Source organism: Microbacterium sp. NPDC055903, from assembly GCF_053615555.1.
The window spans coordinates 170,803-226,347 of record NZ_JBSHCA010000003.1; the positions used below are offsets into that span (position 1 = coordinate 170,803).

58 protein-coding genes and 2 pseudogenes (2 of these 60 cut by a window edge) are annotated in these 55,545 nt (G+C 68.2%); 31 read left to right on the plus strand and 29 right to left on the minus strand.

Annotation, left to right across the window (positions count from 1 at the left end; all coding sequences use genetic code 11):
* The 4 genes in view from ACWGJP_RS14605 to ACWGJP_RS14620 are tightly spaced (at most 13 nt apart) and all read right to left on the minus strand, a layout consistent with a single transcriptional unit that may run on beyond the window.
* On the minus strand, window positions 1–118 hold the 5' portion of the coding sequence (locus tag ACWGJP_RS14605; protein ID WP_452330529.1) for an alpha-L-fucosidase. Its footprint begins 1,193 nt before the window's first position; only the first 118 of its 1,311 coding nucleotides appear in the window; its start codon is at window positions 116–118; the stop codon falls past the left edge of the window.
* 13 nt (window positions 119–131) lie between these two features.
* Complete coding sequence (locus tag ACWGJP_RS14610; RefSeq protein ID WP_452330530.1) at window positions 132–1,049, minus strand: carbohydrate ABC transporter permease; 918 nt, start codon at window positions 1,047–1,049, stop codon at window positions 132–134.
* Entirely contained in the window at window positions 1,042–1,962 is a 921-nt protein-coding gene (locus ACWGJP_RS14615; RefSeq protein ID WP_452330531.1) for a carbohydrate ABC transporter permease, read from the minus strand. Before ACWGJP_RS14615 ends, ACWGJP_RS14610 begins: the two co-directional genes overlap by 8 nt.
* On the minus strand, window positions 1,959–3,215 hold the full coding sequence (locus tag ACWGJP_RS14620) for an ABC transporter substrate-binding protein (RefSeq protein ID WP_452330532.1): 1,257 nt from the start codon (window positions 3,213–3,215) through the stop codon (window positions 1,959–1,961). Before ACWGJP_RS14620 ends, ACWGJP_RS14615 begins: the two co-directional genes overlap by 4 nt.
* Window positions 3,216–3,445: 230 nt before the next feature.
* Between ACWGJP_RS14620 and ACWGJP_RS14625 the strand changes: the two genes are divergently transcribed.
* Window positions 3,446–4,459 (plus strand): LacI family DNA-binding transcriptional regulator, encoded by a 1,014-nt coding sequence (locus ACWGJP_RS14625; RefSeq protein ID WP_452330533.1) that lies wholly within the window; start codon window positions 3,446–3,448, stop codon window positions 4,457–4,459.
* Between the two features lies 1 nt (window position 4,460).
* Here ACWGJP_RS14625 and ACWGJP_RS14630 read toward each other — a convergent pair whose 3' ends face one another.
* A complete protein-coding gene (locus tag ACWGJP_RS14630) occupies window positions 4,461–6,518 on the minus strand; it encodes an ABC transporter ATP-binding protein (protein ID WP_452330845.1) in 2,058 nt (685 codons plus the stop codon).
* A 154-nt stretch (window positions 6,519–6,672) separates the two neighbouring features.
* Here ACWGJP_RS14630 and ACWGJP_RS14635 point away from each other — a divergent pair, with 154 nt between their 5' ends.
* Window positions 6,673–8,163 (plus strand): MDR family MFS transporter, encoded by a 1,491-nt coding sequence (locus tag ACWGJP_RS14635; RefSeq protein WP_452330534.1) that lies wholly within the window; start codon window positions 6,673–6,675, stop codon window positions 8,161–8,163.
* A 35-nt stretch (window positions 8,164–8,198) separates the two neighbouring features.
* On the opposite strand, the gene ACWGJP_RS14640 is transcribed toward ACWGJP_RS14635, so the two are convergent.
* Window positions 8,199–8,330, minus strand: a complete 132-nt coding sequence (locus ACWGJP_RS14640; RefSeq protein WP_452330535.1) for a hypothetical protein — start codon at window positions 8,328–8,330, stop codon at window positions 8,199–8,201.
* A gap of 47 nt (window positions 8,331–8,377) precedes the next feature.
* Window positions 8,378–9,019: a DUF1345 domain-containing protein gene (locus tag ACWGJP_RS14645; RefSeq protein ID WP_452330536.1), complete on the minus strand. Its 642-nt coding sequence runs from the start codon at window positions 9,017–9,019 to the stop codon at window positions 8,378–8,380.
* 53 nt (window positions 9,020–9,072) lie between these two features.
* On the opposite strand from ACWGJP_RS14645, the gene ACWGJP_RS14650 reads away from it, so the two are divergent.
* Complete coding sequence (locus ACWGJP_RS14650) at window positions 9,073–9,582, plus strand: DUF6328 family protein (protein ID WP_452330537.1); 510 nt, start codon at window positions 9,073–9,075, stop codon at window positions 9,580–9,582.
* On the opposite strand, the gene ACWGJP_RS14655 is transcribed toward ACWGJP_RS14650, so the two are convergent.
* On the minus strand, window positions 9,566–10,054 hold the full coding sequence (locus ACWGJP_RS14655; protein ID WP_452330538.1) for a GNAT family N-acetyltransferase: 489 nt from the start codon (window positions 10,052–10,054) through the stop codon (window positions 9,566–9,568). The two genes, ACWGJP_RS14650 and ACWGJP_RS14655, sit on opposite strands and share 17 nt — an antisense overlap.
* A 3-nt stretch (window positions 10,055–10,057) precedes the next feature.
* Window positions 10,058–10,513, minus strand: coding sequence for an SRPBCC family protein (locus tag ACWGJP_RS14660; protein WP_452330539.1), 456 nt, complete (start codon window positions 10,511–10,513; stop codon window positions 10,058–10,060).
* Window positions 10,514–10,652: 139 nt separating this feature from the next.
* Between ACWGJP_RS14660 and ACWGJP_RS14665 the strand changes: the two genes are divergently transcribed.
* The 10 genes from ACWGJP_RS14665 (at window position 10,653) to ACWGJP_RS14710 (ending at window position 22,026) form a co-directional block, all read left to right on the plus strand.
* The gene (locus tag ACWGJP_RS14665; RefSeq protein WP_452330540.1) at window positions 10,653–11,228 is read left to right on the plus strand and encodes a 1-acyl-sn-glycerol-3-phosphate acyltransferase; all 576 of its coding nucleotides are present in this window, start codon (window positions 10,653–10,655) and stop codon (window positions 11,226–11,228) included.
* Window positions 11,229–11,337: 109 nt separating this feature from the next.
* Window positions 11,338–12,666 (plus strand): O-acetylhomoserine aminocarboxypropyltransferase/cysteine synthase family protein, encoded by a 1,329-nt coding sequence (locus ACWGJP_RS14670; protein WP_452330541.1) that lies wholly within the window; start codon window positions 11,338–11,340, stop codon window positions 12,664–12,666.
* Window positions 12,663–13,988, plus strand: a complete 1,326-nt coding sequence (locus tag ACWGJP_RS14675; protein ID WP_452330542.1) for an NtaA/DmoA family FMN-dependent monooxygenase — start codon at window positions 12,663–12,665, stop codon at window positions 13,986–13,988. Before ACWGJP_RS14670 ends, ACWGJP_RS14675 begins: the two co-directional genes overlap by 4 nt.
* A gap of 127 nt (window positions 13,989–14,115) precedes the next feature.
* On the plus strand, window positions 14,116–14,415 hold the full coding sequence (locus tag ACWGJP_RS14680) for a Fe-S cluster assembly protein HesB (RefSeq protein WP_452330543.1): 300 nt from the start codon (window positions 14,116–14,118) through the stop codon (window positions 14,413–14,415).
* Between the two features lie 238 nt (window positions 14,416–14,653).
* A complete protein-coding gene (locus tag ACWGJP_RS14685; RefSeq protein WP_452330544.1) occupies window positions 14,654–15,808 on the plus strand; it encodes an ABC transporter ATP-binding protein in 1,155 nt (384 codons plus the stop codon).
* Between the two features lie 40 nt (window positions 15,809–15,848).
* Window positions 15,849–17,036 carry a polyamine ABC transporter substrate-binding protein gene (locus ACWGJP_RS14690; protein WP_452330545.1) on the plus strand — a complete coding sequence of 396 codons (1,188 nt, stop codon included), beginning with the start codon at window positions 15,849–15,851 and terminating at the stop codon, window positions 17,034–17,036.
* On the plus strand, window positions 17,029–17,946 hold the full coding sequence (locus ACWGJP_RS14695; RefSeq protein ID WP_452330546.1) for an ABC transporter permease: 918 nt from the start codon (window positions 17,029–17,031) through the stop codon (window positions 17,944–17,946). The genes ACWGJP_RS14690 and ACWGJP_RS14695 overlap by 8 nt, the downstream gene beginning before the upstream one ends.
* Entirely contained in the window at window positions 17,943–18,851 is a 909-nt protein-coding gene (locus tag ACWGJP_RS14700; RefSeq protein WP_452330547.1) for an ABC transporter permease, read from the plus strand. Before ACWGJP_RS14695 ends, ACWGJP_RS14700 begins: the two co-directional genes overlap by 4 nt.
* 2 nt (window positions 18,852–18,853) lie before the next feature.
* Window positions 18,854–20,575: an amidohydrolase gene (locus ACWGJP_RS14705; protein WP_452330846.1), complete on the plus strand. Its 1,722-nt coding sequence runs from the start codon at window positions 18,854–18,856 to the stop codon at window positions 20,573–20,575.
* 14 nt (window positions 20,576–20,589) lie between these two features.
* Window positions 20,590–22,026: an NAD(P)/FAD-dependent oxidoreductase gene (locus ACWGJP_RS14710; protein WP_452330548.1), complete on the plus strand. Its 1,437-nt coding sequence runs from the start codon at window positions 20,590–20,592 to the stop codon at window positions 22,024–22,026.
* Window positions 22,027–22,081: 55 nt separating this feature from the next.
* Here ACWGJP_RS14710 and ACWGJP_RS14715 read toward each other — a convergent pair whose 3' ends face one another.
* Window positions 22,082–23,701 carry a PucR family transcriptional regulator gene (locus tag ACWGJP_RS14715; RefSeq protein ID WP_452330549.1) on the minus strand — a complete coding sequence of 540 codons (1,620 nt, stop codon included), beginning with the start codon at window positions 23,699–23,701 and terminating at the stop codon, window positions 22,082–22,084.
* An 86-nt stretch (window positions 23,702–23,787) separates the two neighbouring features.
* Between ACWGJP_RS14715 and ACWGJP_RS14720 the strand changes: the two genes are divergently transcribed.
* Genes ACWGJP_RS14720 through ACWGJP_RS14745 form a run of 6 tightly spaced genes read left to right on the plus strand, consistent with a single transcriptional unit; the run spans window position 23,788 to window position 31,602 of the window.
* Window positions 23,788–25,305: a CoA-acylating methylmalonate-semialdehyde dehydrogenase gene (locus ACWGJP_RS14720; RefSeq protein WP_452330550.1), complete on the plus strand. Its 1,518-nt coding sequence runs from the start codon at window positions 23,788–23,790 to the stop codon at window positions 25,303–25,305.
* A 13-nt stretch (window positions 25,306–25,318) separates the two neighbouring features.
* Window positions 25,319–26,674 carry an aminotransferase class III-fold pyridoxal phosphate-dependent enzyme gene (locus tag ACWGJP_RS14725; protein WP_452330551.1) on the plus strand — a complete coding sequence of 452 codons (1,356 nt, stop codon included), beginning with the start codon at window positions 25,319–25,321 and terminating at the stop codon, window positions 26,672–26,674.
* Complete coding sequence (locus ACWGJP_RS14730) at window positions 26,671–28,095, plus strand: gamma-aminobutyraldehyde dehydrogenase (RefSeq protein WP_452330552.1); 1,425 nt, start codon at window positions 26,671–26,673, stop codon at window positions 28,093–28,095. The genes ACWGJP_RS14725 and ACWGJP_RS14730 overlap by 4 nt, the downstream gene beginning before the upstream one ends.
* Window positions 28,095–29,459, plus strand: a complete 1,365-nt coding sequence (locus tag ACWGJP_RS14735; RefSeq protein ID WP_452330553.1) for an NAD(P)/FAD-dependent oxidoreductase — start codon at window positions 28,095–28,097, stop codon at window positions 29,457–29,459. The genes ACWGJP_RS14730 and ACWGJP_RS14735 overlap by 1 nt, the downstream gene beginning before the upstream one ends.
* A 42-nt stretch (window positions 29,460–29,501) precedes the next feature.
* Entirely contained in the window at window positions 29,502–30,884 is a 1,383-nt protein-coding gene (locus ACWGJP_RS14740; RefSeq protein WP_452330554.1) for an aspartate aminotransferase family protein, read from the plus strand.
* Window positions 30,885–30,933: 49 nt separating this feature from the next.
* On the plus strand, window positions 30,934–31,602 hold the full coding sequence (locus tag ACWGJP_RS14745) for a hypothetical protein (RefSeq protein WP_452330555.1): 669 nt from the start codon (window positions 30,934–30,936) through the stop codon (window positions 31,600–31,602).
* Window positions 31,603–31,604: 2 nt separating this feature from the next.
* Here ACWGJP_RS14745 and ACWGJP_RS14750 read toward each other — a convergent pair whose 3' ends face one another.
* The 6 genes from ACWGJP_RS14750 to ACWGJP_RS14775 form a co-directional block, all read right to left on the minus strand.
* Entirely contained in the window at window positions 31,605–32,474 is an 870-nt protein-coding gene (locus tag ACWGJP_RS14750; protein ID WP_452330556.1) for an AraC family transcriptional regulator, read from the minus strand.
* 81 nt (window positions 32,475–32,555) lie between these two features.
* Window positions 32,556–33,167 carry a short chain dehydrogenase gene (locus ACWGJP_RS14755; protein ID WP_452330557.1) on the minus strand — a complete coding sequence of 204 codons (612 nt, stop codon included), beginning with the start codon at window positions 33,165–33,167 and terminating at the stop codon, window positions 32,556–32,558.
* Window positions 33,160–33,369 (minus strand): DUF4287 domain-containing protein, encoded by a 210-nt coding sequence (locus tag ACWGJP_RS14760; protein ID WP_452330558.1) that lies wholly within the window; start codon window positions 33,367–33,369, stop codon window positions 33,160–33,162. The genes ACWGJP_RS14755 and ACWGJP_RS14760 overlap by 8 nt, the downstream gene beginning before the upstream one ends.
* A 34-nt stretch (window positions 33,370–33,403) precedes the next feature.
* Entirely contained in the window at window positions 33,404–33,970 is a 567-nt protein-coding gene (locus ACWGJP_RS14765; protein WP_452330559.1) for an alpha/beta fold hydrolase, read from the minus strand.
* 73 nt (window positions 33,971–34,043) lie between these two features.
* A complete protein-coding gene (locus ACWGJP_RS14770) occupies window positions 34,044–34,409 on the minus strand; it encodes a hypothetical protein (protein ID WP_452330560.1) in 366 nt (121 codons plus the stop codon).
* Window positions 34,410–34,454: 45 nt separating this feature from the next.
* The gene (locus ACWGJP_RS14775) at window positions 34,455–35,177 is read right to left on the minus strand and encodes a helix-turn-helix domain-containing protein (protein WP_452330561.1); all 723 of its coding nucleotides are present in this window, start codon (window positions 35,175–35,177) and stop codon (window positions 34,455–34,457) included.
* Window positions 35,178–35,360: 183 nt separating this feature from the next.
* Between ACWGJP_RS14775 and cynS the strand changes: the two genes are divergently transcribed.
* Entirely contained in the window at window positions 35,361–35,813 is a 453-nt protein-coding gene (cynS, locus tag ACWGJP_RS14780; protein ID WP_452330562.1) for a cyanase, read from the plus strand.
* A gap of 10 nt (window positions 35,814–35,823) precedes the next feature.
* Here cynS and ACWGJP_RS14785 read toward each other — a convergent pair whose 3' ends face one another.
* The 4 genes from ACWGJP_RS14785 to ACWGJP_RS14800 all read right to left on the minus strand — a co-directional run bounded on the left by ACWGJP_RS14785 (window position 35,824) and on the right by ACWGJP_RS14800 (window position 38,050).
* Window positions 35,824–36,351, minus strand: coding sequence for an isochorismatase family protein (locus tag ACWGJP_RS14785; RefSeq protein ID WP_452330563.1), 528 nt, complete (start codon window positions 36,349–36,351; stop codon window positions 35,824–35,826).
* An 80-nt stretch (window positions 36,352–36,431) separates the two neighbouring features.
* The gene (locus ACWGJP_RS14790; RefSeq protein WP_452330564.1) at window positions 36,432–36,866 is read right to left on the minus strand and encodes a DUF6389 family protein; all 435 of its coding nucleotides are present in this window, start codon (window positions 36,864–36,866) and stop codon (window positions 36,432–36,434) included.
* Window positions 36,867–36,889: 23 nt separating this feature from the next.
* Window positions 36,890–37,435, minus strand: a complete 546-nt coding sequence (locus ACWGJP_RS14795) for a GNAT family N-acetyltransferase (RefSeq protein ID WP_452330565.1) — start codon at window positions 37,433–37,435, stop codon at window positions 36,890–36,892.
* Between the two features lie 30 nt (window positions 37,436–37,465).
* Complete coding sequence (locus ACWGJP_RS14800; RefSeq protein WP_452330566.1) at window positions 37,466–38,050, minus strand: hypothetical protein; 585 nt, start codon at window positions 38,048–38,050, stop codon at window positions 37,466–37,468.
* A gap of 106 nt (window positions 38,051–38,156) precedes the next feature.
* On the opposite strand from ACWGJP_RS14800, the gene ACWGJP_RS14805 reads away from it, so the two are divergent.
* Window positions 38,157–38,699 (plus strand): hypothetical protein, encoded by a 543-nt coding sequence (locus ACWGJP_RS14805; RefSeq protein ID WP_452330567.1) that lies wholly within the window; start codon window positions 38,157–38,159, stop codon window positions 38,697–38,699.
* Window positions 38,700–38,758: 59 nt separating this feature from the next.
* Window positions 38,759–39,895 (plus strand): hypothetical protein, encoded by a 1,137-nt coding sequence (locus ACWGJP_RS14810; RefSeq protein WP_452330568.1) that lies wholly within the window; start codon window positions 38,759–38,761, stop codon window positions 39,893–39,895.
* A gap of 83 nt (window positions 39,896–39,978) precedes the next feature.
* Here ACWGJP_RS14810 and ACWGJP_RS14815 read toward each other — a convergent pair whose 3' ends face one another.
* Window positions 39,979–40,371, minus strand: coding sequence for a VOC family protein (locus tag ACWGJP_RS14815; RefSeq protein WP_452330569.1), 393 nt, complete (start codon window positions 40,369–40,371; stop codon window positions 39,979–39,981).
* A gap of 325 nt (window positions 40,372–40,696) precedes the next feature.
* Between ACWGJP_RS14815 and ACWGJP_RS14820 the strand changes: the two genes are divergently transcribed.
* Window positions 40,697–41,086, plus strand: a complete 390-nt coding sequence (locus ACWGJP_RS14820; protein ID WP_452330570.1) for a CPCC family cysteine-rich protein — start codon at window positions 40,697–40,699, stop codon at window positions 41,084–41,086.
* 291 nt (window positions 41,087–41,377) lie between these two features.
* On the opposite strand, the pseudogene ACWGJP_RS14825 reads toward ACWGJP_RS14820, so the two are convergent.
* Window positions 41,378–41,531, minus strand: a pseudogene (locus ACWGJP_RS14825) (helix-turn-helix transcriptional regulator); the annotation flags it as partial.
* Between the two features lie 58 nt (window positions 41,532–41,589).
* Window positions 41,590–42,558, minus strand: a complete 969-nt coding sequence (locus ACWGJP_RS14830) for an NAD-dependent epimerase/dehydratase family protein (RefSeq protein WP_452330571.1) — start codon at window positions 42,556–42,558, stop codon at window positions 41,590–41,592.
* Between the two features lie 498 nt (window positions 42,559–43,056).
* Here ACWGJP_RS14830 and ACWGJP_RS14835 point away from each other — a divergent pair, with 498 nt between their 5' ends.
* The 5 genes and pseudogenes from ACWGJP_RS14835 (at window position 43,057) to ACWGJP_RS14855 (ending at window position 46,861) form a co-directional block, all read left to right on the plus strand.
* Window positions 43,057–43,668: a TetR/AcrR family transcriptional regulator gene (locus ACWGJP_RS14835; protein ID WP_452330572.1), complete on the plus strand. Its 612-nt coding sequence runs from the start codon at window positions 43,057–43,059 to the stop codon at window positions 43,666–43,668.
* Between the two features lie 175 nt (window positions 43,669–43,843).
* Window positions 43,844–44,032 (plus strand): annotated as a pseudogene (locus ACWGJP_RS14840) (transposase); the annotation flags it as partial.
* Between the two features lie 115 nt (window positions 44,033–44,147).
* A complete protein-coding gene (locus ACWGJP_RS14845; RefSeq protein WP_452330573.1) occupies window positions 44,148–44,693 on the plus strand; it encodes a hypothetical protein in 546 nt (181 codons plus the stop codon).
* A 33-nt stretch (window positions 44,694–44,726) separates the two neighbouring features.
* Window positions 44,727–45,827, plus strand: a complete 1,101-nt coding sequence (locus ACWGJP_RS14850) for a fatty acid desaturase family protein (protein WP_452330847.1) — start codon at window positions 44,727–44,729, stop codon at window positions 45,825–45,827.
* Window positions 45,824–46,861: a diacylglycerol/lipid kinase family protein gene (locus tag ACWGJP_RS14855; RefSeq protein WP_452330574.1), complete on the plus strand. Its 1,038-nt coding sequence runs from the start codon at window positions 45,824–45,826 to the stop codon at window positions 46,859–46,861. Before ACWGJP_RS14850 ends, ACWGJP_RS14855 begins: the two co-directional genes overlap by 4 nt.
* Before the next feature lie 263 nt (window positions 46,862–47,124).
* Here the strand turns inward: ACWGJP_RS14855 and ACWGJP_RS14860 are convergent, their stop codons facing one another.
* From ACWGJP_RS14860 to ACWGJP_RS14875, 4 genes are all read right to left on the minus strand, one after another.
* Entirely contained in the window at window positions 47,125–48,486 is a 1,362-nt protein-coding gene (locus ACWGJP_RS14860; RefSeq protein ID WP_452330575.1) for a hypothetical protein, read from the minus strand.
* A 363-nt stretch (window positions 48,487–48,849) separates the two neighbouring features.
* The gene (ychF, locus tag ACWGJP_RS14865; protein WP_452330576.1) at window positions 48,850–49,923 is read right to left on the minus strand and encodes a redox-regulated ATPase YchF; all 1,074 of its coding nucleotides are present in this window, start codon (window positions 49,921–49,923) and stop codon (window positions 48,850–48,852) included.
* 11 nt (window positions 49,924–49,934) lie between these two features.
* Complete coding sequence (locus ACWGJP_RS14870) at window positions 49,935–50,669, minus strand: HAD family hydrolase (protein ID WP_452330577.1); 735 nt, start codon at window positions 50,667–50,669, stop codon at window positions 49,935–49,937.
* Entirely contained in the window at window positions 50,666–51,406 is a 741-nt protein-coding gene (locus tag ACWGJP_RS14875; protein WP_452330578.1) for a class I SAM-dependent methyltransferase, read from the minus strand. The genes ACWGJP_RS14870 and ACWGJP_RS14875 overlap by 4 nt, the downstream gene beginning before the upstream one ends.
* A gap of 59 nt (window positions 51,407–51,465) precedes the next feature.
* Here ACWGJP_RS14875 and ACWGJP_RS14880 point away from each other — a divergent pair, with 59 nt between their 5' ends.
* Window positions 51,466–52,059, plus strand: coding sequence for a 3'-5' exonuclease (locus tag ACWGJP_RS14880; RefSeq protein WP_452330579.1), 594 nt, complete (start codon window positions 51,466–51,468; stop codon window positions 52,057–52,059).
* A 50-nt stretch (window positions 52,060–52,109) separates the two neighbouring features.
* Complete coding sequence (locus ACWGJP_RS14885; RefSeq protein ID WP_452330580.1) at window positions 52,110–53,408, plus strand: DNA recombination protein RmuC; 1,299 nt, start codon at window positions 52,110–52,112, stop codon at window positions 53,406–53,408.
* 18 nt (window positions 53,409–53,426) lie between these two features.
* On the opposite strand, the gene ACWGJP_RS14890 is transcribed toward ACWGJP_RS14885, so the two are convergent.
* Complete coding sequence (locus ACWGJP_RS14890) at window positions 53,427–53,744, minus strand: hypothetical protein (protein ID WP_452330581.1); 318 nt, start codon at window positions 53,742–53,744, stop codon at window positions 53,427–53,429.
* A gap of 131 nt (window positions 53,745–53,875) precedes the next feature.
* The gene (glpX, locus tag ACWGJP_RS14895; RefSeq protein WP_452330582.1) at window positions 53,876–54,862 is read right to left on the minus strand and encodes a class II fructose-bisphosphatase; all 987 of its coding nucleotides are present in this window, start codon (window positions 54,860–54,862) and stop codon (window positions 53,876–53,878) included.
* A gap of 184 nt (window positions 54,863–55,046) precedes the next feature.
* Here glpX and fbaA point away from each other — a divergent pair, with 184 nt between their 5' ends.
* Window positions 55,047–55,545, plus strand: the start of a protein-coding gene (fbaA, locus tag ACWGJP_RS14900; RefSeq protein WP_452330583.1) for a class II fructose-bisphosphate aldolase. Its footprint extends 530 nt past the window's final position; the window shows 499 of its 1,029 coding nt (coding positions 1–499); its start codon is at window positions 55,047–55,049; its stop codon lies off the right edge, out of view.

Consider the following 55,545-nt stretch of genomic DNA (forward strand, 5'->3'; position numbering starts at 1 on the left):
TCGGCTCTGCCCACGCCGGCACGGAGTACGCGCCCCAGTGGATGAAGATGCCGAATTTCGCGCGGTCGTACCATTCGGGCAGCGGCCGATCCAGATCGGTCCAGGTCTTGTCTGACATGAGTGCCTTTCGCTTAGCGGCCGCCGAGGCCGGACAGGGCGATCCCTCGGACGAGGTGTCGCTGGAGGAGGATGACGATGAGCGCCGTGGGCAGCATCGAGATCGTGGATGCTGCCATGAGCAGCTGCCACTGGTTCCCCTGCTGACCGAGGAAGCTGTTGAGACCGATCGGCACCGTGGCCATGTCCTGTGTGGACACGATGATGAGGGGCCAGAGGAAGCTGTTCCAGTAGTTGATGAAGGTGAACACGGCGAGCACGGCGATGGCCGGACGGGCGATGGGGACGATGATCGAGAGGAGCGTGCGCCAGCGGCTTGCGCCGTCGACGATCGCCGCCTCCTCCAGCTCACGCGGCACGGTGAGGAAGAACTGCCGCAGCAGGAAGGTCCCGAACGCGGTGAACGCCCACGGGAGGATGAGCGCCTGGTAGCTGTTCTGCCAGCCGAGCTCCTGCATGAGGATGAACATCGGGATGACGACGACCTCCTGCGGGACGAGCAGGGTGACCAGATAGAGCGCGAACAGACCTGAGCGTCCTCTGAACCGCATCCGCGCGAACGCATAGGCCGCGAGGACGCTCGTGACGCACACGAGCACGGTGCCGAGCACCGACACGATGATGCCGTTGATCATGAAACGGCCGAAGGGCACGTACGTCCATGCGTCCGCGAAGTTCTGCCAGCGGATCTCGGTGCCGAAGAACGTCGGCGGGGACGAGAACACCTCGTTCCCCGGCTTCAGGGCCGTCGTCAGCATCCAGACGAACGGCAGGAGGAAGACGATCAGCACCAGGGTGAGCAGCACCTGCGACACGATTCCTCTGGCCGCATCGGCCCGCCGGCGCGAGGACGCAGGACGCGAGACGTAGCCCTTCCTTCGCGGCTGCACCACTGCACGTGTGGACAGGGCTTCCACGGTCGAGTCACTCATAGTGCACCCACTTCCTCTGGCCGATGAACTGCACCGCGGTGATGAGCGCGATGATCGCGAACAGGATCGTCGCCACCGCCGATGCGGTGCCGAGGTCGAAGAGCTGGAACCCGCGCTGGTAGAGGTACATCACCATCGTGGTCGTGGAGATGCCAGGGCCGCCGGCGGTGAGGACATAGGGCTGCGCGAACACCTGGAAGGCGGTGATCAGGGTCATCACCGTCGCGAAGAAGATCGACGGGGACAGCATCGGGAGCGTGATGTTCCAGAACCGCCGGAACGCACCGGCACCGTCCAGCGAGGCCGCCTCGTAGAGCTGGTCGGGGATCGAATCCAGGCCGGCCGAGAACACGAGCATGTTGTAGCCGAACCCCTGCCAGAGCGACATCGCCACGATGACCGTCATCGCACCCGCTTCGCTTCCGAGGGGGTTGAAGCCCTCGACGCCGAACCATCCGGCGATGTCCGCGAAGACGCCATTGGGCTGGACGAGCAGTCGCCACACCAGCGCGTTGGCGACGATCGGGGTCACCGCGGGGAGGAAGAACAGCATGCGGTAGACACCGCGCCCGCGGATGCGGGGCGAGATCCAGATCGCCAGGCCAAGGGCCAGGATGAAGTTGAGCGGGACGTACAGGACGACGAACAGCAACGTGTTGCCGACGGTGCGCCAGAACATCGGGTCCGCGCTGAGGATCGTCACGAAGTTCGTCAGGCCCGTGAACGAGCGCTCCCCGATGACCGGCCACGAGAAGAACGCGATGACGATGGATGCGATGATCGGGCCCAGCGTGAAGACGAGGAAGCCGATGCCGCTCGGCGCGAGGAAGCCGTAGGCGGCCCTCGCCTCACGCCGAGCGGCGCCGCGCCCCGGTGACGCGCCGAGCGCCGGGGCCGTGCCTGCGCGGTTCACTGCTGCGCGCCGGCCTCGGTCTGGCTCTGCACCGTGCCGAGGAAGTCCTCCGCGGACATGTCGCCGTTCAGAGCGCTGACCGCGTACTGGTTGAACAGCGTGTTCACCTGGGTGAAGTTCGCTGTGGATCGCATGGGCTCGCCGGTCGCGCCGGCTGCCGCCAGTGTCTCCTCCGCGACGGCGAAGTCGCCGTGGAAGTAGGCCGGCTGCTCCGCGACCCTGGCGGGATAGGCGCGGCCCATCTCGGCGAGCGCGGTCTGCGCCTCGGGGCCGGTGAGGGAGGCGATCGCCCGCAGGGCCTCATCGGGGTACTCGCAGGAGGCGCTCACCCCGTATCCGGAACCGGCCACGGGGGTGCGGGACCCATTGGGGCCGGCCGGGATCGTCGCGACGCCGAACTCGAAGCCGACCTGTTCGGCCACGTATGCCAGCTGCCACGGGCCGTCGACGGCCATGGCCGCATCACCGGCGACGAACGCGTTCAACGCGTTGTAGGTGTCGCTGGTCGCAGGCAGCTGCGGCGAGCTGCCGTCGGCGACGAGGCCCTGGAGGAACTCGACGGCCTCGACCATGGCGGGGCTGCCCATCTGGAGCGTTCCGTCTGCGGCGACGCCCTGGTCGCCCGCCAGGGTGAGCGACCACGCCGTCGCGGAGTCCAGCGACGGGTTGATCGCGTATCCGTAGCCGCCGTCGCCGGTCAGCGCCGCCGCGGCGGCAGCGAAGTCCTCGACAGTCCACTCAGCGGCGGGCTCCGCCACGCCCGCGTCGGCGAAGGCATCGGCGTTGTAGTAGACGATCAGAGGGCCGAGATCGTAGGGCACGGCGAGCTGCTCTCCATCGACGCTCGTCGCCTCGACGATGGAGGCGTCGAACTCGCCGAGATCGATGCCCGCATCGGCGAGTGCGGCGTCGTCCAACGGGTGGAGCAGGGCACGGATGCTGCTGGCCCTGGGCGACTGGACACCGAGGATGCAGGCCTCGGAGCCACCGCTGGCCTGTGCGGCGAGCTTGGTCCAGTAGTCGTTGAACGGCGACGTCTCCAACCGGAGGCGGATGTCGGGGTTCTGCTCCTCGACCAGGGCGACGAGCGTCTCGAGGGCCTCGTTCTCGGCATCCGAGCCCGCCCACATCGAGAACGTCAGGGTGGTGACGCCGTCCTGCTGGCCGCTGCCGGCGGAGCCGCTCGAGCAGCCGACCAGCGCAGCAGTGACTCCGACACCGGCGAGCGCGACCTTCGCGTATCGTTTCATCATCAAACCTTCCTCATCGAAGAATGAATGCACACCCGCTGCGTACCGCTCAGATCGGATGTATCTCCGCCCATCTTGCGGCAGTTCCCGAGTCAGGTCAAGCATTCTTCGATAAACATCGGAGGTTTATGGAGATTCGCCTCGCTCAAAGACATCGTCTTCCGCGCTGTGTCGGACGGCACTTTCGCCACATCGAAGGCGTAACGTTTCGCTTAGCGAACGAAGAGGGCGGGATGAGCACATACAAGGATCTGCAGCGGGCGACGGGGCTGTCGTTGGCCACCATCTCGAAGTACTACAACGGCGGCAATGTGCGTGCGGAGAACGCGCGCGCGATCGAGGCGGCGGCCCAGCGTCTCCAGTTCCGCCCGAACCAGCTGGCGCGCTATCTCCGGTCCGGCCGTTCGCGGACGGTCGGGGTGCTCCTGCCGGATCTCACCAGCGAGTTCTACCTCTCGATCCTCGCCGGCATCGAGAGACGTCTTCGCCACAACGGCGTCAGCCTGCTCATCTGCGCCGACCATCCGGCGGAGGACGGCGTCGGGGATGCCGTCGACTTCCTGGCCGGCCGCATGGTCGACGGCATCATCACGATCCCCACGCAGCGCGCCGTTCCGGGGCTCCGGGATCTGGCCGCCTCGGGCACGCCGATCGTCACGCTCGACTGGCAGGCGCCGGGTCTGGATGCGGACGCGGTGGTGATCGACAACGAGCGCGCCGCGGCGACGGCGATCCAGCACCTCATCGACCACGGCCATGAGCGCATCGCCTACCTCGCCGGGGACGACACCCCCACTCTGGTCGCACGCCTTGCGGGTGTGCGACACCAGCTGAGCGCACGGGGCATCGAGATCGACGAGGCGTACATCGTCCGCTCGCCGCTGAGCGTCGAGGCAGGCCGAGAAGCCATGCAGCGGCTCCTGCTGCTCGAGCAACGCCCCACGGCGGTGTTCGTCGCCATGAACCTGCTCGGGATCGGGGCCCTGACGGCGCTCAACGAGTCCGCCACGCGCGTCCCTCGGGACATCTCCTTCATCGGCTTCGACATGCCGCACATCGCACGGATGACGAATCCACCGCTGACGGCAATGGAGCAGCGGGTCGACGAACTCGCAGAGGCGGCCGCCGATCTCATGCTCGCACGGCTCGCCTCCGACGGGTCGACCACCGCGGACCCCGAGGTCGTGGTCCTCCTCGCGGACTACGTCCCCGGCGGCTCCGTCGCCGATCTGCGCCCGCTGGACTGACTCACGCCTCTGGCGGCTCGATCGGTGTTCGCGCGTCCCTCGGATCCTGGACCGGCAGCGTGGCGGTGAGCGCCGCCACGGCATCCTCCCCCGCCGAGCCCTCCGGTGCGCGATCCGCTCGCCGGGCGGCGAGCACCGCGGTCATCGCGTCGGTGACGGCGTTGCGCGGCTGCACGGCCTGCTCAGCCCCCTCGATCCGCGCGGCCGCCACCTGCTGCGCGGCGAGCTCGGCGTAGAGCCCGCCCGCGGCGAGCAGCTCGGCGTGCGTGCCGGATTCCACGATCGACCCCGCCTCCAGGACGTGGATGACGTCGGCGGTCATGATCGTGGAGAGGCGATGCGCGATGGAGAGCACGGTGCGACCCTTCGCCGCTTCATCGAGCGCTTCCTGGACGACGCGCTCCGAGACGGTGTCGAGCGCAGAGGTGGCCTCGTCGAGAAGCAGGACGGGCGGATCCTTCAGCAGCACCCTCGCAATCGCGATGCGCTGCTTCTCCCCGCCGGACAGGCGGTAGCCGCGCTCTCCGACGATGGTGTCGTAGCCCTTCTCGAACCCCGCGATGATGTGGTGGATGTTCGCGGCGGTGCACGCCGCGATGAGCTCCTCCCCGGTCGCCCCCGGCTTGGCATAGAGCAGGTTCTCGCGGATCGTGGCGTGGAAGAGATAGGTCTCCTGCGAGACGATGCCCACGTCGTCGATGATCGACTCCTGGGTGAGCGTTCGGACGTCTGCCCCGGCGAAGCGCACCTCGCCATCGGCCGCGGAGTACAGCCGGGGCGCGAGATACAGCACGGTGGTCTTCCCCGCGCCGGAGGGCCCGACGAAGGCCACGTGCTGCCCCGGCTCGGCGACGAAGGAGACGCCCTGGAGGGTGGGCCGCGCGTCGGCGGAGGCATCCGGATACCGGAACACGACGTCGCGGAACTCGATGCGGCCTCGCGGGCCGGGGGCGGAGGAGACGGCGATGGCATCAGGAGCGTCCTGGATCTCGGGGACGAGGTCCAGATACTCGAAGATGCGGGCGAACAGCGCGGCGGAGGTCTGCAGGTCCAGCGCAACGCGCATGAGGCCCATCAGCGGCATGAGGAGCCTGGCCTGCACGGTCGTGAACGCGACGACCGTGCCTGCGGTGATGGCGCCGGCGCCTCCGGCGAGCAGATAGCCGGCCACGAGGTAGATGACGGCCGGCACGGAGGACATCAGCACCTGCACCACGGCGAAGAAGCCCTGGCCGCTCATGGCCCTTCGGACCTGGAGGTGGACCTGGTTGGCGTTCTCGGCCTGATAGCGCTCGGATTCAGTGCGCTGACGGTTGAACGACTTCGACAGCAGCATCCCCGAGACGCTCAGCGTCTCCTGGGTGATCGAAGTCAGCTCGCTGAGCGATTCCTGGGTCTCCCCCGCGATCCGCGCGCGGACCTGCCCCACGCGGCGCTGGACGATGACGAGGAACGGCATCAGCACGACGGCGATGAGCGTCAGACGCCAGTCGATGAGGATCATCGCCACGAGAGAGGCGATGACGGTGACGACATTGCCGAGGATGCTCGTGACGGTGTTCGTGAGCACGCCGGAGACGCCGCCGACGTCGTTCTGCAGGCGGGACTGGATCACACCTGTCTTGGTCCGCGTGAAGAAGCCGAGCTCCATCGCCTGGAGGTGCTCGAACAGGCGCACCCGGAGGTCGCCCGTCACCCGATTTCCCACCGTCGAGGTGAGCCAGGTCTGCGCGACGCCGAGCCCCGCCGACAGCAGGAACAGCGCGATCATCGCCACCACCAGCGTGACGAGCAGACCGAGGCTCGGCCCGCCGCCGTCGACCGGGAAGAGCGCGTCATCGAAGATGCGCTGCACGAGCAGCGGCGGGATCACCGCGATGCCGGCGCCTGCGACGACGAGGATGCCGGTGACCGCGATCCTTCCGCGATACGGCTGGAAGAGGGCGACGACCCGTCGACCGAGCCCTGGGATCTTCGGCGCCTCCGCGTTGAGCTTCTTCTGCGCCGCCTCGTCGACCCCTCGGAAACCGCCTCCGCCACCACCGCGTCCGCCGCCCATGCTCATGCGGTCAGCCTAGACCGCGCACGGATTCCGCTGCGCGGGAATGCGGTGTCGGTGCCCGCGGTTATCCTTGAGGCTTGCCTTCGCGCGGATGCCGTTTCCTCGGTTCCGCCGGTGGCCTTCCGCCCGCCCCAGACCCTGAGGAGACGTCATGGCCACCACGACCGGTTCGATACCCACCGAGACGAGCGGGCCTCTCCCGACGGCGAAGGGCGCCCCCCTGATCCCGCGCTCGGACATGAAGGTGATCTGGCTCCTGCTCGTCGCCGCATTCGTGGCGATCCTCAACGAGACCACGATGGGCATCGCGATCACCCATCTCAACGAGGACCTCGGCATCCCGCCCGAGCTCGGTCAGTGGCTGACCAGCGCGTTCCTGTTGACGATGGCGGTCGTGATCCCGACCACGGGCTTCCTGCTGCAGCGCTTCACGACTCGTCAGGTCTTCCTCACTGCGATGTCGGCCTTCTCGCTCGGCACGCTCGTGGCGCTCGTCGCCCCCGGCTTCGAGGTGCTGCTCGCGGGCCGCGTCATCCAGGCTGCAGGAACGGGCATCATGATGCCGCTGCTGATGACGACGATCATGAACGTCGTCCCCGCGCAGTCGCGCGGCCGGATGATGGGCCGCGTCGGCCTGGTCATCTCGCTCGCCCCCGCGATCGGGCCCACGCTCGCCGGCGCCGTGCTGGATGCGCTGAGCTGGCGCTGGCTCTTCGCGATCGTGCTGCCGATCGCCCTGGCGTCGCTGGCGATCGGTGCGAAGTGGATGACGAACCTCGGCGAGACGAAGAGCGTCCCGCTCGACATCCTCTCGATCCCGCTCGCCGCGCTCGGCTTCGGCGGTCTCGTGTTCGGGCTCAGCCAGTTCGGCGGACACGGCGGCAGCGGTGCCACGACGGGTGTGATCGCTCTGATCGTGGGCGCGGTGTCCCTCGGCCTGTTCGTCTGGCGCCAGCTCGTGCTGCAGCGCATCGACGACGCGCTGCTCGATCTGCGGGTGTTCCGCTCCCGGAACTTCACGATCTCCGTGATCATCATGACGATCGTCGCGCTGTCGATGTTCGGGACCCTCACCCTGCTCCCGCAGTATCTGCAGAGCGTCGTCGGTCTGTCCGCGCTCGACTCGGGGCTCATCCTGCTGCCAGGGTCCGTGCTGATGGGTCTGCTGGGCCCTGTGATGGGTCGCATCTACGACGCCAGGGGAACGCGCACGCTGCTCATCCCGGGGACGCTGCTCGTGTCGGCGGCGCTGTTCTTCTATTCCACCGTCACCGAGCACACGCCGTGGTGGCTGCTCGTCATCGTGCAGTCGGCGATGTCGATCGGCATGGCGATGTCGTTCACCCCGCTGTTCTCCGCCTCGCTCGGCTCGCTCGAGCGCAGCTTCTACTCGCACGGCTCGGCGGTGCTGAACACGCTCCAGCAGGTCGGTGGGGCGGCGGGTGTCGCCCTGCTCACGGTGACGTACTCGTCGATCCTGCACGCGGGTGAGGACGCCGGGCTCTCGACCGCGGCGGCAGGCGCGCCCGGTGCGCGGATGGCCTTCCTCATCGCCGCGATCATCTCGCTGGCGGCGGTCGCCCTCAGCCCGTTCGTCCTCAAGCCGGCCGACGACACCGAAGGGTTCCACGGCGGTCATTGACCATCGCGGCTGCGGCGATCAGGCGCCGCAGCGGGTCACTGTCCGGGCAGGGCGCAGGATCCGCCGCAGCAGGATCCGGCGTTCGCATCGCCCAGCAGGTTGAGACCGGCGGGCGCGGTGAGCGGCTGCGCGTTCGTCGCGTCGGCCGGGATCTGCGGAGTGCTCATGCTCCCCATGCTACGCCTGCGCGAAGGATCGGGCTCCGCCCTGCCGTTCAGCCGAGGCCGACCACCAGGTTGATCGTCGTGGCGAGGATCACGGTCGCGAAGAGGTAGGCCAGCACCGTGTGCCCGACGACGATGCGACGGATCGCGTTCGCCGTCACGTTCGTGTCGGCGACCTGATAGGTCATTCCGAGCCCCAGCCCGAAGTAGACGAAGTCCGTGTACTCCGGGTCCGCGTCCTGGTTGAAGTCGATGCCGCCGACGGGGTCGCCGTAGTACAGCCGCGCGTACTGCAGCACATAGTCGACCTGGATGAGCGCCCAGGAGGCCGCCACGCTGAGGACGGCCGTCCCCGCCAGCGCGTACTCCTCGGCGCCCGCGGCGCTCTGTCCCTGGGCGATCACCGCGCCGACCGCCACCAGACTGATGAGGCTCCCGAGCACGGAGAAGATCCGCGCCGTCCTGCGGCCCGGCGCCTCCGCCGTCGCGTGCGCGCGGGTGGATGCGGCATCCATCGGCCAGATGAGCAGGAGCACCCAGACGACGTTCACGAGGGCGAAGGCGCCCCATGCGCCGATCAGGCCGGCGGCGAGCCCGAGGAGGGTCGTGAGCAGCACGCCGGCCACGATCCCCGCGACGAGCGCGGCGACCAGGCGGATCCGTACTCCGGCGCGCAACGACAGCCTGCTCATCCTCGGATTCTAGGGGGTGGACAGGATGCCGCCTCGGCGCAAGACTTCGGGTCATGAAGACGGATGCCCGTGCCGGAGACGGCCGTGACGAGACGACGAACGAACGGGCCGATCGCAACTGGGACGAGCTCATGCAGGAGCTGCGAGTCATGCAGACCGGCACGCAGGTGCTCTCCGGCTTCCTGCTCGCCGTCGCCTTCCAGCCGCGCTTCACGGACCTCGATGAGCTGCAGCGCGGCCTGTACCTCGTCCTGGTCGGGCTCGCCGCCCTGGCGACGATCCTCGCGTTGACGCCGGTGGGAATGCACAGGGCCCTCTTCGGCCGTCGGCGCAAGCCGGACCTCGTCCGGATCGCCTCGGTGATCATCCGAGCCGATCTCGTCGTGATCGGCGTCCTCACCGTGGGGGTGACAGCCCTCATCGTCGACTTCACCCTCGACCGCGGCACGGCGGTGATCGTCCTGATCCTCGTCTCCGTGATCGTCATCGGCCTCTGGGCGGCGCTGCCGCAGTGGGCGTACCGCGGTTCGCGAGCACGCGGAGACGTCAACGACTCCCGGTGAGGCGTTTGCGGAGGAAGACCTGTGCCGTGCCGTCGCCCTGATCGACGCGCGTCGTCTCCCGGTAGCCGCAGCTCTCGTAGAGCCGGAGGTTCGCCTCGCTCAGACTGCCCGTGAACAGCTCAGCCTCCGGCGCCGTGCTGGATTCCTCCGCTGCGCTCAGCAATGCACGGCCGACCCCGTGCCCCTGCATGTCCGGCGCGATGGCGATCCGTCCGATGAGCAGGAGCTCCGGCGTCTGTCTCGCCCTGATGGCGCCGACAAGGCGCCCCTTGACCCGCGCGACCCACCCGACGGCGTCCACGAGCTCCGCTCTGAGCTGGTCGAGCGTCTGAGTCAGCACGGGCATGTCGACCGTGCCGTAGATCATGGCCTCCGAGACGAATGCGGCGCGCTGGATCGTGAGCACCTCGCCGGCGTCCTCCTCGCATATCGGCGAGATCTCGATCGCCGCGCTTGCCTCCCGTTCGGACACCGGCTACGCGTCGACCTCGCCGCGCCATCCTCCCGTGGGTGCACCGCGGTCCTCGATGAAGCGCTTGAAGTTCGCGAGATCCTTGCGGACGGCGTGCGAGCCGGCGCCGACGAGCGAGCCGACCGTCTCCACGAAGCCCTCCGGCTCCCAGTCGAGCTGGACCGTGACGCGCGTCACATCGTCTGACAGACGATGGAACGTGACCACGCCTGCGTGATCGGCGTCGCCGCCGGTGCTGCGCCACGCGACGCGCTCGTCCGGATGCTGCTCGGTGATCTCGGCGTCGAACTCGCGCACCACGCCGCCGATCTCGACCTTCCACCGCGTGTGCGTGTCATCGAGCTGGGTGATCGAGATCACCTCCTCGAGGAAGTCAGGGAAGCTCTCGAACTGCGTCCACTGGTCGTATGCGACCCGGACGGGAACGTCCACGTCGATGGTCTCGATGATCTGCGCCATGCTCTTCTCCTCCATCCCGCCGCGTATCGGCGGTCTTCCATTCAGCACGGCGCCCGGGATCATCCACAGGGCCTTGACAGCCTGCTCGCCTGCACTGAGCATGCCCGTGCGCGCATACCGGCTCGCGTACGGTTGACGGATGCTCACACGCGCTCTCTCCCGCCTCTTCTGGGCGTTCAGCCGCTGGACGCTCACCGGGGAGGGCGCACCCGATCGGCCGACCATCCTGATCGGCGCACCGCACACGTCGAACTGGGACTTCGTGCTCATGCTCGCCATCGCCTGGCGGCTCGACATCGACGTGCACTGGCTCGGCAAGAAGAGCCTGTTCCGCGGGTGGCGCGGCCCGATCATGCGCGGTCTCGGCGGCATCCCGGTCGACAGGGACGATCCTGGTCGCGTGGTGAACGACGTCGTGACCCAGGTGCGATCGGGCGGCGTCTTCGGTCTGGTGATCACACCGGACGGCACTCGGGGCGGCAACGAGTACTGGAAGAGCGGCTTCTACCGAATCGCGCGCGAGACGGGGATGCCGATCACGCTGGGCTACGTCGACCGTACGACGATGACGACCGGTCTCGGGCCGACCATGGAGCTCACCGGAGACGTGCGGGCGGACATGGACCGCGTCCGCGCCTTCTACTCCAACAAGGCCGGCGTCCGCCCGGAGCGCCGCACCGAGCCGCGTCTGCGCGAGGAGGACCGCGCGGCGTGAGCGGCGCAGATCACGCCGTATGACATCGCGGTTTTCCGCGTGGGCATCCTCGATCTAGCATCGGACGATCCGCTGAGCCCTGGGGTCGGCGCGGATCGAAGGGACCATCATGACCGATGCCGGACGCCTCGGGTTCTCTACCCGTCAACTGCACGCGGGCGACGAGCCGCACGGGCCGCACGCACCGCGCGCCACACCGATCTACCTGACCGCGGGATTCGCGTTCGACGATCTCGAGGACGGGCAGGCGCGATTCGCAGGGACGAGCGCCGCGCACAGCTATACGAGGGTGAGCAACCCGACGAGCGCCGCCGTGGAGCGGCGCCTCGCCGACCTCGAATCCGCAGCCGCTGCGGTGCTGGTGAGCACAGGCCAGGCCGCGATCGCGACCACCGTGCTCTCCCTCGTGGGCGCTGGCGACCATGTGCTCGCCTCCTCGAGCCTCTACGAGGGCACGAGGGAGTTCCTCCGCGACGATCTCGGGCGGCTGGGTGTCGACGTCACCTTCGTCGCCGACGGAGCCGATGCCGCGCAGTGGCGGGCGGGCATCCGTCCACGCACGCGGCTGCTCTTCGGCGAGTCGATCCCCAATCCGAAGAACGATCTGCTGGACATCCGGATGCTCGCCGACGTGGCGCACGCCGCCGGCGTCCCGCTCGTGATCGACAACACGCTCGCGACCCCGTATCTGCTCCGCCCCGCCGAGCACGGCGCCGACATCGTCGTGCACTCGGCGAGCAAGTTCCTCGCAGGGCACGGAGCCGTGCTGGGCGGAGTGATCATCGACGCAGGGTCGTTCGACTGGAGCGGTGCGGCGGATGCCTATCCGCAGCTGGCGCTCGAACGCGGCCCTGACGGCCTCACGTTCGCAGAGCGCAGCGGACGCACGGCCTTCGCCGACATCGCCCGCAAGGTGGCGATGCGATTCGGCCCTGCGCCGTCGCCGCTGAACGCGTTCCTGCTTCTGCAGGGCGTCGAGACGTTGTCGCTGCGCGTGCAGCGACAGACCGAGACCGCGCTGCGGATCGCCGCCTGGCTCGAGCAGCAGCCCGAAGTCGCGTCCGTCGACTACAGCGGCCTCGCCTCCAGCCCCCACCGCGCCCTCGCAGACGTGTACCTGCCCCGAGGGCAGGGGTCGGTGTTCTCCGTGACGCTGCACGGCGGGCTGGACGCCGCGCGCGCGGCGATCTCGGCCTTGGAGATCTTCACGCACATGACGCACCTCGGCGATGTGCGCTCGCTGGTGCTCCATCCGGCATCGACCACGCATGTCCTGCGCGACGAGGCCGAGCGGGAGGCCGCGGGGATCGGCCCTGGCCTGCTGCGCCTCTCGATCGGCCTGGAGGATGCCGAGGACCTCATCGATGATCTGCGCAGGGGCCTCGACGCGGCCTCCGCGATCCTTTCCGAGCGGACGGCCCAGGAGCTGGCGGCATGACGAAGCAGCAGCACTTCGGATGGTTCCTGTCCCGCGGATTCGGTCCGCACGGCTGGGCGCGTCCGTACTTCGAGTGGAATCACGACTGGCTGCGTCCCGACCTGTATCAGCAGTCCGCACGCGAGCTCGAGCAGGCCGGTTTCGACTTCGTCCTCATCGAGGACGCCCTCTCCATCGGCATCACCCCGGAGACGCTCGGACTACGCGTGCGCAAGGCGTACGGCGGCCCCAAGCACGATCCTTGGACACTCGCGCCCTACCTCTTCGCCGCGACGCAGCACCTCGGAGTGATCCCGACGGCGAACGCCGGCGCGTATCCGCCGTATCTGGCGGCGCGTCAGTTCGCCTCGCTGCAGCATCTGAGCTCTCACCGACTCGGCATCAACGTCGTGACCGACGTGGGAAGCGCTCACCACTTCGGCCAGGAGCGGCTCACCCACGACGCGGCGTACGACAGGGCCCAGGAGTGGCTCGACGCCCTGCGTCTGCTGTGGCACAGCTGGGACGACGACGCGCTCATCGCCGATCCGGTGAGCCAGATCTACGCCGACGGCGCGAAGATCCATGCCGTGCAGCATCGCGGCGAGTACTTCTCGTTCGACGGCCCGCTCAACGCCGTGCCGTTCCCCGCCGGAGATCCCGTCATCGCCTCTCCAGGCGGCTCGCCGCGTGGGATCGGCTTCGCCGGGGCGAACTCCGAGATCCAGCTCGCCCTCGCAGGCCTCGACGTCGACAGCATCCGTGCATACCGCGCGAAGGTGCGCGCGGCGGCGGAGGCGAACGGCAGGGATGCCGACGCGATCCGCACCTTCTTCGTGTTCAAGCCCATCGTCGCCGCCAGCGCGGAGGAGGCCGACCGCATCGTCGCGCACTCCGCCGCACCCGACGACAGCGTCCTCCGGGAGGTGGCCGAGGCGTGGTCGAGCGATCTGGAGACGGATCTCACCGCACTCGACCTGGATCGTCCTCTCGACCCGTCGATCTTCGGCGAGCACGTCTCCAAGGGGACGATCCGGGGGCTCCAGGGCGAGCACGACTCCTTCGCGGACGTGCCGCTGCGGGCGATCCTGACCGGCAAGGCGCGGCTGCGCCGCGTCGGAGACCCGCGTGGCGGCACCGTCGGCACGGCGGACGAGATCGCCGATCTCATCGAGCAGCTGGGTGACGACGCGGACAACGACGGCCTCATCTTCTCGGGTGATCTGCACCCGGTCACGATCCACCGCGCCCTGGACGAGCTCGTCCCGATCCTCCGCCGACGCGGGATCCTGCGTTCGGACTTCACCGGAGAGGGTCTGCGCGCGAACCTGACGTCGTTCTGAGCATCCGGCCGCATTCTGGAGGGGCGACGCCATCGCGTCAAGGGGGTGCAGAGCCGTCGCGGCTTCAGGCATCGTGGCATGGACGCGCCGCGACCGTGGTGCGTCCGTCAACGGAAGGAAAAGCCCCGTGCTCACCCTCACCGACAATGCGAACGCCGTCGTCACCTCGATCGTCACCGGACAGGACCAGGGCGACCAGGCCGGACTGCGCATCGAGACCGCGCAGGGCAGCGGCCCTGCCGGAGAGCCCCGGTTCGCGGTGCGCGTCGTCGCCTCGCCGGAGCCCGCCGACCAGATCATCGAAGCCGCCGGCACCCAGGTCTTCCTCGAGACCGGTGCAGCCGAGGCCCTCAGCGACAAGGTGCTCGACGCAGGAGTGGACGGCGAGGGCTCCGTGAGCTTCACGCTGCTCCCCCAGCCCGTCTAAACCGCCGACGCGCACGACGAGAAACGGTGCCTCCGCCCGCACGGGCAGAGGCACCGTTTCGTGCACGGGCATGAGACGACGGTGTTTCCGAACCGTGACGCAAGCCCGGACACTCTGTCCGACGTGCTCTTCGCGAGGGTGAATCCGTCCGGTGCCCACTCGCATCCGTTGCGGCGGGTGATCCGGACGTATTGAATGGCCGACACGCGCCAGAGCGGCGTGCAGAAGCGGAGAACCCGTGACGGCACCAGACACCCTGATCGAGCGACCTGGGACGCGTGAGACCGGCTCGGTCGTGCTCGACTCCGTCGTGAAGCGGTACGGCGATCAACTCGCCGTGGACGATCTGTCTCTCCAGATCGAGCCAGGCGAGTTCCTCTCGCTGCTCGGCCCTTCCGGCTGCGGCAAGACGACGACGCTGCGCATGATCGCCGGCTTCGAGCACCCCGATGCGGGGGACATCCGCATCTCAGGGAGCAGCGTGCTCGGGACACCACCGTTCAAGCGCGACGTGAACACGGTCTTCCAGGCGTATGCGCTGTTCCCCCACATGTCCATCGCTGAGAACGTCGCCTACGGGCTCCAGCAGCGCAGGATCGCGAAGGCGGAGCTGCGTGAACGCGTCTCCGCCGCGCTCGATCTCGTGCAGATGCGCCGTTTCGCGGATCGCAGACCCACGCAGCTCTCCGGTGGACAGCAGCAGCGCGTCGCGCTGGCGCGCGCGCTCGTGAACCGGCCATCCGTGCTGCTGCTGGACGAGCCGCTCGGCGCGCTCGACCGGCAGCTGCGGGAGGAGATGCAGCTCGAGCTGAAACTGCTGCAGTCACGGATCGGCATCACCTTCGTCTTCGTCACGCATGACCAGGGCGAGGCGCTGTCGATGAGCGACCGCATCGCGATCATGCGGGCCGGACGCATCGAGCAGCTCGCGGATGCGACGACGGTGTACGCGAGGCCCGCCTCGGCGTATGTCGCCGCGTTCGTCGGCCAGCAGAACTTCTTCCGTGGAGGCGTGGTCGACGGGGGCAGAGCGGTGACCTCGCCGCACGTCCTGGTGCGAGCGGCAGCCGAGCCGCTGACCGCGACGACGGGAGAGGCCGCCGTTCGGCCCGAGAACGTCCGCGTCGAGGCGGACGGGCCGCAGAGCGCGATTCCCGATGCCAACGCCGTGCGGGGCGAGCTCATCGGCATCTCGCACCTGGGCGAGACGATGCAGTACCTCGTGCGGCTCGGCGACGATCAGAGCATCCTGGCCCGCCGCCCCACGTCGGAGGCACCGGATCTCCGCGTCGGCGACGCGGTGATCTGCACCTGGTCCCCCGCGCACGTCCTCCTGTTCCCCGGCGCCGATGATGCCGCTGCGGGCGGCTATGTCGCCCCTCCCACGCTCTGAGCACGACCACCTGCACGTACCCGATCGATCAGGAGTCCCGATGAACACCACGCCCAGCCCGATCCGCATCCTCGCCCACGACAGCGCCGTCCCGGTCATCGCGCGGGAGATCTCACGCCGCCGCTTCCTCGGCGTGCTCGCCGCCGCCGGCGGCACGGCGCTCCTGGCCGCCTGCGCGCCGAGCGGGAGCAGCACAGGCCCCAGCGCACAGGCCACCGGCGGAACGCTCGAGGACGCGCTCTCGGTCTACACCTGGGGTGACTACGACTCGCCGGACGTCGTCTCGGCGTTCACCTCCACCGAGGGTCCGAAGGTGACGCTGGACTCCTACAGCTCCAATGAGGAGCTCATCGCCAAGCTCATCGCGGCCAAGGGCACGTCCGGATACGACATCGTGGTGCCGACGGGCGTCTTCATCCCGCAGATGATCGAGAACGGCCTGCTCATGAAGTTCAACAAGGAGCTCCTGCCCAACCTCGCCAACATGGACGACGCGTACATCGGCCGAGCATGGGACCCGGAGAACGACTACTCGGTGTGCAAGGCCTGGGGCACGACGGGCTTCGTCTACGACAAGACGGTGATCACGCGGGAGCTCACCACCTGGAACGACTTCTTCGACGCGGCGCAGAACGAGGCCAGCGGCAAGACGAGCATGTCCGACGACCCCGCAGGCATCATCGGCGCATACTTCTGGGCGAACGACGCCGACTGGAACACCGAAGACCCGGACGAGCTCGAGGCATGCCGCGCGTTCCTCGTGGAGAAGATCGCCCCGCACATCGCCGCCTTCGACTCCTACCCCGGCACCAACGCGATCCCCCAGGGCACCCAGGTGCTCATGCAGGCATGGAACGGCGACGCGAGGCTCGGGCTGCTGGAGAGCTCGGAGCCGGAGCGCTGGCAGTGGGTGCTGCCCGGCCCGATCACCGAGCTGTGGATGGACAACTGGTGCATCGCCGCGGGCGCCCCGCACCCGGAGGCCGCGCACGCGTTCATCGACTTCTCGATGACGCCCGAGAACCTCATGCTCAACCTCGACTACATCGGCTACCACGTCGGCGGGAAGGATATGGAGCAGGGCGCGGTCGATGCGGGTCTCGAGCTTCCGGAGCTCATCTTCTTCTCGGACGAGCAGCTCGCCTCCATGCACGAGCAGGAGCTCAACGACTCGCAGACCACGCGCGTGGAGATCTGGAACGAGATGAAGGCCGCAGCCGGTGCCTAAGAGGTCCTTCGGCGCCGCCCTCGCGATCCCCGCCTGGGTGTGGCTCCTGGTCTTCTTCGTCGCCCCCGTGGGGATGGTGATCTGGTTCAGCTTCGGCTACAAGCCAGGGATCTTCGGCACCCACGCCAACGATGTGCTCTCGTTCGACCGCTACGTCGAAGCGCTCTCGCCGACCTTCTTCGCGACGTTCGCGAACACCCTCTGGGTCGGCGTCCTCGGCACCGCGCTGTGTTTCGTGATCGGCGCGCCGGTCGCCTACTGGATGGCGTTCAAGGTGCGCCCGCAGCGGCGTGGGCTGCTCATCGCCCTCGTGCTCATCCCGTTCTGGACGAACTTCCTGATCCGCACCATCGGCTGGCAGGTGATCATCGCCCCCGAGGGCTGGCTGTCCACCGTCCTGCAGTCCGCCGGTCTGCTCGACGGCCCCCTCGACCTGCTCTACACCCGCACGGCGGTGCTGCTCGGCGTCGTCTACAACTACCTCCCGCTGATGATCCTGCCGCTGTTCGTCGCGTTCGACCGGGTAGGCCCCGCTCTCCGCGAGGCGTCGAAGGACCTCGGGGCCGGGCGCATCTCGACCTTCGTGCGGGTCACGCTCCCGCTCGCGAGGCCGGGGATCATCGCCGGCGTGCTGCTGGTGTTCATCCCGCTGATGGGCGACTACATCACCGCCACGGTCCTCGGCGGCGCGAAGGGCAACATGGTCGGCCAACTCGTGGCCAGCCAGTTCCAGACCGCGCAGAACTGGGCCCTCGGCTCTGCGATGGCGGTCGTGCTGATGCTCGTGATCGCGCTCTCGATCGGCGCAGCGGCCCTGCTGATCTGGCTCATCGCGCTGCCGTTCCGTGCGCGCAACCGGCTCGTGCTCGGCACCGTGGCGAAGAGGGCATCTGAGGAGGTCGCAGCATGACGGTGACGAAGACCGAGGCGATCCTCCGACGCCCCTCAGGCACCATGCCCGGCAGCGACCGCCGCCTGCACCGCTCGTGGAGCGACGTCGCCCTGACCGTGTGGGGCGTGCTCGTCATCCTGTTCCTGTTCGCCCCGATCATCGTCATCGTCATCTACTCCTTCAACAACGGACGACTCCTGGTCTCGTTCGACTCCTTCGGCTTCGACGCGTTCGCGACGATCCTGGACAAGCCCGCCGTGCAGAACGCGGTGCGCGTCTCGCTGATCACGGCGCTCATCTCGGCGCTGATCGCCACCACCCTCGGCACGCTGTCCGGCATCGCCATGGCGCGCCACCCCGGGCGGTGGGTGTGGTGGTTCCTGGGTCTGCTGCTGCTCGTCTCCGTGACGCCGGAGATCGTGGATGCCGTCGCACTGCTGCCCTGGTACGTCTGGCTCGGTCAGGACCTCGGCATCGCCGTCTTCAACGACGGCATCGTCCGGCTCTCGATCGGCTCGTCCCTCTTCGCGACCGCCGTCGTCGCCTACATCGTCAGGGCGCGCCTGGTCGGCCAGGACGCCAATCTCGAGGAGGCTTCCGCGGATCTCTACGCCAAGCCGCCGGTCACCTTCGCGCGCGTGACGCTCGCGCTGGCGATGCCTGCGGTGCTCGCGGGATTCCTCCTGGCGTTCACGTTGAGTCTGGACAACACGATCGTGGCCGCATTCGTTCAGGTCTCGGGCACCACGCCGTGGCCGGTGTACGTGCTGTCGGCGGTGCGCTCCGGACTGCGGCCCGAGATCGCCGCCGTGTCGACGATCATGCTGCTGCTCACGCTGGTGGCTCTCGCCGTCGTCGCCGTCGTGCTCAAGCGCGCCGGAGATTCCGCCACCGACATCGCCCGCACGATGGCAGGAGGATGACCATGCCGCACGCCGATCTCGTCTTCACCGGAGGCGCGGTGTTCACCGCGGATGCCGTGCGTTCGCGCACGGATGCCGTCGCCGTGACGGGCGGCCGGATCGTCGCCCTCGGCGCCGACGCTCGTGAGCTGATCGGCCCCGAAACTGAGGTCGTCGATCTGGAAGGCCGCATGCTCGTTCCCGGATTCCAGGACGCGCACGTCCACCCGGTCTCGGGCGGATTGGAGCTGCTGCGGTGCGATCTGTCCGAGGGCAGCACGGAGGCGGAGTATCTCGAGACGATCGCGCGGTACGCGGCGGCGCACCCTTCGACAGGCTCAGGGAGCGAGGGAAGGACGCGCTCAGGGAGCGAGGAGACGACCGGCTCGGGGAACGAGGGCGACGAATGGGTGCTCGGCGGCGGCTGGGCGATGTCGGCCTTCCCCGGCGGGACGCCGACCGCGGCATCCCTCGATCGGGTGCTGCCCGATCGCCCGGCGTTCCTGCCCAACCGCGACGGACATGGCGCCTGGGTGAACTCCGAGGCGCTCCGACGCGCCGGGATCGACCGGGAGACACCCGACCCGCCGGACGGGCGCATCGAACGCCACCCGGACGGCACGCCGACCGGGACGCTGCACGAGGGCGCGATGTCTCTCGTCAACCGGCTGGTGCCCGACCCGTCCCCGGAGTTCCTTCGCGAGGCGCTGCTGGCCGGTCAGCGGTATCTGCACTCCTACGGCATCACCGCCTGGCAGGACGCCATCATCGGCGACTACAGCGACCTCGTCGATCAGGGCGAGACCTATCGTCAGGCCGCGGCCGACGGCTCCCTCACCGGGCGGGTCGTCGGCGCGCTGTGGTGGGACCGCACGCAGGGTCTCGAGCAGATCCCCTCGCTCGTCGAGCGCAGACAACGCCTGAGCGCCGGGGGATTCCAGGCGACGAGCGTGAAGATCATGCAGGACGGCGTGGCCGAGAACTTCACCGCCTCGATGCTGGAGCCTTACCACGACGGCCACGGGCACTTCACCGACAACTCAGGGATCTCCTTCGTCCCGCCGGAGGTGCTGAACGAGGCCGTCCCCGCGCTGGACGCCCTCGGCTTCCAGGTGCACTTCCACGCGATCGGCGACCGGGCGGTACGCCAATGCCTGGATGCCGTGCAGGAGGCCATCGCCCGCAACGGACGCGGGGACAACCGCCATCACATCGCACACATCCAGGTCGTGCACCCCGACGACGTCCCCCGATTCAGGGAACTGGGGGTCGCCGCGAACATGCAATCGCTGTGGGCGACGCTCGAGCCGCAGATGGTGGATCTCACCCTCCCCTTCCTCGGCGCACCGCGGTCGGCCTGGCAGTACCCCTTCGGCGATCTGCTGCGCGCGGGAGCGGTGCTGGCCGCCGGCAGCGACTGGTCGGTGTCCTCCCCCAACCCGCTCGCCGCGATCCACACCGCCGTCAATCGCCAGGCGGCCCCTGGCTATGAGGAGGGCGAGTACGAGCCGTTCCTGCCAGAGCAGTCCATCGACCTGGCCTCCTCGCTCGTCGCGTACACAGCCGGTTCGGCGTTCGTGAACCACCTCGACGCCGACACCGGGACGATCAGGGTCGGGGCGCTGGCCGATCTGACGCTGCTGGACCGCGATCCCTTCGCCGGTCCCGCGGATGAGATCGGCGCGACGACCGTGCTGCAGACGTACGTGGGCGGGATCCTCGTCTACGACTCCGAGACCCGGTGAGAGGGGTGATCGGGGTGGGGACGACCGTCTTCGAGCGGCAGAGGCCTTCGGCATCCGTCCTCTCGCACAGCATGCAGGGCGCCCGAGACGACGTGTTCTGGATCGACGACCTGCCGGCAGCGCTGCGTCCGCGCCGCGCACCCCTGCGGGGCGCGCACCGCGCCGATCTGGTGATCGTCGGCGGCGGCTACACGGGCCTCTGGTCGGCGGTGCTCGCGAAGATGCGCGACCCGGAGCGCAGGGTGATCCTGATCGAGGCGAACCGGGTGGGCTGGGCAGCGTCCGGTCGCAACGGCGGGTTCTGCGAGTCGAGCCTCACCCATGGTCACGAGAACGGCGTGCGACGGTGGCCGGCCGAGATCGAGGCGCTGGACCGGCTGGGACTCGCCAACCTCGACGCCATCGAGGCGTCGGAGGACGAGCTCGGCATGGACATCCAGTTCGAGCGCACCGGCCAGCTCGCCCCTGCCGTCGAACCGCACCAGCTCGCCTGGTTGCAGGAGTGGCACGCGGAGGCTGAGGGGGATCCGGACGTCGTCCTGCTCGATCAGGAGCAGGTCAGACGGGCTGTGGCCTCACCGACCTACCTCGGGGCGATCTGGGAGAAACGCACGTGCGCGCTCGTGCATCCGGCGAGGCTGGCGGCCGAGCTCGCCAGGGTCGCCGAGGAGAAGGGCGTCGAGATCTTCGAGCGCTCGCTGGTGAGGCGCATCGACGACACCGTGTCCGGCGTGCGCGTGATGACCGACGGCGGCCACGTCGACGCCGACCGCGCCGTGCTCGGGACGAACGTGTTCCCCTCGCTGCTGCGGCGCAACCGGCTGATGACGGTGCCGGTGTACGACTACGTGCTCATGACCGAGCCCCTCACGCCTGAGCAGCTCGCCGCCATCGGCTGGCAGGACCGCCAGGGCATCGGCGACATGGCGAACCAGTTCCACTACTACCGGCTCTCCAAGGACAACCGGATCCTGTTCGGCGGCTACGAGGCGATCTACCACTACGGCAGGCGCGTCGACCCTCGGTACGAGAACCGTCCCGATGTGTGGCGGACGCTCGCCTCGCACTTCTTCACGACGTTCCCGCAGCTGGAAGGGCTGCGCTTCTCGCATCGGTGGGCTGGCGCCATCGACACCTCCACGCAGTTCACCGCCTTCTTCGGAACGGCCCGCAAGGGCAGGGTCGCCTATGCGGCCGGCTTCACGGGCCTCGGCGTCGGCGCGACGCGATTCGCCGCCGACGTGATGCTCGACCTGCTCTCCGGCATCCGCACCGAACGCACGGAACTGGAGATGGTGCGACGCAGGCCGCTGCCGTTCCCGCCCGAGCCCGCAGCCGCCCTCGGCATCGGCCTGACGCGCTGGTCGCTCGACCGCGCCGATCACCGCGAAGGCAAGCGGAACTTCCTGCTGAAGACCCTGGACGCCGTCGGGTTGGGATTCGACTCATGAGCGCGGTGATCCTGCGCCGCACGCCCCGGAAAGCCTCGCGTTCGCGATGACGACGTCAGCGCGTCACCGAGCGCCGCACGAGCAGGGCGAGGTGCAGCGCAGCCTGCACCTCGCCGTCGTCGAGGTCGGATCCGAGCAGCTCCTGGATGAGCGCGATGCGCTGATAGAACACCGACCGCGACAGGTGCGACGCGGATGCCGCCGCCGTCCGGTTGCCCGGATGCGCCAGCATCGCCGCGAGGACGTCGAGCAGGTCTCCGCTCTTGGCGAGATCGTGCTCGATGAGCGGCGCGAGCATGCGCTCGCCGTGCTCGAGGATGCGATGGTCATCGCGCAACGAGGTCACCAGCCGCGCGAGCGGGCGCTGCTCGGCGCGTCTCACGCGCGGCCCGCGCTGGCCACGGGGCTCCGGGGCACGCGACAGATCGATCGCCTCCTGGAGCGAGGCGAGACCGGCGTCGATCCCCTGACCAGAGGACCCGATGCTCACCGTCAGGCGTTCGGCGTCGGGGCTGAGCGCCCTGGCCAGCCGAAGCGCAGCCTCGTCATCCAGGACGGTGCGGGCCGGCAGGGAGAGCAGGATGACCGCCCCCTGCTGAGCGCCCGGAGGCGATCCCATGAGCGCGCGCCCGCCGAGCATCCGCGCCGCCGCATCGGCGGCATCCGCCCGCAGTGCGACGCCGAGCGCGACGATCCCGTGCAGCCGGGAACCGTCGACGGGGAGCCCCGCCGCCTCCAGCCGCGCGACCGCGCCCTCCTGGCTCGTGTACCGGCCGGCGATCAGGCCGTCGATGAGCTGACGGCGCCCGATCCTCGCCCACTCGTCACCCTCGGCATCGGTCAGCCGCCCGAGCGCGAGCGCGATCGCCCCCTGTTCGAGGACGCTGCGCCGCCCGGCGAGGTGCTCGGGGCCCGGCAGGGCGACCAGGTGCCCCCAGCGGATCCCCCTCGCCTCGACGGGCACGATCAGCCAGTCGCCCGGCCGCCCGGTCGCCGCATCTCGATGGGCGATGCGCGAGCGGACCTCCCAGCGGGTGAGGACCTCCTCCTCGAGCGCGGGAGGGACATCGGCGACGACGACATCGTGCGCGAGGCTCTCCAGCACGACCGGAGCGCCGAGCGTCTGCGCCAGCTGGTGCACGATGAAATCGGCGGGGGATCCGCGCAGGGCGAGGCCGGTGAAGCGCGTGCGGACCTCGTCTCTGGCGCGCAGCGCAGCCGTCTGGTCGGCGATGATCCGCCGGTGGACGGCCTCGGTGACGGCGACGAACTTCACTTCCCTGTGCAGCACGACGAGCGCCAGTCCCCTGGCGCGCGCGACCTCGACCACCACGGCGGGGGCGTACCGGTAGTGCGTCCCGAGCTCCAGGACCAGGCAGGAGAGCCCGGCATCCGCCAGGCCTCCGATGAAGGCCGCGAGTTCGGCAGGATCCTCCGGCCACGACGAGCCGGTGGAGAGCAGGAGCTCTCCCCCATCGAGCAGGCGCGCGACGCCCGCGCTGTCAGAGGCGTGCACCCAGCGCACCGGCGACTCCAGCCCCGCGTCACCGCTGAGGATCTCCGGCTCCCCCGCCGTCACGGCGGCGAGCGCCAGCACCTCGCGCACGACGGGAAGCCCGGCCACCTGGTTCGGACGGTTCGTCCGAACCTCGACTTCTTCACGACGTTCAGCCACCTGCTGACCTCCACATGCTCTGAAACACTGAGTCTGACACAGACATGCAGCATCCCGGTCGATCTGTCCGGGCAAAGGAGGAGATCATGACCGTTCGGACCATCGGACACTGGATCGACGGCGCAGAACACGCCTCCGACGGCGGCCGGACCGCCTCCGTGTTCAACCCCGCCAACGGCGCGCTCAGCGCAAGGGTGGCCCTCGCGGACGAGGCGGAGATCGACGCCGCGATCACGTCGGCGCAGGCCGCCTCCGTGTCCTGGGCCAGGGCGTCCATCGCGAAGCGGCAGGGCGTGCTGTTCGCGTTCCGCGAGCTGCTGAACACCCGCAAGGGCGAGTTGGCGGCGATCATCACGGCAGAGCACGGCAAGGTGCTCTCCGACGCGATGGGCGAGATCCTGCGCGGACAGGAGGTCGTGGAGCTCGCGACCGGGTTCCCGCATCTCGTGAAGGGCGCCTACAGCGAGAACGCCTCCACCGGCATCGATGTGTACTCCCTCAAGCAGCCCCTCGGCGTGGTCGGGATCATCAGCCCGTTCAACTTCCCGGCGATGGTGCCGATGTGGTTCTTCCCCATCGCGATCGCCGCCGGCAACGCGGTGGTCCTCAAGCCCAGCGAGAAGGACCCTTCTGCGGCACTCTGGCTCGCGGCGCTGTGGAAGGAGGCCGGGCTCCCCAACGGGGTGTTCACCGTGCTGCAGGGCGACAAGCTCGCCGTCGACGGCCTGCTGACCGATCCCCGTGTGCAGTCGATCTCCTTCGTCGGATCGACCCCGATCGCGCAGTACATCTACGAGACCGCCTCCGCGCACGGCAAGCGCGTGCAGGCGCTCGGCGGCGCGAAGAACCACATGCTCGTGCTGCCCGACGCCGACCTCGATCTCGTCGCGGACCAGGCCGTCAACGCCGGGTACGGCGCGGCCGGCGAACGGTGCATGGCGGTGAGCGTCGTCCTGGCGGTCGAGCCGGTCGCCGACGAGCTGATCGCCAAGGTGGCCGAGCGGATCGGCCGCCTGCGCATCGGCGACGGCGCAGCCGAGACCGAACCGGACATGGGCCCGTTGATCACCGCCGAGCACCGGGACAAGGTCGCCGGATACGTCGACATCGCCGAACAGGACGGCGCGCGCGTGGTCGTCGACGGCCGCGACCTGCGCGTCGACGGCCACGAGGACGGGTTCTTCTTCGGCCCCACCCTCCTCGATCAGGTGCCGACGACGAGCCGCGCCTACACCGAGGAGATCTTCGGACCGGTGCTCTCCGTGGTGCGGGTGAAGACGTTCCAGGAGGGGCTCGACCTCATCAACTCCGGCCGGTTCGGCAACGGCACGGCGATCTTCACCAACGACGGAGGTGCGGCACGCCGCTTCCAGAACGAGGTGCAGGTCGGGATGATCGGCATCAACGTGCCGATCCCCGTTCCCGTCGCGTATCACTCCTTCGGCGGCTGGAAGGCCTCGCTGTTCGGTGACGCGAAGGCCTACGGCACGCACGGCTTCGACTTCTTCACCCGCGAGAAGGCCGTCACCGCACGCTGGATCGACCCGGCATCAGACGATCACTCCCGCCGCGGCATCAACCTCGGCTTCCCCCGCAACGACTGATCAGGACGAGCACATGAGCATCATCGACGCGACCGCAGAGGCCGAGGTCCGCGCGGACGACCGCGGCCACGTCTTCCACTCCTGGAGTGCACAGGCGCTCATCGACCCGCTTCCCGTCGCAGGTGGCCAGGGTGCGAGCTTCTGGGACTACGCGGGCAACACCTACCTCGACTTCTCGTCGCAGCTGGTGAACCTCAACCTCGGTCACCAGCATCCCGACCTCGTCTCGGCGATCCAGGAGCAGGCGGGCAGGCTCGCCACGATCCAGCCCTCCATGGCCAACGACGTCCGCGGGGAGCTCGCCAGACTCATCTCCGAGGTCGCGCCGGACACGCATGCGAAGGTGTTCTTCACCAACGGCGGCGCGGATGCCAACGAGAACGCCGTCCGCATGGCGCGGATCGTCACCGGCAAGCGCAAGGTGCTCTCGATGTACCGCAGCTACCACGGCAACACCTCGACGGCGATCACGCTGACCGGTGACCCCCGACGCTGGCCGAACGAGCCCGCAGACGGCTCCGTCGCGCACTTCTTCGGGCCGTACGCGTATCGCTCGCCGTTCCACTCCTCCTCTCCAGAGGAGGAGACGGCCCGCGCGTTGGAGCATCTGGAGCAGACGATCATCCTCGAGGGCGCATCCACGATCGGCGCCATCATCATCGAGACCGTCGTCGGCACCAACGGAGTGCTCGTCCCGCCGCCCGGTTACCTGCCCGGCGTGCGCGCGCTGTGCGACAAGTACGGCATCGTCTACATCGCCGACGAGGTCATGGTCGGCTTCGGACGCACCGGTCAGTGGTTCGCCTTCCAGGCGTTCGACGTCGTCCCCGATCTCATCACCTTCGCCAAGGGCGTGAACTCCGGCTATGTGCCGCTGGGCGGCGTCGTGATCAGCGACCGGATCGCCGCGCACTTCGACACGGTGTCCTTCCCGGGCGGTCTCACGTACTCCGGTCATCCGCTCGCCTGCGCGGCGGGCGTCGCGACCTTCGAGGTGTTCCGGCGCGACGGCATCCTGGAGCGCGTCCGCGATCTCGGCGAGCGCGTCGTGGCGCCGCGTCTGGAGGAGATCGAGGCGGCGCACCCCTCGGTCGGCGACGTCCGCGGCCAGGGGCTGTTCTGGGCGATCGAGCTCGTGCGCGACAAGACCACCCGCGAGCCGCTCGTTCCGTTCAACGCCGCGGGCGCCGCGGCCGCCCCGATAACCGCCGTCGCCACCGCCTGCAAGAGCGCGGGCCTGTGGCCGTTCACTCACTTCAACCGGATCCACGTCGCCCCTCCGCTGGTGATCGACGAGAACGACCTGCGCCGCGGGCTGGACATCATCGATCGCGCTCTCGATGAGGCGGATGCGAGCCTGGAGGCATGATGGCGCTCGACAACATCATCGACGGCGAACGCGTGGCCCCTTCCGGCCCTGTGCTCGACCTCGTCTCACCGGTGACCGATACCGTCTACGGGCAGGCGGGCGTCTCGACCGCCGCAGACGTCGATGCCGCGTTCGCCGCGGCCTCCGCCGCGTTCCCCGGATGGAGATCGACGACGCCCGCGCAGCGTCAGCTCGCGCTGTTCCGTCTCGCGGATGCACTCGAGCAGCACGCCGAGGAGTTCGCCGACCTCGAATCCGAGGACACCGGGAAGCCGCGGGCGTCCCTGGTGTCCGACGAGATCGAGCAGTCGGTCGACCAGCTGCGCTTCTTCGCTGGTGCGGCGCGCGACCTCGATGGCCGGGCCGCTGCGGAGTACGCGGAGGGGTTCACCTCCTTCGTCCGACGCGAGCCGATCGGCGTCGTCGCCCAGGTCACGCCCTGGAACTATCCGCTCAACATGGCGATCTGGAAGATCGCGCCGGCCATCGCCGCCGGCAACACCGTGGTGCTCAAGCCGAGCGAGACGACACCGCAGACGACGGTGCGCCTGGCAGAGCTCGCACTCGGCATCCTGCCCGACGGCGTGCTGAACGTCGTGCTCGGCGATCGCAGCACGGGCGCCCTGCTCGTGGAGCATCCGACCCCGCAGCTCGTCGCGATCACCGGTTCGGTGAGGGCGGGCATGCAGGTGGCCGAAGCCGCGTCGCGGCAGCTCAAGCGCGTGCACCTGGAGCTCGGCGGCAAGGCACCGGCCCTGGTGTTCGCGGATGCCGATCTCGACAAGGCCGTCCCCGGCATCGTCGAAGCGGCGTTCTTCAACGCCGGCCAGGACTGCACGGCGGCCACCCGTGTGCTCGTTCACTCCTCCCTGCACGACGAACTCGTCGACCGCCTCGTCGCGCACACGACCGAGCACGCCAAGACGGGAGCGCCGGATGACCCGGAGGCGTTCTTCGGGCCGCTCAACAACGCCGATCAGCTCGACAGGGTCATGGGGTTCATCGAGCGCCTCCCGGCGCACGCACACGTCGCCACGGGCGGCAGGCGGCAGGGCGATGCCGGATGCTTCTTCGAGCCCACCATCGTCACGGGTGTCCGCCAGGACGACGAGCTCATCCAGCAGGAGGTCTTCGGCCCCGTGCTGACGGTGCAGTCGTTCGACACCGACGAGGAGGCCCTCGCTCTCGCCAACGGCGTCCCCTATGCGCTCGCCGCGTCGACCTGGACGCGGGATCACGCCCGGGCGATGCGCTTCTCGCGGGACCTGGATTTCGGCTGCGTATGGATCAATGCGCACATCCCCTTCGTCTCCGACATGCCGCACGGCGGGTTCAAGCACTCCGGGTACGGCAAGGACCTCTCGGTCTACGGCTTCGAGGACTACACCCGGATCAAGCATGTGATGTCGAGCCTTTCCTGATGGTCCACGTCGGCGGGGTCTCGTTCTGGTGGCAGCAGCTGGGGCTGCCGTCGCCCCGCCCCGCCCTGCCCGGCGATCTCGACGTCGATGTCGCCATCGTGGGCGCCGGGTACACCGGCCTGTGGACGGCGTACTACCTGAGCACCCTGCAGCCGGATCTTCGGATCGCGGTGCTCGAGCGACGCTTCGCCGGCTTCGGAGCGTCGGGGCGCAACGGCGGCTGGCTGACGAACTCGGTGACGGGTGGGCGCGAGCAGTACGGGCGCGACGGCGGCGCGAGGCAGCAGGCCGCGATGAACGACACGGTGGACGAGGTGATCCGCACGGCGGAGGACGAGGGTATCGACGCCGACATCCGCAAGGGCGGCGAGCTGACCGTCGCGCGCAATGCCGCCCAGCTCACCCGGCTGACGGTGCTCGCAGACGCCGAGCGGCGCTGGCCCGACACGGATGTCGATGTCTGGGACGCCGCGGAGACGGGTGCCCGCATCCGCGTCGAGGGAGCGCTCGGCGCGATGTGGCATCCGCACTGCGCCCGCATCCACCCCGCCAAACTCGCGCAGGGTCTGGCCGCGGCGGTCGAGCGGCGCGGTGTGCGGATCTACGAGCAGACGAACGTGCGGGAGATCGTGCAGGAGCGTGCGATCACCGACCTCGGCGTCGTCAGGGCGGATGCCGTGATCCGCGCCACCGAGGGCTTCACCGCCGACCTCGCCGGCGAGCACCGCACCTGGTTGCCGATGAACTCGTCGATGATCGTCACTGCTCCCCTTCCCGCATCCTTCTGGGACGCTGTCGGATGGAAGGATGCCGCGACGCTCGGCGACCTCGCGCACGTGTACATGTACGCGCAGCGCACGGCCGACGACCGGATCGCCTTCGGCGGACGGGGCGTGCCCTACCGGTACGGTTCGCGCGTCGACTCCGACGGGTCGACGCAGGAGCGCACGATCCATCGGCTCACGGCGCTGCTTCGGGAGTTCTTCCCCGGTGCGGCATCGGTTCCCGTCGAGCACGCATGGGCCGGGGTTCTCGGCGTGCCACGGGACTGGGCGGCGACGGTCGGCTTCGACCGGCGGACGGGCCTGGGCTGGGGCGGAGGCTACGTCGGCACGGGCGTCGCCACGACGAACCTCGCCGGCCGCACGCTCGCGGACCTCGTGCTGGGGCGCGACACCGATCTCGTCCGCCTGCCGTGGGTCGATCACCGCGCGAAGCGCTGGGAGCCGGAGCCGCTGCGCTGGCTGGCCGTGCAGGCGATCTACACCGCCTATCACGCGGCCGATGCCCAGGAGGCGCGGGGCGGAACGAGAACCTCTCCGCTCGCGAGGATCGCGGATGCGATCTCCGGGCGGGCACACTGAACGTCAGATGAGAGAACTCGCACGAGAAGAAGGAGAACAGCCATGACATACGACGACGCAGCCCTCCAGGAGAAGGCGCGCGATCACCTGTGGATGCACTTCGCCAGGCAGTCCGTGATGACCGAGGGCCCCGGCGTGCCGATCATCGTGAAGGGCGAGGGGCATCGGATCTGGGACTCCCGCGGCAAGGACTACATCGACGGGCTGTCCGGCCTCTTCGTCGTGAACGCGGGACACGGTCGTCGCCGCCTCGCCGAGGCAGCGGCCAAGCAGGCCGAGGAGCTGGCGTTCTTCCCGATCTGGTCGTATGCGCATCCCGCCGCCATCGAGCTCGCCGATCGGATCGCCGATCTCGCCCCCGGCGACCTCAACCACGTGTTCTTCTCCACCGGCGGTGGAGAGGCGGTCGAGACCGCGTTCAAGCTCGCCAAGCACTACTTCAAGCTCCGCGGCAAGCCCACCAAGCACAAGGTCATCTCCCGCTTCGTCGCCTACCACGGAACCCCGCAGGGCGCGCTCGCGATCACGGGCCTTCCCGGCATGAAGTCGATGTTCGAGCCGGTCACCCCCGGAGGCTTCCGCGTGCCGAACACCAACTGGTACCGCGCGGGCGAGCTCGGCTTCGCGGGTGCCACCGAGGAGGAGTTCGGGGTGTGGGCGGCCGACCGCATCGAGGAGATGATCCAGTTCGAGGGTCCGGACACCGTCGCCGCCGTCTTCCTCGAGCCCGTGCAGAACTCGGGCGGATGCTTCGTGCCGCCGCCAGGGTACTTCCAGCGGGTGCGGGAGATCTGCGACCGTTACGACGTGCTCCTCGTCTCCGACGAGGTGATCTGCGCGTTCGGACGGCTCGGCGAGTACTTCGGCGCCGAGCGCTACGGCTACCAGCCGGACATGATCACCTTCGCCAAGGCGGTCACCAGCGGATACTCGCCGCTGGGCGGCACGATCGTCAGCGACAAGGTGTACGAGCCGTTCTCCTCGGGAACGGCGTCGTTCCCGCACGGCTACACCTTCGGCGGCCACCCCGTCTCGGCGGCGGTCGCGCTGGAGAACCTGGCCATCTTCGAGGAGGAGCAGCTGCTCGGGAACGTCCGCGAGAACTCACCCGCGTTCCGCGCGACGCTCGAGAAGCTGCTCGATCTGCCGATCGTCGGGGACGTCCGCGGCGACGGCTACTTCTTCGGCATCGAGCTCGTCAAGGACAAGGCGACCAAGACCACCTTCGACGAGGACGAGTCGGAGCGCCTCCTGCGCGGGTTCCTCTCCAAGGCGTTGTTCGATGCGGGCCTGTACTGCCGTGCGGACGACCGCGGCGACCCCGTGATCCAGCTCGCGCCGCCGCTGACGATCGGCCAGGGCGAGTTCGACGAGATCGAGCAGATCCTGCGGGGCGTCCTGACGGAGGCGTGGCGCCGGCTCTGAGCATCCGGGGCCCGCAGCGCATGGCGGTTGCGGGCCCTAGACTTCTGGGGTGAACAGCACTCCGGCACGACCACCGAGCGCCGGACGTCAGGTGCTGATCGTCCTTGTCTGCGTCGTGATCGTCGTCCCGCTCGCGATCGGCGCGTGGATCGGGCTGATCCTCCTGGCCGAGCGCCTTGAGCTCGACCTCACCGCGAACGAGGTCTTCGCCTGGATGCTCGCAGCCGTCGTCGCCTTCCTGCTGTGGCCGCTGACCCTGGCCGCGACCCGGCGTCTCTTCTGGGCCAATCGCCTCCGCAAGCCCGGCGACGCCGTCCCGGTCATGGGCACGCCGCTCCCCTCCGTCCCGCGGATCGAGGTGACGATCGGCGATCGCCTCACGCGCATCGCGGTGTTCGTCCTCGGCGCCCTCGGACTGCTCGTCATCAGCGGCTCGCAGGAGATCACCGCCGTCCTCACAGACGGGCTCGGCTCCGTGAGCAGCGGCTCGCGGTCCGCCTGGCTCGCCCTGCAGCTGGCGGTGTTCCTGCTGCTGTTCGCTCTCCTGTTCCCTGTGCTGTGGGCGACGGATCGGATGCTGAAGCGAGTCCCTCGCGATGACCCCCGTCGCCGGGCGCTGGAGATCAGGCAGGACTGGTACCTCGCCGCGGTGACGGCATGGGTCGCATGCCTCGTGCTCGGCTACCTCTTCGCCTACCTGATCCTGACGCGACTCTGAGCTCAGCCCGCTCTCTCGACAGGCAGCCACAGCTCCGCATCGACGAGGTCGGCGGTGAGCGAGAGGTAGCGGACGATCGAGGGCCCTGGGCGCAGGCGCCACGGGTTCGACGGGAACCACTCGGTGGCCGTCGCAGCCCAGAGGTTCTGCAGCGTCTCAGGGAACGGGCCGTTCACCGCGAAGACCGCCCAGTTCCCGGCATCCACCGGGATGACGTCGAGGTCGTCCGGGACCGGACTCGATGCCGACACGGCGACACCGTGCAGGTAGGTGACGGGTGAACCCTCCGCGGCATCCGGCTCGGAATCGGCGGTGACGGCCAGGATGCCGGCCGGGTCCGCATCACTGAGCGCCTTCAGCCTGACGTGCTCCTCGACGGGGATGCCGGCGATATGCGCCTGGATGTGCGGATTGACTCCGCGATGGATGAGCGGCACTTCGGCGGCGTGGCCTGCGAGGACGAACGCGGGCCGATCGGTGATGGTGACGTGCATGGGGATGCTCCCTTCGACGCTCAGGCGAAACCGGAGCGTGGGTTGTGTGCTGAGCGGACCCCCTGAACGGCGCACGTCTGCCGGGGACGCGCCGTGCACGGCGCGGAACGCCCTGCCGAACGCCTCCGCCGATCCGTAGCCGTAGCGCACGGCGATCGTCAGCAGGTCATCCGTGCCGTCGACGAGCTCCGCCGCTGCCATCGTCATCCTGCGGCGCCTGGCGTATTCCGACAGCGGCATGCCCGCGAGCGACGAGAACATCCGGCGCAGGTGGTACTCCGTGCTGCCGTGACGCCTGGCGAAGGCGGCGATGTCGATCTCGTCGTCGTTCAGGTGCTTCTCGACGAGATCCACGAGGGCGTTGAGCGAACCGATCATGGGGTCCTCCTTTCCGCATCCAGCATCCGTCGGGAGCCGCGGACGCCGCCCGATCGTTGCGGACCGGTTCTATCGGAGGCCTCAGACGTCGATGATCTCCCCGTTCCGGTCCCCGTCGATCACGTCGAGGTACGCGCGAGCGACCTTCGCCACGGGCACCGGCGTGAAGCCCGGGAAGCTGGCGTGATAGCCGGGAGACTCGGCGAGGACGTTCGGGCTCACGGCGTTGATCCTGATGCCGCGCGGCAGATGCTCGGCCGCGGCGAGGATGTATCCGTGCAGCGCGGCGTTCGCGACGGATGCCGCTGCCCCGGTCGGCACAGGCCGCCGCGCGAGGACGCCCGTGGTGAGCGTGATCGACCCGCCGTCCTCGAGACCGGCGACGGCCGCATCGGCGACCGCGATCTGCGTGAGCGCCTTGTCGTCGAGGCCGGCACGGTAATCGTCCTGGGTGAGCTCGTCGAGCGGTTTGAAGGGCACCTTCCCCGCCGCGACGACGACGCCGTCGAGCGGCGCGGTGCGCTCGATCAGCGCGGCGACGGATGCGGCGTCTCTGATGTCGACGCTCTCCGCCGAGGAGCGCGACGCCCTGATCACCTCGTGGCCGGCGTCTTCGAGTGCATCCGCGACAGCACCGCCGATGACGCCGCTGGCCCCGATGACGAGGATCCGCTTCGCCGCGGTCTCAGGCACCGTCGTGCTCCGCGCGGAACACGTGCACGAGCGCGTTGGCGTGGCCGTGCCCCATGCCCTGTTCCTTGAGGAACGCGACCTGGTCCATGTGCTTCTCCCCGGCGTGCGGCCGGAGCTCGGCGATCCACTCGTCGATGGTCTTGCCGTACTTCGCCTCGATGGACGGGAAGTACGACTTCGGACCCTTCACCTGCTCAGACATGGCTCTCCTCGGTTCGCCGGTGGGTGTGAATCGCTCAGTCCCAGTCGAGGTACTCCTCGACGATGACGGCCGTCTCGATGGGATGCGTCGTCGGGAAGAGGTGGTCGCCGCCGTCGATCGTGCGGATGCTGGCGCGCTCCGGGGCCGTCGCATGCAGGCGTTCCCCGGTCTCCGGGAGCGTGACGGCGTCATCGGATCCCTGGATGATGAGCACGGGGATCACCGGGGCGAGGGGGATGTCGACGTCTTCGGCGCCGAGCAGGAGGAGACCGTTCACCCGGTCGGCGTGCGCCGCGGCGAACACCCTGGCGACCGTGCCGCCGAAGCCGTGGCCGCCGATCCAGGTGTCCTTGATGCCGAGGTGGTCGAGCACGGCGAGCGTGTCCGCGACGCGCTCTTCGAGCGTCGCCGGGCCTTCGATGCCGGTCGCGATCTTCACGACGCGGAATCCGGCTTCCTCGGCGAGGTAGTGCGCGATGACGCCGAGAACGTCCTCATCGAGCCCGCGCCCCGGGACGAGCACCAGCGTGACCGGCCCCTCGCCCTCGTCGACGTATGCCACGGCACGACCTGCCGGGTCGAAGATGCTGCTCTCGGTCACGTGCTGGATTCCTCTCGCGTTCCGGGGGTTAGCTCCACCTTACCTGCGCCGTTGTCGGCGGTGTGGAGCGGGATCAGCCGCAGAAGGCGTCGAGCGAGGTCTTGACCTGCTCGATCGCCTCGATCGTCTCGGGCGACTGGAGGTCGACGGCGCCCGCGAGCTGATCGGCGCCCGACTGGATGGCGTCGCCGATCGGACCGTCGACGTCACCGGCCAGGCCCTCCAGGGTGTTCACGAGGCCGTCGCGTGCCGCATCGACCTGCTCCTCGGTCGCGGCGCCCTGCGCGAGAAGGCTCTCGTAGTCGGCGTACGCCTGGTCGGCCGTCGCGCAGATCTCCCCGACAGGGATGCCGGCGGCTTCACCCGCGATCTGAGCGACCTGGGAGCATCCGGCGAGAAGACCGATGGCGAGAAGGGGAACAAGGGCGAGTCGACGCATGTGCCGAGCGTAACGGCCGAGCCTGTGCGGTCACGGTCAGACCCCTCAGGCGTCGACGTTCCCCGCCGAGACCGCGCTGGGCGGCATTCCGAAGTGCCTGCGGAAGGCGCGCGAGAAGGTCTCCGCATCCAGGAATCCGGATGCGTGTGCGGCAGCCCTCACGGCGCTACCGGCCTCGAGCAGGCCGCGTGCATGTTCCAGGCGTACTCGGCGGATCTCTGCGGCCGGTGTGAATCCGCGGCGAGCGCAGAGCGCTTGAAGAGTGCGAAGAGGCATGCGGGTGCGCACGGCCAGTTCGAGGGCGTCGAAGGACGGATCGGTGAAGTGCGCGTGGATCACGGCCCTGATCGAGCGCGGTGGGGCGGTCGGTGGCGCAGATGCGCCGGATGCCGTGTCGAAGGTGAGCAGGACGTGCCTGCGCGAGCGCATCGGCTGGGTGGACCAGCGCACCCTGCGCGGCTGCCCGGCCCGCGTGATGAACCATTCTTCGGAGGCGGCCGGGCCGTCCGCGCGGACGATCGGGCACTCGTGGGCCGGGTACCCCGTGCCGTCGAGCCGGTGCCGGTGCAGCAGTGCGTGGCTCGGACCGCCGATGAGCTGGAGCTCGTCGCGGTAGCCGAGGAAGCGTGCCGCTGCGGGGTTGGCGCGCACGACGCTTCCGTCGCCGTCGATCACCCACAACGGCACGGGCACGATGTCGAACGCCTCGGCGAGAAGCGCGGATGTCGATGACTCGGGGCTGGCGTGCGCGGCGGGCTGGATGCTCATGGACCTCTCCTTCCTCGCACGGTACGGACGCAGGCGGACCCGGCGGTTGCGCCGATGTTTCCGGCACGTAAAAGACCGCTGCTCCTGCGCGTTCTGCGGGGAGTGCTGCGCGGAATTCCTGGTCGTCGCGCGGACGCAGGCGGTGGACTGAGCACATCCCACCCCCGATCCGAGGAGAGACCCGTGACCGACTTGAACGCCACCCGTGACGCCGCGACCGCCGAGGTGCGAAGCGCCCTCTCCCAGCGGGATGTGAGCTGGGCCGACGTCGCTGCGCACATCGAGCGCCCGCTGCTGTGGACCATCTCCGCCCTGCTGGGCTCACATCCCGTTCCCCGTGCGGAGGCCGAGCGCGCGGGCGAGCTCCTCGCTCTCTCGGAGAGCACGATCGCCGCGCTCCAGCAGCAGCCGTATCGTCTGGACGGCGACGCGATGCGCTCCGATCCCACCATCTACCGGTTCTACGAATTGCTCGCGGTCTACGGTCCGGCGTTGAAGGAGGCGATCCACGAGGAGTTCGGCGACGGGATCATGAGCGCCATCAACTGCAACGTCGAGCTCACCCGGCGGGAGGACCCGGATGGCGACCGCGTGCGCGTCGTCATCGACGGCAAGTTCTTGAAGTACCAGTGGTGAGTGCGCGCAGTCAGAGCTCCACGACGTCGTGCGGAACGGCGGCGAACGTGCGCTCCGGGTAGCGGAGCCCCGAGAAGTACATGTTCGTGTGGGCGATGATCTGCTCCGCCGCGACGTCGACGCCGCCCCAGGTCGCATCGACCGTGGTGTGGGCGTCGCTGACAAGCGTCACATCGAAACCTTCCGCTGCCGCACGCTGCGTGGTCGTGCGCACGCAGTAGTCGGACTGCGCACCGGCGACGACCAGACGCGAGACGCCCAGCTCATCGAGTGTGGAGCGGAGGTCGGTGCCTTCGAAGGAGTCGCGGTACTGCTTGCGGATGATCGCGTCGCCGGCCTCGTGCCGCAGCGGACCGGCGAGCTCCCACTCCGGGGTGCCGACGCCGACGGGGTCGTGATGCACCCAGAGGACGGGCGTCTCTTGAGCTCGCGCGCGGGCGACGAGCGCGGCGGTGCGCTGCAGCACGCCCTCTTCGTCGAAGCATCCGGGCATGACGCCCGCCTGCATGTCGATGACCAGCAGCGCGGTCGCGCCCATCTCGCTTCTCCTCTCGGCGGCGCGCACCGTCGCGCCAGCCTCCAGGTTAGTCGAGGGCGTCGGGGCTCATCCCGCGTCCGTCAGCGCCCGGCGCCGAGCGGACGCGGCTCGATCGCGCTGTCTGCGGAGGCGAGCTCCCAGGCCACGTCGGCTGCGGGGATCAGAGGGTCTAGCCACGCGGCCACCGCCTCGAAGACGGCGGTGTCGAACTCATCGATACTCCACCCGCGAGGGCGAGCGGGGACAGCAGGAGACCAGCCTTCCTCTCCCCACTCGACGCCGAACAGCTGGCGCTCGTCATCGAATCGGCGATCCAGCGCGAAGGCTCCGTCACCCGCGAACCGCGCCCAGACGTCGAACGGCCCTTCGCCGTCCTGGCCGGTGAACACATCGATGACGAGGTCGCAGCCGGCATGATCCGCGGCATCGCCGAGTCTCCGCAATGTCGACGTGACGTCGGCTGCGGCTTCGTCGAGGATCGTTCTCACGGCAGCGCGGTACGCGGAGGCATCCATGACGTCAGCCTATGGCGTGGGGATCACCACGCCCGTCCGCGCAGATCGATGTCCCCGACCGGCCAGGACCGCTCGCCTTCGACGGATCGGACCATGATCGGCGCCCCGGCCGCCTGCAGGGCGACATCCCCGTCTCGGGAGATCGAGCGCTCCACGGCGGCGATGCGCCGCCACCCGCACGCCGCGTAGAAGGGCGCGACCTCTTCTCGGCATCCGAGATAGCCGAACTCGATTCCGCGGTCGGCGCGCATCGCCCGGACGGCCTGCGCCATCAGCTCTCTCGCGAGACCGTTGCCCCTCGCATGCTCAGCCACGAGCACACCACCGACGCCACCGATCGTCAGGATGCCGCTCCCCACCTCGATCTCGCGTCGCGCCCAGCCGACATGGCCGATCACAGCACCGTCGACGGATGCGATGACGTGCACGTCGTGCGGTGCATAGCCGTAGGGGAGCTCGGGATCCCAGGGGCCGTATCCGGATGCGTACTCTGCGTCGAACAGTGCGCGAAGCGCCGAGCGCTCATTCGCGGTGAGCACTTCGTGGCGGACGATCGAGAAGGAAGGCACGTGTCCAGTATGTGAGCAGCGTCCGGGTGGTCACCGGTGCAGTGCTTCCCAGCACACCCAGCCCACCGCGACCACGCCGATCACGAGCGCGAGCCAGGGCAACGCGCTGATCGCCCGCTCGGCGGGGCTGACGGACCCCGGATACCGCTGCGCGAGTTGACGGGGCGTGACGGGTTCGCTGAACGTCTCCATCGGGATGCCGAGCGCGCTCAGTCGCTGCACCAGCCCGCCGTCGCTCGGGGTGAAGGCGAGAAGGGTTCGATCACCCGCACGAAGTACGAGTCGGAGGACCGACGCAGCTCCCGAACGAGACGGAAGGTGCAGGTCTTCCACGACAACCATCGTGTCGATCCCGGCGATCGGGAGGCGTCGAGGAGCACCCAGCACGCGCCGGATGATCAGCTGCTCCGCCTCCACGTGAGCCTCGGCGAATCGGGCGAACATCATCGCCCCGACGCCGAAGCCGACGAGAGCGGCCACCGTAACCGCGATCGGCGCCGCGGATGCTCCCGAGATCGCGCCGTACAGCATCGAGGCGACGACAAACCAGATGACGGAGCCGACGAAGACGGCCGCTGTGATCCCCAGGAATACCCGTCCTGCACGAACTGACACGATCACTCCTTGGTCGCCTGTCCCGCATGCTGTCGCTGCGGGGAAAGACTATCTGGGCGCTTGTGTGAGCCGGATAGACAGGCGGCTCTGGCCTAGGCTCATACGCATGACGGATCCGCGCATCGCCGCCCTCACGGCGGCCGGTGCGCCGACGCTCGAGCATATCGATCTCGACACCCTCGACGGTTTCCGATTCGCCGATGGTGCCGGATTCCCGCCGTCATACAGGGCGTTCATCCGCCACGTAGGCTGGGCCCGCATCTACGGTCTGTGGCTGATCTATCCGCCGACGCATCCCGGTTTCGCGGATGGACTCATGGGACGCGGCGGGAGGCTGACCCGACGATTCCACGACGAGTACGCCGAAGCGCGCGAGCAGGACTTCGATGACGTCATCGAACCGGATGGCGACTGGGCACTCGCGCAGCGGCTGCAGGTCTTCGCGTGGAGCGAGAACGGTGACCTCCTCCTCTGGGATCCGACGGAGCGCGACGGCGACGGCGAGTTCCCCGTCTGGGAGTCCGCCAGGATGCAGTCTCTGCACTACCGAGGCACAAGCCTCGGTGAGGTTCTCGATGGGCTGCGCACCCGCGCTGGCGGACTCGCGCAGGACGCATCCTTCGCTCCCCTGCCCGCCGCGCGCATCTGAGCCGCACCCGATCGACGAGAGGCCCTGAGCGCATGGAACGCTGGCGCAAGAAGACAAGGTTGCCCCTGATCGTCGCCGCCGTGAGCTTGCACGTCACCGACCCTGCTGTCAGAAGGCTCCTGGACGCGGCGGGCACAGCTCCTCCCACGATCCGGGAGCGGCTCATCGGCGAACCCTCGGTCCATTCCCGCCGGCTGCGGTACCCCACGGGCGTCGAGGTCATCCTGAATGACGAGATCGTCGCCGCGGTAACCCTGCACGTCGCGTCGACGGACGCCGCGGTCGAGCTCTCCGCTTGGATCCCCGGCATCGACAGAGACGCAACCCTCAAGGATCTCGTGACGGCGATCGGCGCGCCGCGCAGCTTCGCCGGCTTCGGACAGCCGTTCTTGACGCTCGACGCCGCATACGTATGCGCGGACTTCGCAGACGATCGCGGCTGGAACGAGCCGGGCAACCTCGTCGGCGTCACCGTCGTGGCGACCAAACCCGGCCTCTCCTGCCGCCCGGACGACGACGACTGCACCGCCTGCGCTGAACTGCTCGTCCGCGACGAAGGCGCCGTCGATGTGGACGCGACAGTCGGCGCGCTGGCCAAGGCCGTGAGCGCCGGCGCCCTCGTCGAGGATCTGCACTGGGTGCGCCTGAGCGATCTCCTGCCGCTTCATGCGTCTCGGCTCATGCCGCGCGTGGAATGCCAATTGCGCTGCACACGATGCCGTCGGATCCTTTGCTTCGCGCTCGTCCGTGACGGCGGGCCTCGGTTCGAGTACTGCGCCATGGACGAGGCGCGCAGGCATCCGCTCGAAGCGATTCCCGCGGTCGAGCTGTGGGGCGACGAGGCGAGGATCGCCGCCGATCAGGACGCTCTGCACTATGTCGACCATGAGCCGGGTGCGTGGTTCCTCGTTCGGAGGAGGGACGAATTGTTCCTCGATGCCCGCTACATCGTCTCCTCGATGGTGGACGATTCGGCGCTCGTGCGGCTGGATGCCTCCGAGATCGAGGCGTATCGGGCCGATGGTCGCTCGTACGTCTCTGGGCTCGCGCGGAGCATCCATGACGGCTCACCCCATCGCGAAGACTCTCCGTTCTACGGTCGAAATCTCTTCCGCGGCTCAGAGGGCAAGCAGTGGCGGGATGCCGTCGCCGCCGCCATCGTCAACCACACCTGGCTCGCGCAGCAGCGGCGCTGATGCGCCTCTGGTGCGCACCGGTCGCTACGAAGTCTCTCGCATCCCTTGCGGCTGTCACCGAAAAACAGCGCGCAAGAACGTCGTCACACGTTCGCGAACAGAGAGTGAATGTTCCCCTCCGGGTCCGCGAAGAACCCGGTGAACTGGCCCCACTCCCGCAACGCCGGCCGGCCCGTCGGTGTCGCGCCGGCGGCGACCAGCCGATCGTAGCGTCGCTCCACCTCGTCCGCGCTCTCGCACTGAAGGTTGAGTTCGAACGCCTGGCCGCTGAACCGCACGGTATATGCCGGATGCCCCTCGGTGCTCTCGCTCATCATTCGACGAGAGAAGATCGCGACGCGCACCCCCTGTCCCCCGAACGCGACGTACGCATCCTCGCGAACGTCGACGTCCCATCCGAGCGCACGCTCGTAGAAATCAGCAAGAGCCGCCACATCATCGGCGAGAACGGTGATGCCTTCGAGACGAATCATCATGCGTAGACCGTAGCCGGGGCATCCGACATCGCGACCGCCACGCAACGCGGGCGTCAGGTGCTCACCACGTCGCCATCCTGCTCAGATCGAAGTCGAAGGGGCACCCAGCCCTGCAATGGCAGCCAGACCGACGAGGTACCGCGTACCCACCTCGGCGATAGTGATCGATCGCAGCTTGTAGCCGAGCGGTCGCGGATGCCACGTGGCATCCGGCCGGACCTCGTTTAGGTCGAGGTAGTGCGAAGACCGGTCTGCTCGCTGATCGCGACGACGGTGCCCGGGCTGAGCTGACGAGTCGTACAACAGGGTCCCTTAGTGTGTCGTTGTGCCCGACTCGAACAGTTCCGCCGCATACCCGTGCCCATGCTGCGGTCACGTGACCCTTGGCGAACCACCGGGCTCCTATGAGATATGCGCTGTGTGTTTCTGGGAAGACGATGCTGTCCAACTCCGCTGGCCCACGTACCAAGGCGGCGCCAACACCCCGTGCCTCATCGATGCCCAACGCGCGTATGCGGAGGGCCCAGCTATGGAGCATCGGTTCACGGAGGTGGTTCGCGCGGCGGCTCCGCAAGAGCCGGTGGACTCCAGATGGCGACCGATCGATCTCGAGCGGGATTTCTTCGAGGCAGAAGACGATCGTGACGCCGAGTGGCCCGACGACCTCACAACCCTGTACTGGTGGCGACCAACGTTTTGGCGCTCAACTCGCTAGCACCGAGATGTTGGGCCGAACAGCGGCTAGGCGTTGGAGGGATCATCACGCAGCGTCACAGGGGCTCCTCTGTCGCGCGGCGGCTGTCGTCACCATCGATCGGCGAGTGTCCGCTGCGCGCAGATTGGCATCCGCCCGTCGCGTCGTGCAGGCAAGGATGCGACGTGCCCGCCTGCTCCGCGACAGCAGACCGCTCCCGACCTCGCGCACGCCTGCACCAACGTCGCTGGACACAGCGATCACGCCGTCCGATCACACGTGGGCGCGGACCCCATTCCGCCCCAGCCCGCATCGCTTGCGGTGAACGATCTCGTTGATCCGACGCGGCGGCACACCGATCGCCACCGCGGGCTTTTTTCTGAGCGATCCCGAAGGCTTCGACGAAGTCCTCCATCAGGAGGTCTCCCAGATGGATCGGCTCGATCAGATCGACCTCAGTGGTCATCGACGATCCTTCGTGGCATGGACCAGCTCAAGCTCTTCCGTCCAGGGCCGACAGGTCGTCACGCGCGACCCTGATGCCGCCCCGGCACCGCCGACGAGTCCACGACTCTGATGCCGCCGGCACGCTCGATTTCGTCGACGCGCACCGCGTCTGCCATCGTCAACGCCCCTCGAAGGCGCCGCTCCACGAGCCGCTCGGCCGCGATCGCCGCGAGCCGGCCCGTGGCACCAGACTGCCCCTCGCCGGTGGCGGTGAGCGTTCGGGCCGTTCCCCGCGTGACCGCGGTGACGCTCCAGGTCTCGCCCCCGAGATGCGGCGCGCGGTGCAGCAGCGGAGCCAGCGCGGGAACGGCGCCGACAAGACGCAGCGCCGCTGTAGCGAGCCGGCTGTCGAGCGCGAGCCAGCTGCGGACGTCTACCCCGAGCGGGCGCCCGATGAGCAGATCGTCGGGGAAATCCGCCCGCAGGTGCTCTCTCACCCTGCCATCGAGAAGCGGCAGCCTCCTTCGCGAGCGCAGATTGGCGATCGGATGCCCTTCAGGCGCGGCGTACACATCGCGCCCGGCAAGGCGCGTCGTCCAGTCCACCGCTGCCGGGCCATGGGCCTCTCCTGCGCCGAGCACGATCGCGACGTCGACCTCCTCCCCGGGCTGCGGGTCGAGGGCACGGATGAGAACAGTGCTGAGTCCCGGGGCGATTCCCGCCCCCAGCAGGACCGCACCTCCGATCGGAACGCCGTCGGCCAGCTGTTCGAGGTGCCGTGCGGTCGCCGAGACGTCGACGAGCGGTGTCGTACCCACGGCCGCCTGCACGGCGACGGTCTCGAGCCCGCTCGCGTCGACGACGACATCGACGCGAGCGGCCTCGCCTCTCAGCCGCGTCAGTCCCGCCGACGTGGTCGCGTCGATCACGACACCGCCCTCCGGTACTCGCCGGCCGGCTTCGACGACTTCATGCCCGCTTCGCCGAAGCGCACTCGACACGGCAGATCCGACCGCTCCGCGTGCGCCGAGCACGAGAGCCCTCATTTTCCCTGCTCCGAACGACCGGAGGCCAAAAAGGACGTTTCGGGTCGATGCGTCGCGTTCAGCTCACCGCCCTCCGTCGAGAATCGAGACTCGCTGCCACCAACGGCCGGTCCTGCGTGCGGCCTGCGCGGCAGAGCCGCTGCGGATTCGGATGCCGTCACCAGTCGGGCCGAGCACGCCGCTGCCACCACGTCGCGCGGGACTCCGCGCATGCGCTGCACCGTCTTCGCCAGCAGAGGAACGGCCCAGAACACGGCGATGGGGACGACGACGGTGATAGTCAGAGCCGTACGGAGGAGATCAGGCCACCCCTGGGTGCAAGGCGCGACGAGCGCTGAGACGATCAGTACCAGCGGAAGGATCGCTGTCCACGTGATCAGCGCTTGCACGGGTCGAGGAAGAGGTCGCACAGAAACTCCAAACGTTCAGTTGGAGATCAACCATAGCCACAGAACGTGATATTACCAACTGAACAGTTGGAATGGTTAGAGTGGGGTCATGACCTGGGATACCGAGGCCACGCGTCGCAAACTCCTCGACGCGGCGACCGCGCAGTTCGCTCGCGTGGGGCTGGCCGGTGCGCGCGTAGACACGATCGCCCGCGAAGCCGGGGTGAACAAGGAGCGCATCTACCAGTACTTCGGCGACAAGGCCGGCCTCTTCGCGGCCGTACTCGCTGCCGAGGTCGAGCACCTCCTCGAAGGCATCTCGGTGTCCGGGAGCGGTGCGGACGCGCTGGGCCATGTCGCTGGCGCACTCTACGACAGTGCCGCTGAGCATCCGCATCTCGCTCGCCTGCTGGCCTGGGAGAGTCTTGAGCTGACCGAACCCGTCTCCGCCGAGAGTCGATCCGAGGGCTGCGCGTCGCTGGTCGCGGCACTCGATGACGCCCTCGCACTGCACGACCGTGCGCACGCTGCACAGATCCTTCTCAGTGTGATCTCGCTCGCACTCGCCGACCGCTGCCTCCCTCACCTGGCCGCGCTCGTCGCACCCGGCGGCGCGGGCGCATCGCGTCGAGCGGCCGTCATCGCTCAGGCCCGGGTACTGAGTACGGAACTTGGATGCGGCGCCGGAACGCACAGTTCGTCAGACGACCCCTCCTCGTAGGCACGTCGACGGCCTGACGCGGGTGAGTCCCATAGCGTGGTGTCACTTCCCGCGAGGTTCTCGTCGTCGTAGACGATGAAGGGCCATCGTGGGATGACCAGTTGTTTCCGGCAAGACGCAAAGAAGTGATCCCACGATGACCCACTACCAGTCTGCCCTTTCGACCCTGATCGGCGACGTCGTTCAGATCTTCCCCGACCGCGACTGCGTCACCCGCCTGATCGGCGCCGTCCTGCAAGAACAACACGAGGAATGGCAATACGGCGAACGCCGCTACTTCTCCGACGTCTCCATGCGCAAACTCGTCCACACCCTCCACGACCACGCCGAACCCGCCCGCCCCGAACTGCTCCTGAGCGCCTGACCATCACCCATCAACGAAGACAACCGGAGTGACACCACTCAACGGGACTTGACCCGACACGCAGACCAGTGGCTGAACCTGTGAGGCGTACAGGTTGGAGGCGTAGCGTTGGGCTATGGAGACACAGACACGAACGAGCGGTGCAGATGCCGCGACGCTGGGCCTGGGATCGGTGCTGGTGGGTTCGTTGCCTACGGCGCTGATGACTGATGAGGCCCCGGATCGTTACACGGTGGAGGCGGTGTTCACGCGCCGCCCCGAACGGGACGAGATCACGGAGATATTGGGGAGCGGAACACGGGAACGTCTTGCGAGGGCAGGGTATTCGACTGTTGAGTTGACGATCTCGGATCGTCGATTGGAGATCGCGAACACGAATCTTGAGGAGTTGCGTGACGGTCTCGGTGGCGTGCTCGCTAACCGGCTGGCGGAGATCAGCGAGGATGTCCGCGCGAAGCAGGATGCGGCGGCGGTCCGGTTCCGCGAGGCGGCTATTGGTGAGCAGGATAGAGCGGCCTCTGTCGCGGCTTTGGCGGAGTCGGTGACCTTCCACACCTCTGCGGATGGAGTGTCGGGGTCCGGGTCGGATCAGCGATCCGCGGCGAACGACGATCGTGCCCGTATCGACGACTGGACTGACGAGGGGGGTCACGGGCGTTGATGACGACCGTGACCTTGGGATGTGGGGCGCATCATGGATGGGTTTCGTTCGACCACACCGCGTTCAGAAGATCGGCAGCGCACCCGGAGTGGGAGTGAGTTCACGGCCCTGGCGAAGACGATCCGGGATCAGGGGCTTCTGCGTCGCCGGTATGGGTATTACTGGTCGAAGCTGATCGGTCTACCCCTTGTACTCGCCGGCGGCCTACTGGCGTTCGTGTTGATCGGTGACACCTGGTGGCAGTTGCTTACGGCGGCGTTGTTGGCTGTCGTGTTTACGCAGATAGCCTTTCTCGGGCACGACTCGGCGCACCGACAGATCTTTGTCTCGGGCAAGTGGAATGACTGGGTGAGCCTCGTCCTCGGCGACCTGCTGGTGGGGATGAGCTATGGATGGTGGCAGCACAAGCACACCCGTCACCACGCGAATCCGAACAAGCTGGGGGCCGATCCAGACATCGAGTTGCCGGTGATCCTCGTCGCGCCAGAGCGTGCGGTGTCGAGAGGGCGGGTCATGTCGTGGCTGCGGTCGCATCAAGGGATCTTCTTCTTCCCGATATTGCTCCTGGAAGGTGTCTCGCTGCATGCGTCCGGGGTGCGTCGGGTGGTCACGCGCGGGCCGTTGAGCAGGCGATGGGTCGAGATCGGGTTCCTCCTGGTCCGTCTGGTCGGTTTCCCGGTGCTCGTCTTCCTCGTGCTGTCGCCGGGCATCGCGTTCGTGTTCCTCGCGGTGCAGCTCGGGCTCTTCGGGTTCTACATGGGTGTCTCGTTCGCCCCGAATCATAAGGGGATGCCGATCGTGCCGAGCGATGCGAGCTTCGACTTCCTTCGTCGTCAGGCGATGATGAGCCGAAACGTCCGCGGCGGTCGTCTGCTTGACACGGCGATGGGCGGGTTGAACTATCAGATCGAGCATCATCTGTTCCCGTCGATGCCGCGCCCTCATCTGCGCAAGGCAGCGCCCATCATCGCCGCCTACTGCCGAAGTCATGATGTGCCGTATGTGCAGACCGGGCTACTGGCGTCGTGTGCGATCATCGTGCGGTACATCAACCGCGTCGGACTCGGGGAACGCGACGTGTTCACCTGCCCCCTGGTCGAGCAGCGCCGCTACGTCACCGCAGTCCCGCAGTGAGCACGCACGACCACCCGGCAGCCGGGCGAGGGCACGCCGCCGTCGTCTACAACCCTGTCAAGACCTCGCTGGGGCGGCTTCGCCCCGCGGTCGCGGAGTGTGAGGCCCAGCACGGCTGGGAGCAGACGCGCTGGTACCAGACCCGCAGCGACGACGCAGGCCGGGCCGCCGCGGAGCACGCTCTCGCTGCTGCTCCGGCGGTGGTGATGGTCGCGGGCGGCGACGGTACGGTCCGAGCCGTCGCGGAGGTGATGCAAGGGACGGGCATCCCGGTCGCGCTGGTTCCCCTGGGCACCGGCAATCTCCTTGCTCGCGATGTCGGTTCGCCGATCAACGACATCGCCGCCTGCATCTCCGCTGCGTTCTCGGGTGAAGACCGGTCCGTGGATGTCGGGGTGGCTGAGCTCGAGGACGAGAGCGGCGCCCGCCGTTCGCATACGTTCATGGTCATGGCGGGCATCGGGCTGGATGCGGAGATGGCGGAGAGCACGAGTACGATCGCGAAGAAGCATCTCGGCTGGTTCGCGTACGTCACACCGATCGCCCGCTCGGTCATCGCGAACAAGCTCTTCCATCTCGACTACCGAATCGACGGCGGTCGGGTGAGGTCGACCCGGGCGCACACCGTCATCATCGGCAATTGTGGAACCCTGACAGGGAACATGTTGCTGATCCCCGCTGCAATTATCGACGACGGGCTGTTGGACGTCGTGATGATGCGCCCGACAGGGCGCTTCGGATGGGCGCGGATCGGCACCCGCCTCACCCTGCAAGGCCTCGCTCGCCGTTCCCTGCTCAGCCGCAGATTCCTCCAGCAGGCGCCCGACCTTCACGCACTCGCCTACGTACAAGGACACCGGTTCGAAGCCCGGTTCGACGCTCCTCACCTCATCGAACTCGACGGCGACAGCTTCGGTCACATCACCCGTGTTCGAGTCAGCGTCCGCCCCGGCGCCCTGCAAGTGCGAGCGTCGGGCCAAACCAGGTCGGTGGAGAAGAGCAGCATGGCGCAACAGTGGCCGTCACGCCCGTAGAAAGCGCAGACGCATGAACCGCGCTCTGTGGGCCCCGGGCGCGGGGACTAGAGCAGGCCCTCGAACACGAATCCCACGATCGACAGCACCACCCATGCCACAAGCAAAATGAGAAGAACTGTCACCAGTTCGTTCCTCACGCCCGACCGTCGGCGTGGGAATCGACCGGCGCATTCGTGAGGTGGGCGTTGTCCCAGTCGCCGTGCGACACACGAGCAGACCGCCATTTGAAGAATGCTTGCTGAAGCCCAGCACCTGGCAGGTCACCGCGACCGCAATTCGGCGGGCGAAACCCTCACAACGTTGGAGTCACCTGAACCGTCAACAGTCCCCCCGTCGACGCGCATGCTGTCACAGTACTTCGTTTCAGATTCGTCTTCCGACTGTGCCCGAACGCGAACGTCGACGGCGAACAGACTGACCCCGACCAAGAGAGCCGCGATCGCAACAATCCATCCAATGGCCATCGTCGAGATGAGGAATCCGCCGCCGCATCGATCCATCGCAGTGATGACCCATGCCGTCGCGTCGAGACTCCCCGAACCGATGTCCGTCGGCGCGGCGCTGGTGCACGATGCGACGTTGAACCCGGATCGGAGGGCTGCGGCGTCGATCACTGGTCGCAGGAGTCCACGGGGGCCACCTAGCAAATGACTCAACGTGACGAGAACCACTACGAACAGTCCTGGGCACAGTACGCGCCGAAGCCAGCTGTTCTTCGAATCCGGAAACAGAGACGCCGTCGCAACGATCAGCCCGAACGCATAACCTGCGACAGCCCCGGCGGCGGGATAATCCAGCATCGAACGCGGCGTGATTGTACTCAGTGCTGAGGCGCTGTCTGCCGGCCCCATGAGACTCGGCACTGCAAGGCCCGCCAGCGGCACAAGCGAGGCCATCACGGCACCAACTGCGCCGCCGTATCCAATCCAAGTGGCGACGCGGCGCACATACGAGCCGATCCCCAATGGCCGCTGTAGAACTTTGCCCCATCGAAGGAGGAGAAATATCACGAAGCAGGCTGAGGCTGTGACGGTTAGGAGGCAGCTGATCGCCAACATATTGTAGTTGACTGCAGCGGAGAACGCCGCCGACTGGATGTCACCATTCGCACCGGTCAATCCCACAAACGACGTGACGAATGCGAAAACCAAGATGACTATGTACATCACCCCTAGGACCCGGAGCATCGTGGGAACGGAGACGACATTGTCCAAGGTGTCGACCGTGATACGAATTTCCCGCCAGCCGTCAGGCGCGGCGAGCGTGAAGAATCGTTTGGTCGTGGACTTTGTCTCACGCCACGTCTCAGCGCAGTGATGTCGCATGTACGCGAATACCGTTGGGGAACCTTGGTGCTCCGCTCGCTGGAGGAGTCTGCTTGCGACAGACCCCGTGATCATCGCGATGCAGGTCGTGAAGAACGCCACGAGGAAGATCACCGACGCATACCGCAGACCGATGAACATGATCCCTCCGGCGAGCGCCGTGGCCGCAATGCTGATCTCTTTCGTGGCCGCGAGGCCCCGAAAGCGGTCACGCGCGAGCGCGGCCTTCAACTTCGTCATCGCGATCCAGGCGGCCGCGCCGACGCATGCGATGCCAAGTAGCCAAGTCATGTCCATGGGGCAATTGTTGCTGGGCACTCCGACATCCGGTCCACTCGTGCCTCACGTCATGTCGCATACGCACCGCTTCAGCACTCCCGGGGAAACCTCTCATTGCCCAGGACACTGCCAGCATTGCGGATAGAGCGGCTTTTCGGAGTCAAAGGTGCGGATGCAGCACTGGCCTGACACCAATGTGGTTCATGTGCACCGCGGTCTGTTCGCACTGCGGAACAATGCGGCTGAAGGGCACGTCAAAGGCGACACCACCGCGACCGCAACAGCGCCTGCTAGCTCACGTTCCGCGACAAGGCGTCCTGGTGATGTTGAATCAGAATTCGACCGGCGCAGAAGGTACTAAAGTCCTGATCAGAATCAAAATCAGTTATTAAACCTAAATTCCACCACGTCGCCGTCCTGCATGACGTAGTCCTTGCCCTCCAGGCGCGCTTTGCCCTTCGCTCGGGCCTCGACGACGGAACCCGTCTCGACGAGGTCCTCGAACGAGACGATCTCCGCCTTGATGAAGCCCTTCTCGAAGTCCGTGTGGATGACACCAGCTGCCTGCGGCGCCTTCCAGCCCTTGCCGATCGTCCAGGCGCGGGCCTCCTTGGGGCCGGCGGTGAGGTACGTCTGCAGGCCGAGGGTGTCGAAGCCGATGCGGGCGAGCTGATCGAGGCCAGACTCCTCCTGACCCGTCGACGCCAGCAGCTCGGCGGCGTCCTCAGGGTCCAGATCGATGAGCTCGGACTCGATCTTGGCGTCGAGGAAGATGGCCTTCGCCGGGGCGACGAGCGCTTCGAGCTCGTCCTTGCGGCCGGCATCCGTCAGCACTCCCTCGTCGACATTGAAGACGAAGATGACGGGCTTCGAGGTGAGCAGCCCCAGCTCCTTGATCGGGGCGAGGTCGATACCGCTCGTCGAGAGCAGGATGCCGCGCTCCAGAGCATCCTTCGCGGCGTTCGCCGCCTCCAGCACGGAGGGGTCGAGCTTCTTGCCGCGGACCTCCTTCTCGTACCGGGTGATCGCCTTCTCGAGGGTCTGCAGATCGGCGAGCATGAGCTCGGCGTTGATCGTCTCCATGTCGGATGCCGGGTTCACCGCCCCGTCGACGTGCACCACATCGTCGTCGGCGAAGCCGCGCACCACCTGGGCGATGGCATCCGCCTCACGGATGTTCGCGAGGAACTGATTACCCAGCCCCTCCCCCTCACTGGCGCCGCGGACGATACCCGCGATGTCCACGAACGACACGGTGGCCGGGAGGATCCGCTCGCTGCCGAAGATCTCGGCGAGCTTGCCCAGCCGCGCGTCAGGCAGGCTGACCACGCCGACGTTCGGCTCGATCGTCGCGAACGGGTAGTTCGCCGCGAGCACGTCGTTCTTGGTCAGGGCGTTGAAGAGGGTGGACTTGCCGACGTTGGGCAGGCCGACGATGCCGATAGTGAGAGCCACGGGTGACGAGTCTACCCGCGCGCGATCCCGCTTCTCTGCCCGAGCAGCGAGAGAACGTCGCGCAGGGATCGGCCATCGACGTGCGGCACGTCCGCTCGCGGAGGTTCGGCGCCATCACGATTGATCCAGACGGCGCGCATCCCTGTGTCCACCGCGCCGACGACGTCGGCACCGAAGTTGTCGCCGACGTGGACGGCCACCTCCGCTGCGACGCCCATCTCATCCAAGGCGTGCCGGAAGATCCTCGTCTCGGGCTTCAGCACTCCGATGTCACCGGATGCCACGACGAGATCGAACAGCCCCTCGATGCCGACCGCGGTGAGCTTGGCCCGCTGGAACCGCGCCGGGCCGTTGGTGATCAGCCCCAGTCGAACCCCGTCACCGCGCAGAGCCTCGAGCACGTCGACCGTCTCCTCGTACAGCGTGAACGTGCCCTCCTCCGCCCGCACGTGCAGGGCGACGGCCTCCTCCACGAGCGCGAGCTCGCTCCTTCCGAACCGTTCCAGCGTCAGGCGCCAGATCTCCCTCGGAAGCGCATCGTCGCCAAGTTCGCCGCGCATCCACCGCTCGCCCTGCGCCGACCAGCAGTCCCGCCAGGCCTCGGCGTTCGCCCCGAGGATGCCTGCCGCGCTCAGCCCGTGCCGGCGCGCGAGCTCAGCCGCGGTCTGCCGAACGGCGTCTCCTGCGCCGTCGTGCACCAGCGTGCCGTCGAGGTCGAAGAACACGACATCGATCGCCGCCGTCATCGCCGCACCGCACGGAAGGCTCTTGTGACGTAGGGGAGATCGATCGTGCCGTGCTCGTCGACGCCGAGTTCGTCGAGCAGGCCGTCGATGTCGCGCCGGATCGCCGATCTCACCTCCGCCGGAGCGGTGATGACATAGCTGCGCGAGGCGGCCATCAGGTGCAGCGTCTCGCGCGTCATCGGCCTCGACCACTCCCACTGCTGCTCCTCGAGCGTTCCGAAGGGCACTCCGACGCGCGGCCCGTCTCCCTCGAACATGCCGGATGCCGGTGAGGTGTGCATGATCTCGGTGAGGCGCTCGACCCACGGTTCACGGTCGTCCCGAAGGTTCCACACGAGACCCAGCACGCCGCCGGCACGCACGACGCGCCCGATCTCGAGCGAAGCGACGTCAGGGTCGACCCAGTGCCAGGCCTGCCCGAGGACGACGGCGTCCACCGAGGCATCCGGCAGCGGCAGGGACTCCGCTCTCCCCGTGAATGTGGGCACACCGGGGACGTTCCTGCTCAGCACCCGCAGCATCGCGGGATCAGGATCGACGGCGACGATCTGCGCGTCAGGAGCCTTGGCGAGCACCCGCGTCAGCTTGCCGGTTCCCGCGCCGACGTCCGCCACACGCCGCGCACCTGCCGGAAGCGGTTCGAGCATCCACGCCACGGACTCGAAGGGATAGTCGGGCCGACCGGCCTCATAGCTCTCCGCTTCGCTGCCGAAGGACGTGGCCCGCGTATCGCTCATGCGGCCAGCCTACGGCGAGCCTGCGACATCGTCTCCGGATGCCGGGAGAGAGTGAAGTCGTGCCCCTGGACTTCACCGCGATCGACTTCGAGACGGCGAACTCCAGCCCCGCATCCGCATGCTCCGTCGGGCTCGTGCGCGTTCGGGGTGGAGAAGTCGTCGCCCGCACCGGATGGCTCATCCGCCCGCCTCACGGCCACGATGACTTCCAGGAGTGGAACATCAAGATCCACGGCATCCGCCCTGAGCACGTGGCCGATGCGGCGACCTGGCCGGAGCAGTTCGACAGGCTGTGCGCCTTCGCCGGCGCGGATGTCCTCGTCGCGCACAACGCCGGTTTCGATGTGAACGTGCTGCGCAAGGCGTCCGAGGCGACCGGCCTCGACTGCCCGCCGTATCGCTCGTTGTGCAGTCTGCAGGTCGCGCGCAAGACCTACCAGCTCGATTCCTATCGCCTGCCCAAGGCCGCTGCGGCCGCCGGATTCGCCGAGTTCTCGCACCACGATGCCCTGGCCGACGCCCGTGCCTGCGCGCAGATCGTGATCGATGCCGCGTCGCGCGTCGGCGCAACCGACGTCGAGGCCCTCGCCGCGACGCTCGGGCTTCGCATCGCAGGAGCGCCGGCACCCGTGCAGGAGCGCGCGGTCGCCTGACGCGCGGCGCCGCTGCCGACGATGTCGGAGGCCTGCCCCACACTGGGGGCATGGATGCTCCGCTGATCGTTCTCCTTCTCGCCATCGCCCTCGTCGGCGGCGCGACGGCCGGGTGGTTCGCGCGCGCGTCTCGTGACGCGGCTTCTCTCGCCCGCACCGAGGCCGAGCTCGCGGCCGTCCGTGACGATCGCGACCGGCAGTACGACATGTATCGGGATGCCGTCGAGCACTCCCGTGCACAGCAGAGCGCCGAGGCCGAGCGCGTGCAGCAGCAGAACGCCGTGCTCACTGCGCTCGCTCCCGTTCGCGAGAGCCTGCATCAGATGCAGCGCACGGTGAGCTCGCTCGAGCAGGAGAGGCACGCCCAGTTCGGCTCGCTCGCCGAGCAGCTGCGACGAGCCCAGGAGTCCGATGAGGCGCTGCGTGCGACGACGGAATCGCTCGCCGGCGCGCTGCGCTCCACAGCGACCCGCGGGGTGTGGGGCGAGACGCAGTTGCGTCGCGTCGTCGAGGCGGCGGGTCTCACCCGTCACGTCGACTTCGACCTGCAGTCCACGATCTTCTCCGATCGCGGTCAGGGCAGACCCGACATGGTCATCCGCCTCGCCGGCGGCGCGTCGATCGCCGTCGATGCCAAGGTCCCGCTCGACGCCTACCTCGAGGCGAGTGCGCTCGGGGTAGGCGAGAAGGATGAGGCCGCTCGGCGGCAGCTCATGCAGAAGCACGTCAAGGCGGTGCGCGCGCACGTCGATGCGCTGGCCAAGAAGGCGTACTGGTCGGGTCTCGAGGCGAGCCCTGAGTTCGTCATCTGCTTCCTGCCCAACGAGTCGCTGCTGGCGGCGGCGATCGACGAGGATCCGACGCTCCTCGACCACGCCTTCGGCAAGCGGGTCGCTCTCGCCTCCCCGGTGAACCTCTGGGCGGTGCTCAAGACCGTCGCCTACACGTGGACGCAGCAGGAGGTCTCGACGGAGGCCCGCACACTCCTCGCTCTCGGCACCCAGCTGTACGAGCGACTCGGCACCCTGGCCGGCCACGCCGACGATCTCCGTCGTGCGCTGGAGCGCACCGTCGACAGTTACAACCGTTTTGCCGGATCGCTGGAGAGCCGCGTGCTGGTGACCGCTCGCCAGTTCCCCGGCATCGACGCGGCGTCGCTGAGCGCATCACCGCCGGCCATCACCGCTCCCGCACGACGCTTCACGGCCGCCGAGCTGATCGATGACCGGCCCACCGCGCCGATCGATGATCGAGGCGACAGTGCGGGCGCTGCTGCCGCGCGCGCGGATGTCGGAGACCTCCGCACCCGGCTGGGCGACGGAGAGACGGGTGTGCACCGCGGCGAGTGACCGCGAGAGCGCCGGAGATCAGGCGCTGCCCGGCACCCAGCTGAGCAGGGCGATGACCAGGCCGGAGGTGACGACGAAGGCGCCGACCATCCACCAGGCATTGATCTCGTGCCCCTCATCGCGGCGGACGCGGAAGAGCACGTCCGCGCGACGCGAAGGGTCCTGCGCGATGCCCGACCTCGCCGCGGCAGCCGTCTGCGCGGATGCCGCTGCGCCTTCCGGCCGCGACGTGGAGCCGAGAGTGCCGTCCGGATTGACGCGGAGGATACGACCGGTCGCGGTGGTGACCACCTGCGCCGACGCGGCCTTGCCGTTGCTCTCCTGCTGCGTGCTCATCGTTTCGTCCTCCTCCGGCCGCGCGAAGGCGCGCAGCAAGATCCGCGTTCATTCTGCCAGGCCAGCCTGAGAACGCCGGGATCCGGACCGCAGAGACCGCGTACCGGCTCGATAACGATGCGGTCAGAGACTCACAGCCACTTGGAGACGAGGTGCTCCGACGCGATGCGCCGAAGGGTGCCGGATGCCCCGCGCAGTACCACGGACTCCGTGTAGACGTAGCCGCCCTCGCGCCGGACGCCGGCGACCAGCTGGCCGTCTGTGACACCGGTCGCGACGAAGATCGTGTTCTTTCCTCGCACCAGGTCGTCGGCTTCGTAGACCTTGTCCATCTCGAGCCCCGCGTCGATGCCGCGCTGACGTTCCTCGTCGTCACGCGGCCAGAGCACGCCCTGGATGTGACCGCCGAGCGCCTTGATCGCGCACGCCGTCACGATGCCCTCCGGGCTCCCGCCCACGCCGACGCACATGTCCGTGCGCGCTCCGTGACGGGCCGCGTTGATGCCGCCGGCGACGTCGCCGTCGCTCATGAGCCGCGTTCCCGCCCCGGCATCCCGGATCTCCTGGATGAGCTTCTCGTGCCGCGGGCGGTTGAGCACCGACACGACGATCTCATCGACGGGCTTTCCGAGCGCCTTCGCCAGCAGGCGGATGTTCTCCCCGATCGGCAGGCGGATGTCGACGACGCCGACGCCGGCGGGACCGGTGACGAGCTTGTCCATGTAGAACACGCTGGACGCGTCCAGCATCGTCCCGCGATCCGATACCGCGAGCACCGACAGCGCGTTCTGGCGCCCCGCAGCGGTCAGCGAGGTTCCGTCGATCGGATCGACGGCGATGTCGCACTCCGGACCGCGCCCGGTGCCGACGAGCTCGCCGTTGAAGAGCATCGGGGCGTTGTCCTTCTCTCCCTCGCCGATCACGACCCTGCCCTGGAAGTCGACGGTTCCGAGGAACGCCCGCATCGCGTCAACCGCCGCACCGTCCGCGGCCTCCTTGGCGCCGCGCCCGATGAACGGCACGGCGCGGATCGCGGCCGCCTCGGTCGCGCGCACCAGCTCCAGCGCGAGATTGCGATCGGGACGCAGCGGGCTCAGATCGGCCGTCAGACTCACCATGCGGTCAGCCTATCCAGCAGGATGGACGAATCCCCTCGGATTTCGCGGTGATCAATGCGAAGGAATCGCGTTTCTTAACGTCCGCGAAGGTCGACCCCGCGAACGGTGGATGGCTCCCCGGCAGGAACGAGTGACGGCGATAGAGTGACTGCTGTCCCGGCTTCATCTATCGCAGGAGTTTCTCATGCCCGTCGCCACTCCGGATCAGTACGCAGAAATGCTCGACCGCGCGAAGGCCGGTGGCTTCGCCTACCCGGCGTTCAACGTCTCGAGCTCGCAGACCATCAACTCGGTCCTCCAGGGCCTGACCGAAGCCGGCTCCGACGGCATCATCCAGGTGACCACCGGCGGCGCCGACTACTTCGCCGGCCAGACGGTCAAGGCCCGCGCGACCGGCGCCCTCGCCTTCGCCCGCTATGCCACCGAGGTCGCCAAGAGCTACCCGGTCACCGTCGCGCTGCACACCGACCACTGCCCGAAGGACGCCCTCGGCGGCTTCGTCGAGCCGCTCATCGCAGCCAGCGAGGAAGAGGTCAAGGCCGGCCGCAACCCGATCTTCCAGTCGCACATGTGGGACGGCTCGGCCGTTCCCCTCGCGGAGAACATCGAGATCGCGAAGGACCTGCTCCCCCGCATCAAGAACATCAACGCGATCCTCGAGGTCGAGATCGGCGTCGTCGGCG

Excerpts from the sequence above, each read along its gene's own strand:
- ACWGJP_RS14830 (WP_452330571.1), bottom strand. The coding sequence starts at position 42,558 with ATGAGGGCTCTCGTGCTCGGCGCACGCGGAGCGGTCGGATCTGCCGTG.
- ACWGJP_RS14675 (WP_452330542.1), top strand. The coding sequence starts at position 12,663 with ATGACGAAGCAGCAGCACTTCGGATGGTTCCTGTCCCGCGGATTCGGT.
- ACWGJP_RS14890 (WP_452330581.1), bottom strand. The coding sequence starts at position 53,744 with ATGAGCACGCAGCAGGAGAGCAACGGCAAGGCCGCGTCGGCGCAGGTG.
- ACWGJP_RS14875 (WP_452330578.1), bottom strand. The coding sequence starts at position 51,406 with ATGAGCGATACGCGGGCCACGTCCTTCGGCAGCGAAGCGGAGAGCTAT.
- ACWGJP_RS14740 (WP_452330554.1), top strand. The coding sequence starts at position 29,502 with ATGACATACGACGACGCAGCCCTCCAGGAGAAGGCGCGCGATCACCTG.
- ACWGJP_RS14815 (WP_452330569.1), bottom strand. The coding sequence starts at position 40,371 with ATGATGATTCGTCTCGAAGGCATCACCGTTCTCGCCGATGATGTGGCG.
- ACWGJP_RS14720 (WP_452330550.1), top strand. The coding sequence starts at position 23,788 with ATGACCGTTCGGACCATCGGACACTGGATCGACGGCGCAGAACACGCC.
- ACWGJP_RS14735 (WP_452330553.1), top strand. The coding sequence starts at position 28,095 with ATGGTCCACGTCGGCGGGGTCTCGTTCTGGTGGCAGCAGCTGGGGCTG.
- glpX (WP_452330582.1), bottom strand. The coding sequence starts at position 54,862 with ATGGTGAGTCTGACGGCCGATCTGAGCCCGCTGCGTCCCGATCGCAAT.
- ACWGJP_RS14805 (WP_452330567.1), top strand. The coding sequence starts at position 38,157 with ATGACGGATCCGCGCATCGCCGCCCTCACGGCGGCCGGTGCGCCGACG.
- ACWGJP_RS14610 (WP_452330530.1), bottom strand. The coding sequence starts at position 1,049 with ATGAGTGACTCGACCGTGGAAGCCCTGTCCACACGTGCAGTGGTGCAG.
- ACWGJP_RS14730 (WP_452330552.1), top strand. The coding sequence starts at position 26,671 with ATGATGGCGCTCGACAACATCATCGACGGCGAACGCGTGGCCCCTTCC.
- ACWGJP_RS14640 (WP_452330535.1), bottom strand. The coding sequence starts at position 8,330 with ATGAGCACTCCGCAGATCCCGGCCGACGCGACGAACGCGCAGCCGCTC.
- ACWGJP_RS14870 (WP_452330577.1), bottom strand. The coding sequence starts at position 50,669 with ATGACGGCGGCGATCGATGTCGTGTTCTTCGACCTCGACGGCACGCTG.
- ACWGJP_RS14620 (WP_452330532.1), bottom strand. The coding sequence starts at position 3,215 with ATGATGAAACGATACGCGAAGGTCGCGCTCGCCGGTGTCGGAGTCACT.
- ACWGJP_RS14650 (WP_452330537.1), top strand. The coding sequence starts at position 9,073 with ATGAAGACGGATGCCCGTGCCGGAGACGGCCGTGACGAGACGACGAAC.
- ACWGJP_RS14665 (WP_452330540.1), top strand. The coding sequence starts at position 10,653 with ATGCTCACACGCGCTCTCTCCCGCCTCTTCTGGGCGTTCAGCCGCTGG.
- ACWGJP_RS14700 (WP_452330547.1), top strand. The coding sequence starts at position 17,943 with ATGACGGTGACGAAGACCGAGGCGATCCTCCGACGCCCCTCAGGCACC.
- ACWGJP_RS14690 (WP_452330545.1), top strand. The coding sequence starts at position 15,849 with ATGAACACCACGCCCAGCCCGATCCGCATCCTCGCCCACGACAGCGCC.
- ACWGJP_RS14845 (WP_452330573.1), top strand. The coding sequence starts at position 44,148 with ATGGAGACACAGACACGAACGAGCGGTGCAGATGCCGCGACGCTGGGC.
- ACWGJP_RS14885 (WP_452330580.1), top strand. The coding sequence starts at position 52,110 with ATGGATGCTCCGCTGATCGTTCTCCTTCTCGCCATCGCCCTCGTCGGC.
- ACWGJP_RS14760 (WP_452330558.1), bottom strand. The coding sequence starts at position 33,369 with ATGTCTGAGCAGGTGAAGGGTCCGAAGTCGTACTTCCCGTCCATCGAG.
- ACWGJP_RS14850 (WP_452330847.1), top strand. The coding sequence starts at position 44,727 with ATGGATGGGTTTCGTTCGACCACACCGCGTTCAGAAGATCGGCAGCGC.
- ACWGJP_RS14625 (WP_452330533.1), top strand. The coding sequence starts at position 3,446 with ATGAGCACATACAAGGATCTGCAGCGGGCGACGGGGCTGTCGTTGGCC.
- ACWGJP_RS14835 (WP_452330572.1), top strand. The coding sequence starts at position 43,057 with ATGACCTGGGATACCGAGGCCACGCGTCGCAAACTCCTCGACGCGGCG.
- ACWGJP_RS14775 (WP_452330561.1), bottom strand. The coding sequence starts at position 35,177 with ATGAGCATCCAGCCCGCCGCGCACGCCAGCCCCGAGTCATCGACATCC.
- ACWGJP_RS14860 (WP_452330575.1), bottom strand. The coding sequence starts at position 48,486 with ATGGACATGACTTGGCTACTTGGCATCGCATGCGTCGGCGCGGCCGCC.
- ACWGJP_RS14790 (WP_452330564.1), bottom strand. The coding sequence starts at position 36,866 with ATGGATGCCTCCGCGTACCGCGCTGCCGTGAGAACGATCCTCGACGAA.
- ACWGJP_RS14750 (WP_452330556.1), bottom strand. The coding sequence starts at position 32,474 with ATGATCGGTTCGCTCAACGCCCTCGTGGATCTCGTCGAGAAGCACCTG.
- ACWGJP_RS14705 (WP_452330846.1), top strand. The coding sequence starts at position 18,854 with ATGCCGCACGCCGATCTCGTCTTCACCGGAGGCGCGGTGTTCACCGCG.
- ACWGJP_RS14785 (WP_452330563.1), bottom strand. The coding sequence starts at position 36,351 with ATGGGCGCGACCGCGCTGCTGGTCATCGACATGCAGGCGGGCGTCATG.
- ACWGJP_RS14635 (WP_452330534.1), top strand. The coding sequence starts at position 6,673 with ATGGCCACCACGACCGGTTCGATACCCACCGAGACGAGCGGGCCTCTC.
- ACWGJP_RS14770 (WP_452330560.1), bottom strand. The coding sequence starts at position 34,409 with ATGCGTCGACTCGCCCTTGTTCCCCTTCTCGCCATCGGTCTTCTCGCC.
- ACWGJP_RS14660 (WP_452330539.1), bottom strand. The coding sequence starts at position 10,513 with ATGGCGCAGATCATCGAGACCATCGACGTGGACGTTCCCGTCCGGGTC.
- ACWGJP_RS14630 (WP_452330845.1), bottom strand. The coding sequence starts at position 6,518 with ATGGGCGGCGGACGCGGTGGTGGCGGAGGCGGTTTCCGAGGGGTCGAC.
- ACWGJP_RS14725 (WP_452330551.1), top strand. The coding sequence starts at position 25,319 with ATGAGCATCATCGACGCGACCGCAGAGGCCGAGGTCCGCGCGGACGAC.
- ACWGJP_RS14645 (WP_452330536.1), bottom strand. The coding sequence starts at position 9,019 with ATGAGCAGGCTGTCGTTGCGCGCCGGAGTACGGATCCGCCTGGTCGCC.
- ACWGJP_RS14670 (WP_452330541.1), top strand. The coding sequence starts at position 11,338 with ATGACCGATGCCGGACGCCTCGGGTTCTCTACCCGTCAACTGCACGCG.